Source organism: Saccharomonospora xinjiangensis XJ-54 (genome assembly GCF_000258175.1).
Taxonomy (GTDB): domain Bacteria; phylum Actinomycetota; class Actinomycetes; order Mycobacteriales; family Pseudonocardiaceae; genus Saccharomonospora; species Saccharomonospora xinjiangensis.
Genome location: NZ_JH636049.1, coordinates 1,119,419 through 1,175,185, shown reverse-complemented (window position 1 = coordinate 1,175,185; position 55,767 = coordinate 1,119,419). Strand labels below are relative to the sequence as shown.

The window sequence follows — 55,767 nt, the reverse complement described above, 5'->3', positions numbered from 1 at the left end:
CGCTCCAGAGTTGAGTTGCCCACGGCGGAGCGTGCGCCGCTTGTTCGTTCTGGCGCCGAGCTCCCCGGTGCCGAGCGTTCACAGGTGGGGCACGAACATGCTGAGCGGCCCGGCAGGCGGCGTCCTCTCGCGGATCGTTCCGGCAGTGAGCGGTCCACTGCTGAGCACGCGCCGCTGGCTTGTTCCGGCGGCGAGCTTCCCCATGCCCGGCAGTCGGTCCCCGAGGACACCCACACCGCGCTGCGCACCGGGGAGCCGAGCGACAGCGCCCGGCACGCGCTGGTGGGACAGACCGTCCAGGGCCCGCCTGCGGGGAACCGCGTGGACGATCTCCCCGGCCCCACAGCGGAAGCCGGTGCGGGCGGCGACCGCGAGGAAACCGTGGCCGAACCGGCCGAGTCGGCCATCCAGGCACTGTGGCGGGAGTTCGTCCGCTCGCCGAGTCAACGGGTCCGGGATCGCCTGGTCCTCCACTACGCGCCGCTGGTGAAGTACGTCGCGGGCAGGGTCGGTACGGGCCTTCCCACACACATCGACGTGGCCGACCTGATCCAGTCGGGCATATTCGGCCTTGTCGATGCCATCGAGAAATTCGACCCTGACCGGGGCCTGCGCTTCGAGACGTACGCGATGCAGCGCATTCGCGGCGCCATCCTCGACGACCTCCGTTCGCAGGACTGGGTTCCCAGGGTGGTACGGAGCAGGGCTCGCGAGATCGAACGCGCTCACGAGAGGCTCGGCGCGCGGCTGCGCCGCACACCCACTGACGCCGAAGTCGCGGCCGAACTCGGTATCTCGTTGCGGGACCTGCGGGATCTCTACGGACAACTCAGGCTGACGAGTGTGCTCGCCCTCGACGACCTCGTGGGACCGAACAGGGACAGCAGCGGCGTTGGCTCGCCCGCTGACACGTTGCCGGACGACGACGCCGTCGATCCCGCCGCCGTCCTCGTCGATCAGGACAACCGCAAACAACTCGCGGAAGCCATCGCACAGCTCAGTGAGCGCGACCGCATCGTGGTGAGCCTCTACTACTTCGAGAACCTCACGCTCGCCGAGATCGGCAAGGTGCTCGGAGTGACCGAATCCCGAGTGAGCCAGCTGCACACCCGTGCCGTCCTTCGGCTGCGCGCGAAACTGCTGGAGAACGCGGGTTCGTGATGCCTGGTTCGCGCTCTCATCGCTCGGCGCGTGGACCGGTCGTCCGGCCCGCGCGCCGACGCGCGTGGAGGGGCCTCGTGACGAAAGACCTGTGCCCTTGACGGTGACGGGAGGCAGCACCGCGCGGACTCTGATTCGCGCTGGAGGACGCTTAGCCAGGCCGACACGGAGGCGCAGGCCGGCCGCGTCTGGCTGGCCGGTGGGTGTCACGGTGGCATGGGCATCACCGTCCACGGTTTGAGCGCCAGCACACCATTCGGGATCACGAGCGGGAGCGGATCGAGGTAGTCGCTGCCACGTCGTACTCCCCAATGCAGACACGCCCGCGCAGGGCAACCGCGATGACCGGCGACCACCGTCCCGATGACCTCACCGCGGAACACCCGATCGCCCTTGGAGACCGACCACGCCACTGGCTCGTACGTCGTCCGCAGCCCACCGTCGTGGTCGATCGAGACGACCCCGCGCCCAGCGACTCTTCCCGCGAACACCACGAACCCTTCGGCGGCAGCCAGGACGTCGTCACCCTCGGTTGCGGCGAGATCGACGCCACGATGCCCGGCGCCGTAGGCACCATCCGGTGGGTCGAAGGTCTTCACGACGGCAGGCCTGCCCTCCAGAGGCCATGAGAACCGGGGCGGTTCCGTGAAGTCCTCGCCGCGATCCTGCTTCGACGTTCCAGCGTGTGAGGTGGGTACGACAAGGCTGGTCGTCGCGACGACGGCCACCGCGACGATGAGCAGCAGCGAAGTCAGCAGTGAGCCGACGACGATCGCGGGAGCCGAGGGGTTGGTGCGGGCCATGTGGACACCATCGGTTGTAGCCGTGGTCGGAGGAACCCTGGGTTGCGGGGCTGTGGACAACTGGGCTCGTGCTTGTCCTGCCTGTGGACAACTCGACGGGGCAGGCGCCGTTCCGGGCGGAGTTGGGGTAACCCGGGAGGGTGAGAGTCTCGGTGGGAATCCCGATGCGGCTCCGGCAGTCGGCGGCCCCGTGCCGGTGCGCGGTCGCACCTGTGGCGAAATGGCCGCCGAGTCGAGGTCCAGGCAGGTGGCCGCGTACACTGATTCGCGCAGTCTGTGCTCGCACAGCTGACTTCGCGTGCTCGTGCGCGCTTCGCTCGTCACCGGCTCGTCCGATGGCGAAACGGCACGGGGGCTCGGCGGTCTTTCCGGGACATCCCGGGAAGTCCGGGCACCCGCACGACACCAGGGTGGGGGATCACCTGATCGCCCACGTTAACCGGCTACGCGCACCCTCGGGTGCGCTCGACACAGAAGAGGTGCGAATCCGGCCATGGCCGTCGTCACCATGAAGCAGTTGCTCGATTCCGGCGTGCACTTCGGGCACCAGACCCGCCGCTGGAACCCGAAGATGAAGCGCTACATCCTCACCGAGCGCAACGGCATCTACATCATCGACCTGCAGCAGACGCTGTCCTACATCGACCGCGCCTTCGAGTTCGTGAAGGAGACGGTCGCCCACGGCGGCACCATCCTGTTCGTCGGTACGAAGAAGCAGGCGCAGGAAGCCATCGCCAACGAGGCGCTGCGGGTTGGCATGCCCTTCGTCAACCAGCGCTGGCTCGGTGGCATGCTGACCAACTTCCAGACCGTGCACAAGCGCCTTCAGCGGCTGAAGGAGCTGGAGTCGCAGGAGCAGACCGGCGGCTTCCAGGGCCTGACCAAGCGCGAGATCCTCACGCTCACCCGTGAGAAGGACAAGCTGGAGCGGACCCTCGGCGGTATCCGCGACATGTCCAAGGTGCCCAGCGCCGTCTGGATCGTGGACACCAAGAAGGAACACATCGCCGTCAACGAGGCGCGCAAGCTCAACATCCCGGTCGTCGCGATCCTGGACACCAACTGCGACCCCGACGAGGTTGACTACCCGATCCCCGGCAACGACGACGCCATCCGGTCGGCCGCTCTGCTCACCAAGGTCGTCGCCGAGGCCGCGGCCGCGGGTCTGATGGCGCGCTCGGGCCGCAACGGCGCTGCCGCCGAGGGCGAGGACAAGCCTGCCGTGGCGACGGACGAGCCGCTTCCCGAGTGGGAGCAGGAGCTGCTGGCGGGTTCCGAGGCAGCGGCCTCGGAGCAGCCGAGCGAGCAGACCCCCGCTTCCTGACCCTTTCCCCGCGTACCGCACGAAGGAACGGACAACGCACGATGGCGAACTACACCGCGGCAGACGTCAAGCGCCTCCGCGAGCTCACGGGCTCGGGCATGATGGACTGCAAGAAGGCACTGGAGGAGAGCGGCGGCGACTTCGACAAGGCCGTTGAGTACCTGCGCATCAAGGGTGCCAAGGACGTCGGCAAGCGCGCCGAGCGCGCCACAGCCGAAGGCCTTGTCGCCGGTGACGGCGGCGTGCTGATCGAGCTCAACTCCGAGACCGACTTCGTCGCCAAGAACGAGGAGTTCGGCGCGTTGGCGGAGGCGATCGTCGAGGCTGCGAAGACACTGCGCACCGACGACGTGGAGCAGCTCAAGGGCGCCGAGATCGAAGAGGGCAAGACCGTCGCCTCGGCGATCCAGGAGCTGTCCGCCAAGATCGGTGAGAAGCTGGAGCTGCGCAGGGTCGTCAGCTTCGAGGGTCAGGTCAACACCTACCTGCACCGTCGTGGTGCCGGCCTGCCGCCCGCGGTCGGCGTGCTGATCGAATACACGGGCGACAACGCGGAGGCCGCCCGCGCCGCCGCGCTGCAGGTCGCGGCGCTGAAGCCGAAGTACCTCACCCGTGACGAGGTACCCGCCGAGATCGTCGAGAACGAGCGTCGGATCGCCGAGCAGACCGCCCGCGAGGAAGGCAAGCCGGAGCAGGCCATGCCGAAGATCATCGAGGGTAAGGTCAACGCCTTCTTCAAGGATGTCGTGCTGCTGGAGCAGCCGTCGGTCACCGACAACAAGAAGACGGTGAAGGCCCTCCTGGACGAGGCAGGCGTGACCGTGACCCGGTTCGCGCGTTTCGAGGTCGGCCAGGCATAGCCTGCCGATCGGCAGTTGTGCCCCGTCTCCCGCCAGTCCAGGAGGCGGGGCACAGTTGCGAGAAGGCGGCACACCCCAGCACTACAGCGGGCGGAGGCGAGATGAACGAAGACGGTACCGCCAGGTCAAGACACGGTTATCGACGTGTTTTGCTCAAGTTGGGCGGCGAGATGTTCGGCGGTGGTTCCGTCGGCGTCGATCCTGACGTGGTGCATTCGGTGGCGGTGCAGATCGCCGACGTCGTTCGTGACGGCGTGCAGGTGGCGATCGTCATCGGGGGTGGCAACTTCTTCCGTGGCGCGGAGCTGTCACAGCGGGGGCTCGACCGGGACCGCGCGGACTACATGGCCATGCTGGGCACGGTCATGAACTCCCTGGCGTTGCAGGACTTCCTCGAGAAGGAAGGCGTGCCGACCAGGGTGCAGACAGCCATCACGATGGGACAGGTCGCCGAGCCGTACATTCCCCGGCGAGCCGAGCGGCACCTGGAGAAGGGCCGTGTCGTGATCTTCGGCGCGGGCACCGGGATGCCGTACTTCTCGACGGACACCGCCGCGGCGCAGCGTGCTCTCGAGATCGGTTGTGACGTGGTGTTGATGGCCAAGGCCGTCGATGGGGTCTACACGGCCGACCCGCGCACCGATCCCGGCGCGAAGCTGTTCGAGGAGATCAGCCATCGCGAGGTCCTGGAGCAGGGTCTCAAGGTCGCCGACGCCACGGCCTTCAGCCTGTGCATGGACAACAACATGCCGATCATCGTGTTCAACCTTCTCACCCAGGGCAACATCGCTCGCGCGGTGAGTGGTGAGAGGATCGGCACATTGGTCAGTACACCCACACACCTGGAGTAGCCGTGATCGACGAGACCCTCTTCGATGCCGAAGACAAGATGGAGAAAGCGGTCTCCTTCGCCAAGGAGGAACTGGCTGCGGTGCGCACCGGCAGGGCGACTCCTGCGATGTTCTCGCGCATCGTTGTCGAGTACTACGGTTCCCCGACACCGCTCAACCAGCTCGCGAGCGTGAACATCCCTGAGGCGCGGATGGCCGTCGTCAAGCCGTACGACGCCACGCAGCTCGCCGCGATCGAGAAGGCGATCAGGGATTCCGACCTCGGCGTGAACCCGACGAACGACGGCAACATCATCCGCGTGGTGATCCCGCAGCTCACGGAGGAACGCCGCAAGGAGATGGTGAAGGTCGCCAAGAGCAAGGGCGAGGACGCTCGCATCTCCATTCGCGGTGTGCGCCGCAAGGCCAAGGAGGAGCTCGACCGGATCGGCAAGGACGGCGAGGCCGGTGAGGACGAGGTCGCCAGGGCCGAGAAGGAGCTGCAGAACCTGACGGATCGTTACGTCCACCAGGTTGACGAGCTCGTGAAACACAAGGAAGCCGAGCTCCTCGAGGTCTGATGACAACAGTGAGCGACCATCAGGGGGAACGCGAGGGCGCGACCGAACCCGACGGGTCAGGGAGATCCGGCGCGAAGCCGTCGAAGGCCGGACGGGATCTGCCTGCCGCCATCGCCGTCGGGGTCGCGCTGGGCGCGGCGATCCTGGGGTCTTTGTTCACCGTCCGCTACCTGTTCATCGGCATCATCGCGGCGGCCATCGCGGTCGGCACGATCGAGCTGGCAGGCGCGTTCCGCAGGGCGGCCGGTGTGCGGATCTCGCTCGTTCCCGTCCTCGTCGGCGGGCAGGCGATGATCTGGCTGGCCTGGCCGTACGGTCAGCAGGGAGCGTTGACGGCGTTCGTCGTGACCGTGATCGCGAGCCTGCTGTGGCGGCTGCGTTCGGGCGCCGAGGGCTACCTTCGCGACGTCAGCGCTTCGGTGTTCGCCGCGGCGTACCTGCCGTTGTTCGCGTCTTTCGCGGCGATGCTCGTACCGCCGGAGGACGGCGTCGGGCGGGTCCTGTCGTTCATGATCGTGGTGGTCGCGTGCGACACAGGTGGGTATGTGGCGGGCGTGCTGGGTGGCAGGCACCCTATGGCACCGACCATCAGCCCGAAGAAGACCTGGGAAGGCTTCGCGGGTTCACTCACGGCCGGGATCACCGGTGGGGCACTGTCGGTGGCGTTGTTGCTCGACGGCCAGGCGTGGGAGGGCGTCGTGTTCGGCGCGGCCATCGTGTTCACCGCCACGCTCGGTGACCTGATGGAGTCACTCATCAAGCGCGACCTCGGCATCAAGGACATGGGCAACACGCTGCCCGGCCACGGCGGGCTGATGGACCGCCTCGACTCGCTGCTGCCTTCCGCTGTCGTGTCGTGGTTGCTGTTGTCCGCGTTCGTCCCGGTGTAGCTCGGTCAGTCGTCGCACGGGTCGGCATGCCGGTCCACCCTGAACAGGCACCACGAGGGATCGGCGAGCAGTGCGGTGTCGTCGAATGCGGCCAATACCCGGCCGCCACGGCCGGGAACCTGTGCCACGAGCACGTCGATATCGACCAGCGGATCGGTCCGGAAGTGGATCTCCCAATGGGCCGGTGAGGTGGCGGCGACGTGCTTGTCACCGAGGACGAGGCGGGACAGGACGCGCTGGTCGCCCAGGCGCCACACAGCGCGGTCGATCCCGTCGTCACGGAGCTGTTCGCACGTGTATCCGAACAGCGTGCGGTAGAACTCGTCGGCCGCGGTCCCGTCGTGGGTTGACAGGCAGGCGTGGTGGAACATCCCGGGCCCGCTCGTGCCGAAGACCCGGACTGGCGCCGTACGCCGGAAGCCGAAGGGTGCTCCGCAGGGATCGACGGCGTGCGCCACGGTCGCTCGGCCCAGCGTGTCGCGCGGTCCGGATCGCACTGTGCCGCCGAGGTATTCCACTGTCCGCGTTGTGGCCGCGAGGTCGGACACCGTGAGGTGAAGTGACCAACCGGTGGGCTGTCCCTCGGCTGTCTGGTAGAGGCCGGCCACAGGGGTGCCGTCACGTGTCGCGACGGTGTAGTGGCCGTCGAGCGCAACCTGGTCGCGCTCGACGTGGAATTCCCATCCGAACAGTGCGCCGTAGAAAGCGCATGCGGCAGGGACGTCAGGTGTGGCGAGTTCGACCCAGCACGGTGATCCTGGCCGCTCGCCGGTCGGATGACGGAACATGGGGCGTCCTCTCAGGGCCGGAGATCGTCCTCGGCACCGAGGCCGCAGTTTAGGCTAGGCGTGTGAGAATCTTCGGCCGCCGGACGGAGGTCGTGCCGAGTCCCAACATCTGGTATCACGCCGACGTCTACGAGCGAGAGAACCAGGTGCAGGACGTCGATGACGCGATCTGGGCATATCTCGCCTCGCAGGTGATGTGGCATGGGGCCGACGTGGTCGATGTCGGGTGTGGTGCGGGCTTCCACCTGCCGAGGTTGGCGACCACGGCGAACTCGGTTGTCGGTGTCGAGCCGCATCCTCCGCTGGTCCGCAGGGCCAGCCGGCGTACGGCCGGTCGGCCTTCGGTGACGGTGCTCAAGGGAACGGCTCAGCGGCTGCCGCTTCCGGACGCCTCGGCCGACGTGGTCCACGCGCGGACGGCCTACTTCTTCGGACCCGGTTGCGAACCCGGGCTCGCAGAGGCCGACCGCGTGCTACGGCCCGGGGGTGCGCTCGTGATCGTCGATCTCGACACCGGCGTCGCACCCTACGGGGACTGGATGCTCGCCGATCTGCCCCGCTACCGGCAGGCCGAGGTGGACACGTTCTTCGCCGACGAGGGCTTCACCTGCGAGCGGATCACGACCCGGTGGTCGTTTCCCGACCGTGAAACCATGGAGGCCGTCCTGCGGATCGAGTTCAGCCCGAGGGTGGCCGCGCGCGCCGTGGTGGAGACGTTGCGACTCAACCGGGACACCGAGGGGCGGTTCGATCTGCCTGTGGGCTATCGGGTGCTGGTGCGCCGCAAACCGGACGGTCTCGTACGGGCGTCGGTGCCCAGAGCAGGGCATGGGACACTGGCTGAGTCATGACTGCATTGCCCCTCGTCTTCGACGCACCTCGCCGCGGCCTTCCGCAGCGGCACCTCGCCGACCTCACCGTGGCCGAACGGGCGGAAGCCGTTGCCGCGCTCGGAGAGAAACCGTTCCGTGCGAAGCAGCTGTCGCACCACTATTTCTCGCGGCTCACGGTGGATCCCGCGACGATGACCGACATTCCCGAGGCGTCGAGGCAACGACTCGTCGATGAGTTGATGCCGTCGCTGCTGACGCAGGTCAAGGTCGTTGACTGCGACGGCGGCACCACAAGGAAGACGCTCTGGCGCGCCCACGACGGCACGCTGGTGGAGAGTGTCCTCATGCGCTACCCCGACCGCGCGACGCTGTGCATTTCCAGCCAGGCCGGGTGCGGGATGGCGTGCCCGTTCTGCGCCACGGGCCAGGGCGGTCTCACCCGCAACCTCTCGACGGCTGAGATCGTCGATCAGGTGCGGGCCGCGGCCGCGGTGATGCGCGACGGTCTCCTTCCGGGGCCTGACGGCACACCGGCTCCCGGCAGGCTGTCGAACATCGTCTTCATGGGTATGGGCGAGCCTCTGGCGAACTACAAGCGCGTGCTCGCCGCTGTGCGCAGGATCACCGACCCCGCACCTGCGGGGCTCGGTATCTCCCAGCGCTCGGTGACGGTGTCCACCGTGGGGCTCGCGCCCGCGATCCGGAAGCTCGCCGACGAGGGATTGCAGGTCCGTCTCGCCGTGTCACTGCACACCCCGGACGACGAGCTGCGCGACGAACTGGTGCCGGTGAACAACCGCTGGTCCGTCGATGAGGTGCTGAGAGCCGCCCGCTACTACGCCGATCGCACGGGGCGGCGGGTGTCCATCGAGTACGCGCTCATCCGCGACATCAACGACCAGCCGTGGCGGGCGGATCTGCTGGCGGAACGGCTGCGGGAGCACCTCGGCAGGCTGGTGCACGTGAACGTGATTCCGCTGAACCCGACTCCGGGAAGCAAGTGGGACGCGAGCCCGAAGCCCGTCGAGAGGGAGTTCGTGCGCAGGGTCAACGCGGGTGGGGTGGCCTGCACCGTGCGTGACACGCGAGGTCAGGAGATCGCCGCGGCCTGCGGTCAGCTCGCCGCGGAGGGATGAGTGGAACCGCTCGCGTGCCCGTCGGTGGCGGCGGCTCGTGAGCGTGCTCGTCCGACGCCGGGGTTCGCGTGCCCGGACGGGGAACGCGAGAGGCCGGGCGGCTACCGCCGACCCGGCCCCGTGCCGATACGGTTCACCGGCGCCAGGCGGTACGGCTGCGGCGCACGTCGAACAGCACGCCCAGCAGGAGGCCGACACCGATGCTGATGAGCACGACGTCCTCGGTGCGGTTCGGGTGGTTGCCGATCAGCATCAGGAACATGATCACGGCGGCCACCACCGCGCCGATGCGCGTGGCCTTGGGGAAGGAGCCGTGCCAGCCCCACTCGGCCGACGGCTCGTCCCTGGGATCGACCTCGGTACCGGTGCGCTTCTCGACAGCCTTGCCTGCCACGATCACTCCTCCACCTGAGCCCGCTTGGCCCGACTTCGTGTGGCTCGATAATCGCACACGCCTCTCTCCGGTACCGCAGGGACGTCCGCGACAATGGTCACCATGACGGTCACCACGACATCACCCAGGACGGTGCTGGTGCTGGGTTCCACCGGCTCCATCGGCACCCAGGCCCTCGACGTCACAGGGCGCAATCCCGAGCTGTTCAGGGTGATCGGTCTCGCGGCGGGCGGCTCAGACCCGGCCGCGCTGGCCGCGCAGGTGATCAAGCACGACGTCGAGGCCGTGGCGATCACCAGGCCGACGGCCGTCGAGGACCTCCAACTCGCGCTGTACGCCGAGGCGCAGAAGCGCGGATACGCGCGCGGGGACTTTCGCCTGCCTCGCATCTTCGCGGGACCGGAGGCGGTCGAGGAGCTGATCGAAGCGGTACCCGCCGACGTGGTGCTCAACGGAATGCCGGGGTCGCAGGGGCTCGGCCCGACCCTTCGTGCGCTGAAGACGGGGGCCTCGCTGGCGCTGGCCAACAAGGAGTCGCTCATCGCGGGCGGTCCGCTGGTGAGAGCGGCGGCGCGGCCGGGACAGATCGTGCCCGTGGACTCCGAGCATTCGGCGCTCGCGCAGGCGTTGCGTGGCGGGCGCGCCGACGAGGTGGACCGGCTGGTGCTCACGGCGTCGGGTGGGCCGTTCCGGGGCCGCACGCGCGAGGACATGGCGAACGTCACGGTGGCCGACGCGCTCGCTCACCCGACGTGGGCGATGGGCCGGCTCGTCACGATCAACTCGGCCACGCTGGTGAACAAGGGCCTTGAGCTGATCGAGGCGCACCTGCTGTTCGACATCCCGTGCGAGCGGATCGACGTCGTTGTCCATCCGCAGTCGATCGTGCACTCGATGGTGACGTTCACCGACGGCTCGACCCTGGCTCAGGCCAGCCCGCCCGACATGCGGCTGCCCATCGCGTTCGCGCTCGCCTGGCCTGACAGGGTGCCCGATGCGATCCCGCCCTGCCGCTGGGACAAGGCGGCAACGTGGACGTTCGAGCCGGTGGACGATGCCGCGTTCCCCGCCGTGGAGCTGGCCCGCCACGTCGGGTCGGCGGGCGGGTGCCTTCCGGCCGTGTTCAACGCGGCGAACGAGCGGCTCGTGGCCGAGTTCCTCGCGCACAACACCGGCTTCACGTCCATCGTGGACACTGTTTCCCAGGTCGTCGAGGCCGCCGACGAGTGGCGACGCCCGCCCCGTGACCTGGCCGACGTCCTCGCTGCGGAACAATGGGCGCGCGACCGTGCGGCCACGATCATGTCGGGAGGGAAGTAGCGCGTGCTCGTCTACATCCTGGGGGTCGCGCTCTTCGCGCTCGGTATCTGCGTGTCCGTCGCGCTCCACGAGGCCGGTCACATGGTGGCGGCCAAGTCGTTCGGCATGAAGGTGCGCCGCTACTTCGTGGGTTTCGGGCCGACGGTGTTCTCGTTCCGGCGGGGTGAGACGGAGTACGGCCTCAAGTGGATCCCGCTCGGCGGCTTCTGCGACATCGCGGGCATGACGGCGCTCGACGAGGTCACCCCGGACGAGGCTCCGAGGGCGATGTGGCGGTTCAAGACGTGGAAGCGCACGGTGGTGCTCGCCGCGGGGTCGTTCACCCATTTCGTGCTCGGCTTCGTGGTGCTCTACGTCATGGCCGTCTCGATGGGGTTGCCGAACATCTCCGACAAGCCGGTCGTCAACGAGGTGTCCGACTGCGTTCGCAGCGCCACCACGGCGCAGGCGTGGAACGACCCGACGTGCCGCCCGGCCGATCCGGCACCGGCCAAGGACGCGGGTCTGCGTTCCGGTGACGAGGTGGTCGCGGTCGGAGGTACCCCCACCGAGACCTGGCAGGACCTGCTGGGTGCCGTGCAGAAGGCGGAAGGCCCCACCGAGGTGCGGGTCCTGCGCGACGGCGAGGCACTCACCCTCACCGTGGACGTGGCGAAGGTGACCCGGCCGACACCGGAGGGCGGCACGCAGGAAGTCGGTGCCATCGGCGCGTCCCAGGCGTTCATGCTGCCGTACGGGGCGGGTGAGGCGTTCGGCGGTTCGGCCGCGTTCACGGGTGAACTGATGGTGATGACCTGGGAACGGCTGCTCGAATTCCCTGAGAAGATCCCTGCCGTCGTCGAGGCGATCTTCGGAGGGGAACGCGATCCCGAGACACCCGTCAGCGTGGTCGGCGCGAGCCGTATCGGTGGCGAGGCCGTCGAGCAGGGGCTGTGGGAGGTCTTCTTCCTGCTCCTCGCGAGCCTGAACTTCTTCGTCGGCATCTTCAACCTGCTGCCGCTGCTGCCGCTCGACGGTGGGCACATCGCCGTGACGTGGTACGAGCGTGTGCGGGACTGGATTCGCAAGCTGCGGGGCAAGGCGGCGGGCGGACCGGTCGATTACACCAAGCTCAGCGCGATCACGAGCGTGGTGATGGTGATCGGGGGCGCCATCGTGCTGCTCACCGTGACAGCCGACATCGTGAACCCCATCCGGCTCATCCAACAGTAGTAACGCCGGGACAGCTGGTTCGCGCGGTCACGTATCGTGGAGATCGGCAGCCGGATTTGTTCCGGTGATGCCTCCGGCGCAGCACGCAGTCACCGAAATTGCAGAGGAATCGATGACCGTCGATCTGGGTTTGCCAGCCACACCTCCTCCCGTTCTCTCCGAACGTCGCAAGACCCGACAACTCCAGGTGGGGTCCGTCGGCGTCGGTAGCGACCACCCCATTTCGGTGCAGTCGATGACGACCACCGTCACCGCCGACATCAACGCGACGTTGCAGCAGATCGCTGAGCTGACGGCCGCGGGCTGCGACATCGTCAGGGTGGCGTGTCCCAGCGCCGACGACGCCGAGGCACTGCCCGCGATCGCGGCGAAGTCGAAGATCCCGGTGATCGCCGACATCCACTTCCAGCCGAAGTACGTGTTCGCCGCCATCGAGGCAGGCTGCGCGGGCGTGCGGGTGAATCCCGGCAACATCAAGAAGTTCGACGACAGGGTCGCCGAGATCGCCAAGGCGGCGAAGGACCACGGAACCCCCATCCGGATCGGCGTCAACGCGGGTTCTCTCGACCCCCGTCTGCTGAAGAAGTACGGCAAGGCCACGCCGGAGGCGCTGGCGGAGTCGGCTCTGTGGGAGGCGTCGCTGTTCGCGGAGCACGACTTCCACGACCTGAAGATCTCCGTGAAGCACAACGATCCGGTCGTGATGGTGCGCGCCTACGAGATCCTCGCCGAGCAGTGTGACTACCCGCTGCATCTCGGCGTCACCGAGGCCGGACCGGCGTTCCAGGGCACGATCAAGTCGGCCGTGGCCTTCGGTGCGCTCCTGCGGCAGGGGATCGGTGACACGATCCGCGTCTCGCTGTCGGCTCCTCCTGTCGAGGAGGTGAAGGTCGGCGACCAGATCCTCCAGTCGCTCAACCTGCGCCCGCGCAAGCTGGAGATCGTCTCGTGCCCCTCGTGCGGTCGCGCGCAGGTGGACGTCTACAAGCTCGCCGACGAGGTCACCGCGGGCCTCGACGGTCTGGAGGTGCCACTGCGGGTCGCCGTAATGGGCTGTGTCGTCAACGGTCCCGGCGAGGCGAGGGAGGCCGACCTCGGCGTGGCTTCGGGCAACGGCAAGGGGCAGATCTTCGTCAAGGGCGAGGTCATCAAGACCGTGCCCGAGCATCAGATCGTGGAGACGCTGATCACCGAGGCGATGCGGATCGCCGAGGAGAACGGCGATGCCGAGGGAAGCGGGCAGCCGGTCGTCACGGTGAGCTGACCCTCGCCGACGGCATGTGATGTAGCGTGTTACATTGGAGGTGCATTCAATGAATGGGAGGCCGCCGATGAGCGCTGCGATCGTCGATACGCCGTTGGACTGGGACGCGCTGGTGCGTACCTGGCATGAGCTTGACGTTCCGGAGGGGTGGCGGCCCGAGGTGACGATCGAGGGGATTCGCATGTCGCCACCCCCTGGGGGACAACACAATCTGATTGCCGACCAGCTTCACGAAGCCTTGGTCCGCAGTCGTCCGAATGGTGCAGGGGTGTTCCAGACGCTGGGTGTCACCGTGCCTGTGGTCGGTGGCATCTACGTTCCGGACCTCTGCGTCGTTCCTCGGGCCTACGTTCCCGACGGGTCGGACCCGGTGCCGTCCGAGCACGTCCTTCTCGCCGTGGAGATCACGTCGGCCGGCAACGCCAACCACGACCGCTCACGCAAGAGGTGGGCCTACGCGCACGGCGGTATCGAGCAGTACCTGCTGGTGGATCCGCACGATCCCGACGGCGCGGCCGTGACGTTGTTCTCCGACCCCGGCGACGGCGCCTACCGGAAGGCGTGCCGGATCCCGTTCGGGGAGAAGATCACGCTGGGTTCCCCGTTCGGCCTCGTCGTGGACACCACCGAGTTCTGACCGGAATCGCGTGTGGACATCGCGCACGGCCCCCATCGACGCGCGTGATCTGGCAATCTTGTCGTTGTGTTGCGGCTGGCCGGTGCGAGGCTGCTCGACGAGAAGGACTACCCGGCGGTCCGTTCGCTGCTCGCGGCGGATCCGGTGGGCAGCTGCATGGTGGCCGCGCGAGTCGAACTCGCCGGTCTCGATCCGTGGCGGCTGGGGGGTGAACTCTGGGGAACCGACGGCCGCCGCCGCGTCGGGGGACTACAGGGCTTGTGCTTCGCGGGGCCGAATCTGATTCCGCTACGGGGTAACTCCGCCGCGTTGCGGTCGTTCGCCGATCGCGCGCTGCGCAGGCCACGAGCCTGTTCGTCCCTGGTCGGCCCCGCCGACGAGGTGCTCGGGTTGTGGGACGAGCTGGCTGACGAGTGGGGGCCTGCCAGGGAGGTGCGGCCCGACCAGCCACTCATGGCACTCGACGACGACCCGGTGATCCCGCCCGATCCTGCCGTGCGACAGGTGCGGCCCGAGGAGATCGACGTGTACTATCCGGCTGCCGTCGCGATGTTCCGCGAGGAGGTGGGCATCGATCCACGGCTCGGCGACGGGGGAGCGGGCTACCGCGCCAGGGTCACAGAACTCGTCGCGGCCGGTCGGGCCTTCGCGCGATTCGAGCGGGGCGAGGTCGTGTTCAAGGCCGAGATCGGTGCGATGTCCGAAACCGTGGGCCAGATCCAGGGCGTGTGGGTCAACCCCCGGCACCGGGGACGCGGTTTCGGAGCGGCAGGCACCGCGGCCGTGGCCGACCACCTGGTGCGAGGTCTCGGGCGCGTCGCGAGCCTGTACGTGAATTCCTTCAACGCTCCGGCCATCGCGGCGTACCGGAGGGCGGGGTTCCGGCAGGTCGGCAGGTACGCGACGGTGTTGTTCTAGGACGGTGTTGTTCGAGGACAGTGCTGTTCGAGGACGGTGTTGTCCAAGAAGGTGCCGCTCTGGACGACGTGGGCGCCGTTGTTCTCGACGTCGTCCCCCGACATCGCACGGCCCTCCGGGCCTGGCGCAACGTCAGGGCGGGCGGTGTCAGCGAGGCAGGCCATCGCCGTGAGGCGGCGGGCGAGCCGGCCTGCGGCGTCGCGCACCTCGGGAGGACCCAGCACCTCGGCCTCGAAGTCGAGGCGGGCCAGCTGCGCGGCGAGCCAGTCGGGGTCGTCCGCGCCGACGACGAGCACACACCAGCCGTCCCGCTCCTCCTCGACCCTCCCCACCTGGGGCGGCATCAGCTCCCGCACCCGCTGGGCCTGCGCGTGTAGTCGCACGCGGGCGAGATACCGGTACGGCGTCCCTGTCACGGAGCGCTGGACGTGGTCCACGGGGTTCGGATGCTCCCTCGGCCGGAATCGCCAGGTGGTCGCGGCCACCCGGTGCATGCGGTCCAGCCGGAAGGTGCGCCAGTCGTCGCGGTCGAGATCCCAGGCCATCAGGTACCAGCGACGTCCGGTGGCCACCATCCGGACCGGTTCGACCGTGCGTTCCTCGTCCCGGTTCTGATACCCGAAACGCACCCGCACGGCGTCGGTGCAGGCCCGCGCGAGGGTGAGCAGCACGTCCGGATCGACCGGTGTCGAGGGGCCGACCAGCGTGTCGGTGGCCCCGGCAACCGCCCGGACCTCGGAACGCAGCCGCGGCGGCATCACCTGGTCGAGTTTCGCGAGCGCGCGCAGAGCGGCCTCGCTCGCTCCGGCGACCGTTCCTCCCGCCGCCAGGCGCAGGGACACCGCCGTCGCGATCGCCTCGTCGTCGTCAAGGAGCAGCGGGGGCAGCCGGGTGCCTGTCCCGAGCCGGTAACCCCCGCCGACACCCGCGCTCGCGTGGACGGGATAGCCGAGTGCGCGCAGCCGTTCCACGTCGCGCCGCACCGAGCGATCGGTGACGCGCAGCTCGGCGGCGAGTTCGGTGGCGGTCCAGGACGTCCGCCGCTGGAGCAGAGCCAGCAGCCGCAGCACCCGCTCGGTGGTGCCTTCCGCGTTCACGACGCCATCGTCGCACGATCGCGGAACGATCCTGTCCGCGATAGGCGCGAAGCTGGGTTCAGGACCGATCGAGCGCGGAACACGCCTGTTCCGGCTCAGCCGACGACACGCCCGTTCGCGACAGCGGGCGAGAGGAGAACCGAGATGGCACGCGACGTTCAGCTCACTTTCGACTGCGCCGATCCTGCCGCGCTGGCGGCGTTCTGGGCGGGCGCCCTCGGCTACCGGGTGCAGGCTCCGCCTGCGGGATTCGACTCGTGGGATCAGGCGTTGGACGCGATGGGCGTTCCACCGGAGAAGCGCAACGACGCCTCGGCTGTGATCGACCCCGACGGCGCGGGGCTGCGCATCTTCTTCCAGCGGGTACCGGAGGGCAAGCAGGTGAAGAACCGCCTTCACCTCGACGTGCGAGCGGCTCCAGGACTTCAGGGCGACGCGCGGATGGCGGCGTTGGAGGCGGAGGCGGAACGGCTCACCACCCTCGGTGCCAGCCGCATCCGGCGCTACGAACCCGCCCCTCCACTCGGCGCGGGCCACATCGTGATGGCCGACCCCGAGGGCAACGAGTTCTGCCTCGACTGATCGGCCGCCGTCGCGCCCGAGTGCGCGGCGGCCCTCGGGCAGCTCCCGGCCTGCTCGGGTGAGGTTCGCCATGCTGTCACGCGGCACAGCAGCGGGCAGGGCAACGGTGGCAGAAGCGAGTCGTAGGCTGGGGAGCATGCCCGATCGTGCACCGTTGACGCCTGGCGTCCAGTCACCGCAGCGCCCCGTCCCCGCGTCCATCGTCCGCCCCGAATACGTCGGCAGGCCCGCGCCGAAGCGGGACACCGGCAACGGTGTGCGCACCCCCGAGGTCATCGAGGCGATGCGCAAGGCCAGCCGCATCGCGGCGCAGGCGCTGGAAGAGGGCGGCAAGGCGGTCAAGCCAGGCACCACGACCGACGACATCGACCGCGTCGTGCACGAGTTCCTCCTCGACCACGGGGCCTACCCCTCGACCCTCGGCTACCGGGGCTTCCCGAAGTCGTGCTGCACCTCGCTGAACGAGGTGATCTGCCACGGCATCCCCGACTCGACGGTGATCCAGGACGGCGACATCTGCAACATCGACGTCACCGCCTACATCGACGGCGTGCACGGTGACACCAACGCCACCTTCCTCGCAGGGGACGTCTCGGAGGAGGTGCGCCTGCTGGTCGAACGCACCAGGGAGGCCACGATGCGGGCCATCAAGGCCGTACGTCCCGGCAGGCAGCTCAACGTCATCGGCAGGGTCATCGAGTCGTACGCCAAGCGGTTCGGTTACGGCGTCGTGCGCGACTTCACCGGCCACGGTGTCGGCCCCGCGTTCCACACCAGTCCCACGGTGCTCCACTACGAGGAGCCGTCGGTCACCACGATCATCGAGCAGAACATGACGTTCACCATCGAGCCGATGATCACGCTCGGCACGATCGACTACGACGTGTGGGACGACGACTGGACGGTCACCACCAGGGACAAGAAGTGGACGGCCCAGTTCGAGCACACCGTGCTCGTCACGGAAGACGGTGCGGAGATCCTCACGCTGCCGTGAACCGGTGTGGCCGCACCATATCGACGGCCACGGACTTGTGGTTTCTTCACCCATGGTTGACGGGGCAGCCGACTCCTACTGTCGGCTGTCATGTCCACCAGCCCACTGACCGGGAAGACGGCCCTCGTCACCGGCGGCGCCAACGGGATAGGACGAGCCTGCGTCGCGGCTCTCGGCGAGGCCGGAGCCGCCGTCCATCTCGTTGACATCGACGGTGCCGCGGCCAAGGACGTGGCGGACGCCCACGGCGCCGTCGCGCACGTCGTCGATCTCACCGACCCGGATGCCGTCTCCTCCCTGCCCCGCACGATCGACATCCTCGTCAACAACGCGGGTGTGCAGCACATCGCGCCGATCCAGGACTTCCCGCCCGAGCGGTTCGCCCTCCTCCAGCGGCTGATGGTCACGGCGCCGTTCCTGCTGATGCGGCACTGCCTGCCCGCGATGTACGAGCGCGGCTGGGGCCGCATCGTCAACATCTCCAGCGTCCACGGGTGGCGCGCCAGCGCGGGCAAGTCGGCCTACGTCGCGGCGAAACACGCGCTGGAGGGGTTGTCCAAGGTCGTCGCGGCCGAGGGCGCCGATCGCGGGGTCACCAGCAACTGCGTCGCGCCAGGTTACGTCCGCACGAACCTCGTCACCAACCAGATCGCCGCGCAGGCGGAGTCGAAAGGCATCCCGGCCGACGCGGTCATGGACGAGGTGTTCCTGAGCCGGACCGCCGTCAAGCGGCTCATCGAACCGGAGGAGGTGGCAGCACTGGTGCTGTGGTTGTGCGGCGACGACGCCGGCTACCTCACCGGCGCCTCGATCCCGCTCGACGGCGGCTGGACCGCCACGTGAACCTCCAGTTTCCCGTCCCCGTCAGCACAACGAAGTGGTGATCAACATGTCATCGTCGAAATCGTCGATCAGGAAGGTCGTCGGTGCCAGCATGATCGGCACCACGGTCGAGTGGTACGACTTCTTCCTCTACGGCTCCGCCGCGGCGCTGGTCTTCAACACCCAGTTCTTCCCAGGGCACGATCCGCTGGTCGGCACGATGCTGTCGTTCGCGACGCTGGCCGTCGGCTTCATCGCGAGGCCACTCGGCGGCCTGGTGTTCGGCCACTACGGCGACAAGATCGGCCGGAAGAAGCTGCTCGTACTGAGCCTGTTGCTGATGGGTGGTGCGACCTTCGCAATGGGGTTGCTGCCCACCTACGCCACCATCGGTGTCGGCGCGCCGATCCTGCTGGTGATCCTGCGACTCGTCCAGGGCTTCGCCGTCGGCGGCGAGTGGGGCGGCGCGGTGCTCATCGTGTCGGAACACGGCGACGATCGCAGGCGTGGTTTCTGGGCGTCGTGGCCGCAGGCTGGTGTGCCAGCAGGCAACCTGCTGGCCACGGCGGTGCTGGCGGTCCTCGCGGTGGTGCAGAGCGACGAGGCGTTCAACTCCTGGGGCTGGCGAATCCCGTTCCTGCTGTCGGGGCTGCTGGTGCTGATCGGCATGTGGATCAGGCTCGCGGTCGAGGAGTCCCCGCTGTTCGTGGAGGCCGTGCGCAAGGCGGGTGACCAGCCTGCTCCGGAGAAGGCGCCCATCGTCACGGTGTTCAAGCACAGTTGGCGTCAGGTGCTCATCGCGATGGGCGCGCGGTTCGCCGAGAACGTCTCCTACTACGTCATCACGGCGTTCGTGCTCGTGTATCTGACGACGCACCTGGAACTGCCCAAGTCGCTCGGCCTGAACGCGGTGCTGGTCGGTTCCGCCATCCACTTCGTCACGATCCCGATGTGGGGCTGGCTGTCCGATGTGATCGGACGCCGGATCGTCTACCTCTTCGGAACCGTGGGCATGCTGGTGTGGAGTTTCGTGTTCTTCCCGATGCTCGACGGTGCGACACCTGCGGCCACGATCGGGGCGGTGTCGATCGGCCTGTTCCTGCACGGCGCGATGTACGGGCCGCAGGCGGCGTTCTTCTCCGAGCTGTTCGGCACCAAGGTGCGCTACTCCGGTGCCTCGATCGGCTATCAGCTCGCGTCAATCGCGGCTGGCGGTGTCGCGCCGCTGATCGCCACGGCGCTGCTCGACTCGTACGGAAGCAGCCTGCCCATCTCGATCTACGTTGCCGTCACGTGCGTGGTGACGTTCGTGGCCGTCTACTTCGCGAAGGAGACCCGTGGTACCTCGCTCGCCGACACGGATCGATCCGCTTCGGTGGCAGCATGACCGGGTGACCGGGACACGTCCTGAGGACGGCGCGGCCGCCAGGAGGCTTCTTGAGCTGCTGTCCGCGGGCGCGAGCAGCGACGAACTCGCTCGCGTCCCCGCGGACAGCGCCACCATGCAGCTCGCCATGCACATCCGGCGGACACTCGATGCGCACAGCCGTCGCGAGACGGAGCTGACAGCGTTGTTCGCCACCGCCAGCGACCTGGCGCGGCTCCGTGACCTCGACGCTGTGCTGAGGTCGATCGTGCGCCGAGCCCGCATGCTGCTGAGGGCGGACGTCTCGTACCTCACGCTGAACGATCACTCCGACGACGGAAGCACGTACATGCGGGTCACGGACGGGTCGGCGTCGGCGGTGTTCCAGCAGGTCCGGCTGGGTGTGGGGGAGGGGCTCGGCGGTCTGGTGGCGCAGACCTCCCGGCCTTACGCCACCCGCGACTACCCCAACGACGAGCGGTTCGAGCACACCGGATCGATCGACAATGCCGTGAACGACGAGGGCCTCATCGCGATCCTCGGGGTACCGCTGTCGCTCGGGGATCAGGTGATCGGCGTTCTGTTCGCCGCGGAGCGGCGACCTCGGTCCTTCTCACCGGACGAGGTCGCGCTGCTGTCGTCGTTCGCCGACCACGCGGCCATCGCCATCGACAACGCGCGGCTGATCGAGGAGAGCGCGGCCGCGCTCGCCGAACTCGGTGCGGCCAACGAGACGATCAAGGCGCATCACGAGAGCCTGGCACGGGCGCAGGACGCGCACGACCGGCTCACCGAACTGGTTCTCGGAGGGGCGGACGTCTCCGAGGTGGCCGCGGCGGTGGCGTCGATGCTCGACGGCGGCATCGTGGTCTGCGACGCCGATGGCACCGAACTCGGCCGCGCCGGGGCAGGCAGGACGCGCACGGCGCGGGTGCGGGTGCCAGCCAGGGCACTGTCGCGGGCGCTCGCGGCCTCTCGTTCGGCGGGTAAGGCCGTCGCCGAGGGGGACGCGTGGGTGTGCGCTGTGATGGCGGGGCCGCAACTGCTGGGCAGCATCGTCCTCACCGGAAGATCCGATCTCGTCGATGCCGACCGCAGGCTGTTCGAGCGGGCGGGTGTGGTGACGGCACTGCTGTTGTTGCTGCGGCGGTCGGCAGCCGAGGCGGAGGACCGCGTGCGGGGTGAACTCGTGGCGGACCTGCTCACCGCACCGGAACGAGACCCGGCCGCCCTGCTCGACAGGGGACGGCGACTCGGCGTGGATCTCGACGCTCCCCACGCCGTGCTCACCCTCCATGCCGAAGGCGTGTCGCGGGGGAGGCTGACGTCACTGGCCGCTCGACGTGCCGTGCTCGCGGGAGTGTTCGCGGAACGGGTGGTGATGCTCGCTGAGACGGACCGCCCTTCAGCGCTCGCGCGCAGGACGGCCACGGAGCTCAGCGAGGCTCTTGGCTGCCCGGTGACCGTGGGAGCGGCAGGACCTGCCTCGGGTCCTGCCGCGTTGGCGCGCGCTCACGCCGAGTCGGTGCGCTGTCTGCGCGCGCTGCTGGCGCTCGGCAGGCGCGGACACGGCGCCGACCCCACCGATCTCGGTTTCGTGGGACTCGTCCTGGGCGATCGCACCGACGTCGAGGCGTTCGTGCGCTCCACGCTCGGACCGGTGCTCGACTACGACGCGGCAAGGGGCACCGAACTGTTGCGGACGCTGCGCGCCTACTTCGCGGCAGGCGGCAACCTCACGCGCGCCAAGGACGAGTTGCACGTCCATGTCAACACGGTGGCGCAGCGCCTGGAACGGATCGCCTCGCTGCTCGGCGCCGACTGGCAGCAACCGGACCGCTCGCTCGAACTTCAGCTCGCACTGCGGCTGCACACGTTGTCCACCTGAGGCAAAGCCCCGGTTCACCCGGTACGTGCTTCTTCCGTGCGTCGTCGGCGGGCAGGAGCCGGACCAGACCGACCCAGTTGTCCTCGTCCGCCGCGGTGTGGACGGCTTGGACCCGCCAGCGGCCTGCGGGCAGCGGGACCGGCGCCTGTTCCGGTAACTCGCCCCAGAGATACTCGACGTCCAGGTCAGCGTCGGCCTCGGCGGAGTCCATGAGTACGGCCGGGCCGTCCGTGGCCCACGTGCCGCATTCCTCCCACTCGGGATGGGGTCCGCGAGCACGGCTTCCGCCGCGGCTTTCAGCTCGGCTTCGGATTCGGCGGCGAGCCAGCGCAGGAAGGCTCGGTGTTCGGGCAGATAGCAGGTGGGAGCGGGTTCGTCGGCCAACACCAGCCCCTGTGCGCCGCCCTTACCCACCACGATGGCACCGGCCAGGCTGTCCACCGCGCAGGCGCGGTCGTAGTCGTCCGGGGCGGTGGCGTCCCCCGCGAGCATCCCGGTCTCCGTGCACCCGCCCCAGGCGGCCAGTGCGGAGACCGGAACGACGACCAACGGACCGCCCATCGACTCCACCCACACCAGGGAGTCCGCCGCCGAGGCCGAAGAAGCGTCCATGCCGTCAGTGTGTCGCCACCCACCGACAGTGTTCGGGCTCGGAGAGTGGTGTTCCGGTGCGCGAGCACGGTAGCGCCCCGGTGGGTGATCGGGCTCAGCCGTGCTCGCCCGGATACCGGGCGAGCAGTTCGTCCAGGAAGGCGAGCGTGTGGTCGGCCGCGCCCTGCGGGTCGCGTTCGGCGATCGCGGTGACGATACCGCTGTGATCGACGGGGTGCGGCTCGTGTTCGTCGGCCTGCGAGGTGGTCGCGATGCTGGCCGTCACCAGTTCGGTCAGGCCGCGGTACAGCTCGCCGAGGACGCTGTTGTGCGACGCCTCGACCATCGCGATGTGGAACTCCACGTCGGCGCGGGCGAAGGCGTCGAGGTCGCCGTGCGACCACAGCCGGTCGCGTTCGTGAAGCAGTGCCCGCAACCGTTCGAGGTCGTCGTCCGTGCGTTCTGCCGCCGCGAGTCTGGCCGCCTCGACCTCGAGGATGCGCCGCACCTGCAACGCCTCCCGCAGCCGGGAGCCGCACAGCCTGCGTAGCGCTCCTGATACCTCACTGGTGGCCCTGACGTAGGTGCCGTCGCCCTGCCGCACCTCGAGCAGGCCGCTGTGGGCGAGCGCGCGGACCGCCTCGCGGACGGTGTTGCGGCCCACCCCGAGCGTGGCCGCGAGTTCGACCTCGGTGGGTATCCGTTCCCCGATCGCCCATTCCCCCTGCCGCACCGCGGCACGCAACTGCTCGATGACCTGGTCCACGAGGCCCGTTCGCCGGGTGGAGGACAACGGCACGTGAACATCCTTTCAGCCGATCATCCTACGAATTTGCTACGGTACCGGACGTGGCGACAGAGCGCGAGGCGTCCGTGCGGGACGTGACCGGCCCGGGAGAGTTCCCGGCGGAAGACACTCCCAGCGGCAGAGTGGGCATCGCGCTCGGTGGTGGTCTGTTGCTCGCTGCAGCCGTGGTGCTGGCCGCGCTCAACCTGCGGCCTGCCATCACGTCGGTGGGCTCGGTGCTCGACGAGCTGCGCGACGGTCTTGCGGCCTCCGCGACCTGGGCAGGGGCGCTGACCACGCTGCCCGGCCTGTGCTTCGCTGTGGCGGGGCTCGCCGCGCCGCGCCTTGCGCGCAGGGTCGGGCTGCGCACGGCTGTCGCGCTCGCGCTGTCGGTGCTGGCCGCAGGTCTCGCTCTGCGGGTGCTCGACGGCCCCTTCGTGGTGCTCGGCGGAACACTCGTGGCCTGCACCGGAATCGCGCTGGCCAACGTGCTCATCCCCGTGGTGGTCAAGACGTCGTTCGCCACACGGGTCGGCCTGATGACCGGCGTCTACACCGGTGCGCTGCAACTCGGAGGGGCACTGGGTTCGTCGGTGACGCCGCCCTTGGAACCGGTCTTGGGCGGGTGGCGTGGCGCGCTGAGCAGCTGGGCCGTGCTCGCGGTCGTGGCTCTCGCCGTCTGGCTGGTCGCGACGGCGGGTTCGAAGGTCCTGCGTGGCAGGCCCGCCGCGCCCTCGGGAGCGGCGGGGCACCGGTCACTGCTGCGGGTGCCGCTGGCCTGGATCGTGACGCTGTTCTTCGGCTGCCAATCGTGCCTTGCCTACATCGTCATGGGCTGGCTGCCTCAGGTCCTCATGGACGCGGGGGTGAGCCGGGGCGACGCGGGTCTGCTGCTCGGGCTGGTGTCGCTGCTCGGCCTGCCTGTCAGCCTCACCATTCCCGCTCTGGCCGCCCGCAAGGGGAGCCAGAGCGGGTGGATCGTGTCGCTGAGCCTGTTCGGCATCGCGGGCATCCTCGGCCTCATGCTCGCACCGGCCGCCTCGCCCCTGCTCTGGTCGGTGCTGCTCGGCATCGGGATGAGCGTGTTCTCCCTCGCTCTGACCACCATCGCACTGCGAGCGAAGGACGGTGCCGACACCGCAACCCTCTCCGGGATGGCGCAGGGCTACGGCTACCTGCTGGCCGCCGCGGGACCGTTCGTGTTCGGTCTGCTTCGCGACGTCACAGCGGGCTGGACCGTGCCGTTCGTCTTCCTGCTCGCCGTCGTGGTGGCGCAGAGCGTTTTCGGGTTCCTCGCGGGGCGGCCCCGGTACGTGTGAGGCGCGAGCCCGCGTCAGTCGTTCAACGGCAGAGCCAGCAGCGCGTTCTCGACCAGCTCCGGCATCGCGGGGTGGATCCAGTACTGCCCTCGTGCCATCGACCTCGCGTCGAGCCCGAAGCTCATGGCCTGGATGAGCGGCTGGAGCAGGGTCGGGGCCTGCGCGCCGATGATGTGTGCCCCGAGAAGCTGCCCGGTGTCCGGGTCGGCGAGCAGCTTCGCGAAGCCGGTGGTGTCCTCCATCGCCCAGCCGTACGCGATACCCGCGTACTCCTGGGTGGCGGTCACGTAGCGCACACCGCGTGCGGCGGCATCACGTTCGGTCAGACCCACCGACGCGATCTGGGGCGAGGTGAACACGGCGTGCGGCACGAACCGGTGGTCGGAGGCGATGAGGTCGTCGGGGTGCAGAAGGTTGTGCTGCACGACGCGGGTCTCGTGGTTCGCGACGTGCTTCAGCTCGTACGGCGACGACAGGTCACCCAGCGCGTAGATGCCCTCGACCTCCGTGCGCTGGTACTCGTCCACCGCGACGTGACCGCTGGGGAGGGTGGAGATCCCAGTGGCCGCCACGTCGAGGATGTCCGAGTTCGGCCTCCGGCCCGTGGCCACGAGCAGGAGATCGCCCTCGACGGTTTCCGTGCCGCCGGGGCCTTCGAGGTCGAGCGCCACACCGCCCGCAGTGCGCCGAGCCCGCACCGTCCTACGGTTGAGCCGCACGTCGAAACGTTGCGACGCGAGTTCGGTGAACCGCCTGCTGATGTCGTCGTCCTCGCCCCGCAAGAGCGCCCCCGAGCGGGCGATGACGGTGACGTCCACCCCGAACGACGCGAACACGTGCGCGAACTCGGCGCCGACGAACCCGCTACCGAGGATCACCGCCCTGCGGGGCAGCTCGTCGATGCGCATCACGGTGTCGGAGGTGTGGTAGTCCACGTCCGCGAGCCCCGGGATGTCGGGCACGGTCGCCCTGCCACCGGCCGCCAGCACGAACTCGTCGGCGGTGAGCGTCTCCTCGCCGCCTGCCAGGCGGACGGTGAGTTCCTTGTGCCCCGTGAACCTGGCCTCGCCCTCGTAGACGGTGACGCCCGCGTTGTCCTCGTGCTCGATCCGGTAACGCCGCCCGCCCTCGGCGATGGGGTCGATGCGCCCGAAGACCCGGTCGCGGATCTCGCGCCAGCGCACGTCCCGTAGTTCGAGATCGACTCCGAGCCCTGCCGAGGACTCCGGGGTCGCGGCCAGATCGGCTGGGTAGACGAACATCTTCGTGGGGATGCATCCCACGTTCAGACAGGTACCACCGAACACGCCTTTTTCGACGAGGGCGACCTTCCGGTCGGCGAAACGGTGGTCGAGGATCGAGTTGCCCGATCCCGTCCCGACGATCACAAGGTCGTAATGAGGCACAGCGGCACCTTTCCTGGTCGGCACACCCGGCGAGGCCGAAGCTCCGAAAACCGGCCACGCCACTGAAGTCGAACAGAGCCTTCGCCCGCATTCTTCCCTTCTCGGGTCCTGCCGGGCCGCCCGGCCCGCTCCGGCGCCGTTTCCACCCGAATGACCACGACACGTGACGGAATTTCGACTTAGGGTGAACGCGACCGGTAGGAGGGGAGAGCAGCATGTCTCGCAACATTCGGCGCCGACTCGCAGTGGCCCTCGCGGTGCTGACAGGGGCGGTGTGCGCTTCGGCAGGTCACGCGGCCGGTGTGCAGCCCATCGTCGGCGGCGACGCGGTGTCCATAAGGGACTATCCGTACGCCGCTTACCTCGTTGACGGCAGGGGGAAACAGTTCTGCGGCGGCACGGTGGTGTCGTCCACGCGGGTCCTCACCGCCGCCCACTGCGCGGTCGCGGTTGACGAATCCGATCTCGGCGTCGTCGTGGGTCGGGAGCGGATCGCCTCCAGCGCAGGCGACGAGGTCGGCGTCACCGGTGTCTGGGTGGCGCCCGGCTACCGCGACCCGCTCTCCGGCGACGACATCGCCGTGCTGACGTTGTCCGAACCGGTCTCCGTGTCCCCGGCACGACTTCCGCGCGGCTCCGACGAGCACCTCTACACGCCGGGCACCATGGCCACCGTCGTGGGCTGGGGACGGCTGTTCGAGAACGGGCCGAAGCCAGGCACCTTGCACGCCGCCGACGTCCCGCTGGTGTCCGACAGCGAGTGCGCGGCCACGTTCCGCTCCTTCGACGCCGACACGATGGTGTGCGCCGGATACGACTCGGGCGGCGTTGACGCCTGCCAGGGCGATTCGGGCGGCCCGCTGCTGGTGAACGGCACGGTGATCGGCATCGTTTCGTGGGGCGACGGTTGCGCAGAGCGGGGGAAGCCGGGGGTCTACACGCGCGTCTCCGCCTACGCCGAGCACCTCAGGAACGATCTGGTACGCAGTACGGGTGACTGAACCGGCTGTTCCCACTCGCGCGGATTCCCTGACCGTCGTCTCACGCTCCGGCGACGAACTGACACCGGCGGAACTCTATGCACTGCTGCGGTTGAGGGTGGACGTCTTCGTGGTCGAGCAGGAGTGCCCTTATCCGGAACTCGACGGCAGGGACCTCTCGCCCGGCACCCGCCACGTGTGGGCGGCGACGTCCGACGGCCGGCTCGCCGGGTGTCTTCGCGTGCTCTCCGAGGACGGTGGCATCGAGCGGATCGGAAGGGTGTGCACGGCGGGGTTCGCACGGGGTATCGGCGTCGGCGACCTGGTGATGAGGGCCGCCATGGAGCTGACAGGGAACGCCGAGTGTGTCCTCGATGCTCAGACCTACGCCACCGGCTTCTACGCGCGATTCGGGTTCCGTCCCGAGGGCGAGGAGTTCGTGGAGGACGGTATCCCGCACATCACGATGCGCCGCGAAGGCTGACCTCCCGCGCCGCCCGCGTCATCGGCCGGCGTCCGGCGGCGCGGTGCCGGTGATGACGGTGACCGCGCGATCGACGTCGGTGTCGGTGAGGTCGGCCCTGGCGGTGAGGCGAAGCCGGGACACCCCGTCCGGCACCGAAGGGGGGCGGAAACATCCGACCCGCACGCCGTTCTCGGCGCAACGGGCCGCCCAGGCCACGGCCTCGTCGGGCCCGGGAGCGCGCACCGACACGACAGCTCCCTCCGGCTCGCTCACGGCGAAACCGGCCTCGCTCAGCCGGAAGGCCAGCTCGGCGGCCCTGCCGCGCACCCGCTCCGCCAGCTCCGGTTCGTCACGCAGCACTCGCAACGCGGCGAGCGCGGCCGCCGCGCTCGCCGGGGCGAGTGCGGTGTCGAAGATGAAGCTCCGGGCCGTGTCCACCAGGTGCTTGATCACGCGCCGGGGGCCGAGGACCGCGCCGCCCTGCGCGCCGAGGGACTTCGACAGGGTCAGGGTGATGACCACGTCGGGTTCGCCCGCGAGCCCCGCCGCGTGCACGGCGCCCCTGCCTCCCTCGCCGAGCACTCCGAGGCCGTGGGCGTCGTCAACGAGCAGCGCCGCGGAATGCTGCCTGCACACGGCGGACAGCTCCCGCAGCGGGGCGAGGTCGCCGTCAACGGAGAAAACCGAGTCGGTGACCACGAGAGCGCGGTCCTTGCGGCGGGTCGCGAGCGCGTGCCCGACCGCGGCGGTGTCCTTGTGGGCGACGGCGGCGACATCCGCGCGGGAGAGGCGGCAGCCTTCGATCAGCGAGGCGTGAATGTACTTGTCGGTGACGATGGCGGCCTCTCGGCCCGTCAGCGCCGTCACCGCACCGAGGTTGGCCGCGAAGCCGGAGGAGAACACCAGCGCCGCCTGCGTGCCACAAAACCGGGCGAGCTCGTACTCCAGCTCGGCATGCAGCTCGGTGGTGCCGGTGACCAGCCGGGAGCCGGTGGCGCCCGCACCCCACTTCAACGCCGCCGCCGCGGCGGCGCCCGCGACCCGCTTGTCATGGGCGAGTCCGAGGTAATCGTTGCCCGCGAGATCGAGCCGATGCGCCTCGGCGGTACGCGGTGTCAGCGTCCGCACGAGGCCCGCTTCGGCGCGTTGCGCGGCGGCGTCGTCGAGCCAGTCGAAAACGTGTTCCGGGGGCGTTACCGTGCGGGTGGACCCAGGTGCGTTCACGCTGGCAGTCTCGCACCGGGACCCAGGAGAAGGAGGAACAGGGTGAGCGACGATCCCGCGCGGTTGTTACCGATGCCCGAGGACTGGCGGCGTGCGCTGGCGGTGGTGGCCCATCCCGACGACATGGAGTACGGCGGCTCCGGCGCGATCGCGAGGTGGACCGGCGAGGGCCGCGAGGTGGCGTACCTGCTCGCCACGCGGGGAGAAGCCGGTATCGACGGCATGTCGCCCGAGGAGGCGGCGACGGTGCGGGAGCGGGAGCAGATCGAGAGCGCCGCCGTGGTGGGCGTGGAGACCGTGGAATTCCTCGACCACCCTGACGGTGTCGTCGAGTACGGCCTCGCACTGCGCAGGGACATCGCCGCCGCGATCCGCAGGCATCGGCCCGAACTCGTGGTGATCATCAACCATCGCGAGACGTGGCCCGGCGGCGGGCTCAACATGGCCGACCATCGCCACGTGGGACAGGCCACGCTCGACGCGGTGAGGGACGCCGGTAACCGCTGGGTGTTCCGGGACCTGCTCGACGAGGGGCTCGACCCGTGGCAGGGAGTCCGCTGGGTGGCGGTGGCGGCGTCGCCGCTGTCCACGCACGCGGTGGACATCGGCGACACGTTCGAGCGCGCGGTGGAGTCGCTTCACCGCCACCGCGCCTATCTGCGAGGGCTCGGGCAGACGGAGGACGACGCTCGCCGATTCCTCAGGGAGTTCGCCGAGACGAGCGGACGCCGTTTCGGCGTCGCGCTCGCCACGGAGTTCGAACTCATCGCCCTGTGAGCCGTCAGGCCGGTCAGGCTGACCAGGCTGACCGGCCGGTCAGGCTACCGCGCTCCGGCGTCCTCCCGACGCGCGCCGCGGACCGCGATCCCTGCCGAAACCGGGACGGCGGCTGGGGCCTGAGGGACGCGCGGAACGGTGCGGGCGCACGCGTTCCACCACGGGGACACCGCTCGGGACACGCGCACCGGTGATCCGCGCCAGTTCCGGGTCGCCAGGGCGCACCGTCGCGGACTGCGGGCGCACGCCCGCCTGGTCGGTCATGCGGCGCACGGTGCGCCGCTGCTCGCGCGTCACCAGGGTGACCACGGTGCCGGAGGCTCCCGCCCGCGCGGTGCGGCCGGCGCGGTGCAGGTAGTCCTTGTGGTCGGCGGCGGGATCGACGTGGAGCACGAGGCTCACGTCATCGACGTGGATGCCCCGCGCCGCGACGTCGGTGGCGACGAGCACGGGAACCCTGCCGGTCCGGAAGTCGTCCAGCACCCGGTTGCGCTGGCCCTGGGTCTTGCCGCCGTGCAGTGCGCCTGCGTGGACGCCGCTGGCCCTCAGACGGGTGGCCAGCCGATCGACGTGGTGCTTGGTGCGCACGAACAGGATCGTGCGACCCTCCCTCGCGGCGATCTCGGTGATGACGGCCTGCTTGTCCCGGTGTTCCACCTGGAGCAGGTAGTGATCCATCGTGTCAACGCTCGCGGTGGCAGGCGCGACGGAGTGGGTGACCGGATCGGTGAGGTAGGCGCGGACGAGGTGTTCCACGGCGCCGTCGAGAGTCGCCGAGAACAGCAGCCGCTGCCCGTCACGGGGAGTCAGGTCGAGGATCTCCCGCACCTGCGGCAGGAATCCCATGTCGGCCATCTGGTCGGCCTCGTCGAGCGCGACCATCTCGACGCCGTCGAGCACGCAGGTGCCCTGCCGCACGTGGTCGGAAAGGCGGCCGGGGGTGGCGATGAGCAGGTCAACGCCACGGGAAAGCGCGTCCACCTGACGCTGCATCGACATGCCGCCCACGGCGGTCCTGCACCACAGGCCGGCCGCCTTGGCGAGCGGGATGAGCACGTCGGCCACCTGCATGGCCAGTTCCCTGGTGGGAACCAGGACGAGCGCCCTCGGGCGCCGCGCCACGGCCTTGCCGTCGTGCAGCCTGGACAGCAGCGCGAGGCCGAACGCGAGGGTCTTGCCGGACCCGGTCTGGGCGCGGCCGAGCACGTCCCGCCCCGCGAGGGCGTCGGGCAGGGTGGCCGCCTGAATGGGGAAAGGAGCCTCCATCCCGGCCTTCTGCAAAGCGCGGTGCAGCGGCTCGGGGAGGTTGAGATCGGCGAACGTGATCGCCTGGGACGTCGGACGTGATGTCACGGGAGCTTGTGTCACTGATGCCTCTCGGACGTGGCGCGTCACAAGGAGGCCCGACTGCCCGTGACAGGGCAGGCCGCGACGGATGGCGGTGGGCGTGACCAAGGACGAACCCGGCGCGCAGACGCGCCGTTGATGGGATGAACCGCACCGCGATGTGGGCCTCGTGGCCGGACGGTGCACGATGAGTCTACCTGAGATCATCGTGGACAGGTGCGCCGGAACCGTCTTGCGGGCCGACCACACCGTCCACCCGCGTCAGGGACGTGCTTCAGCCGCCGACGATCACGTCCAGGGTCGTGTCTCCGGTCTGCTCACACGTGATGCCCTCGGCCCTGGCCACCGCCACCAGATCCTCCGGCCCCGAGGGTTCGCAGGCGGTGGTGGCCAGTGCGGCGGCGAACCTGCCCTTGTGTGCCTTGTTGTGGTGGCTGACCGTCGTGCGGCGGCCGTGCGCGTCCTGCGTGACGACCCGCACCGTGATCGCACCCGGAACCCGGGCGAGCGCGGCGTAGGTGCCCGAGCGCAGGTCAACGACGAGGTCGTCGATTGCGCCGAGAACGGGTTCCAGTACCGGCCGCCACACCGAGCGCAGCGATCCGAAGCCGGGCAGCGCCGAGGTTCCCGACAGCCGGTAGGCCGGAATCGGGTCGTCCGCGCGCACCACGCCGAAAAGGGCCGAGGCCACCGCGAGCCGGTGGCGTGCCCGCTCCCACACGGCGCCGGTGAACGAGCCCGCCCCGAGCGCGTCGTACAGCACGCCGGTGTAGCGCAGGACGGCCGGGGTTGTCGGCGACGACCACAGCGTCGCGTTGCGTTTCACCTCGCCGTGTTGCCGTTCGGAAAGGCCGAGCGCCGAGAGACTGGCAGGCACGTCCTTCGCCAGTTCGGCGAGTGCGTCGGCCAGCTTCCGCCTTACCGGGTTCAGCTCGGGGAACGAGAGCGAGTCCAGGGCGAGGCAGCGGCCGTCACCACCGTCGGTCTTGGTCTCGGAAGGGGGCAGCAACACGAGCACGGCGGGGAGCCTAACGGCGGGTGGACACCACGACCGGCAGGCACGGGGCTGAGGGTGGCCCCCGGCACTCAGTCGTCCGGTATTCAGTCGTGCTGTGCGACGCAGAACTCGTTGCCCTCCGGATCGGCCAGCACGGTCCAGGTCAGGCCGGGACCCTTGTGTCCGGCGAGCTCGGTGGCTCCAAGCCCGACCAATCGCCTGACCTCGGCGACGCGGTCGTCGGCGGCGAAGTCCATGTGCACCCGGTTCTTGCCGCTGCGTGGTTCGGTCACGCGTTGCAGCGACAACGACGTGCCGTTCCCTGAGCCGGTTCCGGGTGACGACAGCATCACGAACTCTCCATCGAAGTCGAACGCCACTGTCCAGCCGAGCGCCTGTGTCCAGAAACCGGCCAGTTCGCGTGGGTCGGTGCAGTCGATCGTTACGTTCGCGAGTGAGAGTGTCATGGCGCGACGGTAGTGACGAGCGCCGACAAATCCCGGTTGCGGCAGCTCGGACGGCGCCCACTAGTCTTCGATGCACGCCTTCTCGGGCCGTCCGTGCCGGAAATGCCAAGGAGAACACCGTGATCACCAGGATGTCGTCGCTGTTCCTGCGCACCCTGCGTGAGGACCCGGCCGACGCCGAGGTTCCCAGTCACAAACTGCTGGTCAGGGCCGGATACGTCCGGCGGGTCGCTCCGGGCGGGTTCTCCTGGTTGCCACTCGGCCTGAAGGTCCTGCGCAACATCGAGACGATCGTGCGCGAGGAGATGGACGCCATCGGCGCGCAGGAGATCCAGTTCCCCGCTCTGCTGCCGAAGGAGCCGTACGAGAAGTCGGGTCGCTGGACCGAGTACGGCGACAGCCTGTTCCGCCTCGTCGATCGCAAGGGCGCCGACTACCTGCTCGGCCCCACGCACGAGGAACTGTTCACGCTCACCGTGAAGGGCGAGTACTCCTCGTACAAGGACTTCCCGGTCATGCTGTACCAGATCCAGACCAAGTACCGCGACGAGGCGCGCCCCAGGGCCGGCATCCTGCGCGGGCGCGAGTTCGTGATGAAGGACTCGTACTCGTTCGACCTCGACGACGAGGGACTGGAGCGGTCCTACCAGCTGCACCGCGAGGCCTACATCCGGATCTTCGACCGTCTCGGCCTCGACTACGTCGTCGTCGCCGCCACCTCCGGAGCGATGGGCGGCTCGGCGTCCGAGGAGTTCCTCGCCGTCTCGTCGACGGGTGAGGACACCTATGTGCGCAGTGACACCTCCGGCTACGCGGCCAACGTGGAGGCCGTGGTCACGCCCGTCCCACCGGAGCAGTCCGTTGAGGACAAGCCCGCCGCACAGGTGCACCACACGCCGGGAACACCCACCATCGAGACGCTGGTGGACTTCCTGAACAACGCGGACATGGGCCGGACCTTCACGGCGGCGGACACGCTGAAGAACGTGCTCGTCAAGACGCGGATGCCCGGTGAGAAGGAGTGGTCGCTCCTCGGTGTCGGTGTGCCGGGCGACCGCGAGGTTGACCTGAAGCGGCTGGAGGCGTCGCTCGCGCCTGCCGAGATCGCGTTGCTGGAGGACACCGACTTCGCGGCCAACCCGTTCCTCGTGAAGGGCTACATCGGGCCTGCGGCGTTGCAGGCCAACGGCGTTCGGTACCTGGTGGACCCGAGGGTCGTGCGCGGCACCGCGTGGGTGACGGGCGCGGACAAACCCGACCACCACGTCGTTGACCTCGTGTGCGGGCGCGACTTCACCCCCGACGGCATCGTGGAGGCGGCCGAGGTTCGCGAGGGAGACCCTTCGCCGGACGGCAAGGGCTCGCTGGTGGCGGCACGGGGCATCGAGATCGGCCACATCTTCCAGCTCGGCCGCAAGTACGCGGACGCCTTCGCCCTCGACGCGCTCGGCCCCGACTCGAAACCCGTCCGTATCACGATGGGGTCGTACGGCATCGGGGTCTCGCGGCTCGTGGCGGCCATCGCCGAGCAGTACCACGACGACCTCGGGCTCGTCTGGCCCCGCGCGGTGGCGCCCGCCGACGTGCACGTGGTCGTGGCAGGCAAGGACGAGACAATCGCCGAGGGCGGGGAACGGATCGCGGCCGAGCTCTCCGAACGCGGCGTCCGCGTCCTGCTCGACGATCGCAAGGCCACCCCCGGCGTGAAGTTCGCCGACGCCGAGTTGATCGGTGTCCCCACGATCGTGGTGGTCGGTCGCGGCCTCGCCAAGGGCGTTGTCGAGGTGAAGGACCGCGCGACGGGTGAGCGCACCGAGGTCGCCGTCGATTCGGTCGTGGAGCACCTGCTGGAGGTCGTGCGCCGGTAAGCTCCCGCCTTTGTGGGATGGTTCCGAGGACGCGGTAGCCGGTCGCCCGGCTACGAGGACAGGGCGGCGCTCAAAGGTTTCGGCGGCTACGAGCCGAACGAACCGCACCCACCCACGGTGGGTCCGACACCCCGGCTGTCGGTGCCTCCAACGCAGCCGACACAGCATCCAGGTTCGGCGCTCCCCACGGAACCCGGTGCGCCGCCCCGGCGGGCACGCCGCGAAACCGGCATCCCCCTCCCCACGCCCAGGCTGCTCGGATTCGTCCTCTTTCTTGGCTTCGCCATCCTTTCGTTCGCCGTCGGCTCGAACACGGAGAGAGCGCACAAGACCGGGTCGGCCGATGCGCCCGCGACCGCGCCGGTGGTTTCCGAGCCGGTTCCGGAGACACGCGTGGTCGTGCCAGCGGCGGTGGACGGGTGGGAGCCGGTCGTTCAGCGCGAGGGAGCCTACGCCTACGACGTGCCGCCGGACTGGACTCCGCGACCGGGAACGATCCACGGTTGGGAAACGGAAGGGACCCAGTTCACGCTGGTGACGAGCGCCTTCGTGGGAGAGCGGGCCTGCGGCCCCGACGAGCACGCCCGGCGCGGGGGCAGCGGGCTGACGGCGGCGACCGGAAAGGACGCGGCCACTGCCGTCACGGAGACGGCGGAGACCCTCGCCCGGCACGCCTACACGCCGGACGGCGGTGTGGAGCCGGACCTCGAGGTGGTGGAGCGGCGTTCGGTCGAGGTATCGATCGGAGGCCGCGACGGGGAGGCGGAACTCGTGCTCGCCGAGGTGACCGTGGCCGACGCCGGTGAGTGCCTTCCCCGGACAGCACTGGTGGGCGCACTCGCCGTCGCGGTGCCGGACGGCGATTCGGTGCCGGTGCTGCTGGCCTACGACGGTCAGGACGGCCCGGACGCCACCTCGAAGGACGACATGGTGCGCTTGCTGACAAGCCTGCGGTCGGTGCCCGAGAACGAGCGCGAGACCACGGTGGTGACGCCGACGCCCTGACCTCGGTACGGCGGCGGATTGTTCAACCAGGCAGGTAGGACAGCCGGACCCGGCGGGTGGGGTTGTCGATGTTGGTGTCCACGAGGCAGAGCGACTGCCAGGTACCGAGCGCCGCCGAGCCGTCGAGCACGGGCACCGTGGCGTACGGCGGGAGGAACGCGGGCAGTACGTGGTCGCGGCCGTGCCCGTGGCTGCCGTGCCGGTGACGCCACCGCTCGTCCCTCGGCAGGAGGTCGTCGAGTGCGGCGAGCAGGTCGTCGTCACTGCCTGACCCGGTCTCGATCACCGCGAGACCCGCCGTGGCGTGCGGTACCCAGACGTGCAGCAGCCCGTCGCGTGCCCCCGCCTCGGAGAGGAAGCGCCGGACCTCGCCGGTGAGGTCGCGCACGACCGCCTGAGAACCGGTCTGAACCTCGATCTCCGTGGAATACATGCCTCGACGGTAGTCGGTCGGGCCGCAGCGCAGCCGATCCCTCTGTGGCGTGTGTCACCCGAGGTGAATACCGTTGGCAAGGAAGCGGGTCAGCGTCGAACTCGCCGCCGAGGAGGTCGCCAGTGGCCGACACACCGACACCGGTTCGCATCGGGGTGGTCGCCGAGCGCGCGCCGGGAGAACGCAGGGTCGCGCTCGTGCCCACACATGTCAAGCGGCTCACCGGGCGGGGCCTGCGGGTGATCTGCGAACCCGGCGCGGGCTCCGGCGCGTGGCACAGCGACGAGGACTACCGCGACGCCGGTGCGGAGCTGGGGGATCCCTGGTCCGCCGACGTCGTGCTCACGGTGACGCCGCCGGACGCCTCCGAGCTGCGACGGCTCTCTCCCGGTTCGGTGCTCGTCGGTTTCCTCTCACCGGCGACCCGCTCGGAGGAGATCGCCGCTCTGCGCAGGGCGGGGGTCCACGCCCTCGCGGTGGAGGCGGTGCCCCGCATCTCGCGGGCACAGAGCATGGACGCCCTGTCATCGCAGGCGAGCGTCGCGGGGTACCGGGCCGCGCTGCTCGCGGCGGCACGGCTGCCCCGCTTCTTCCCCATGCTCACCACAGCGGCAGGCACCATCGCGCCCGCCTCGGTTCTCGTCCTCGGTGCGGGCGTGGCCGGTCTCCAGGCGCTCGCCACTGCCAAGCGCCTCGGCGCGAGGACCACGGGCTACGACGTGCGCCCCGAGGTCGCCGACCAGGTGCGGTCCGTCGGAGCGGCCTGGCTCGACCTGGGAGTCACGGCCGAGGGTGAGGGCGGTTACGCCCGCGAGCTGACGACCGATGAGCGCGCACGGCAACAACACCGCCTCACCGAGGCGATCTCCGGATTCGACGCCGTCATCACCACGGCGCAGGTACCGGGCCGCAGGGCCCCGATCCTGGTCACCGCGGAAGCGGTCCGGGGTATGCGGCCCGGCAGCGTGGTGGTGGATCTCGCGGGCGAGTCGGGAGGTAACTGCGAACTCACCGTTCCCGGCGAGGAAACCGTGGTGCACGACGTGACGATCTGCTCACCGCTCAACCTGCCCTCGGAGGGCGCCGTGCACGCCAGTGAGCTGTATTCCCGCAACCTCGTCGAGCTGCTCGGACTGTTGCTCGACGAGGAGGGACGCCTTTCGCTCGACACCGGCGACGAGATCCTCGCCGGTGCGTGCGTCACCGCGACCGACGAGGAGGCCCACTGATGCTGGTCCAGAACCTTGCGGTGCTCGTGCTCGCGGGCTTCGTCGGCTACCTGGTGATCTCGAAGGTGCCGACCACCCTGCACACACCGTTGATGTCCGGAACCAACGCCATCCACGGCATCGTGCTCCTCGGTGGTCTCGTCGTGCTCGGCCTCGGCACGGAGGGTGTGCTCAACAAGATCCTGCTCGTGCTCGCCATCGCGTTCGGCACGATCAACGTCGTCGGCGGTTTCCTCGTGACCGACCGGATGCTCGCCATGTTCAAGCGGAGACCGGAGTCGCAGGGTGACGGCGGCTCGTCCCGGGGAGACCGCTCATGAGCACGGTCGCCGCCGTCGGCTACATCATCGCGTTCGCCCTGTTCGTCCTCGGCCTCATGGGGCTCACGGGACCGAGGACGGCGGTCAGGGGCAACTGGATCGCGGCGGCAGGCATGGCCGTCGCGATCGTCTCGACGCTGCTGCTGCCCGGGATGGGCGAGTGGTGGCTGATCGTGCTCGGCCTTGTGCTGGGGGCCGCGGTGGGCATCCCCGCTGCCCGGCGCGTGAAGATGACCGCGATGCCGCAGATGGTGGCGTTGTTCAACGGGGTCGGCGGCGGTGCCGTCGCGCTCATCGCGTGGGCCGAGTTCCGGGACACCGCCGGGTACCTCGGGCTTCCGCTGTACGTCGCCGTGGCCTCGCTCTTCGCCGCGATCATCGGCTCGGTGTCGTTCTGGGGGTCGCTGATCGCCTTCGGGAAGCTCCAGGGCTGGCTGCCGTCGCGTCCGGTGACGATCGGGGTGTTGCACCGGCCGATCACCATCGTGGCTCTCGCGGCCTCGGCGGGGTACGCGATCGCGGTGATGGCCGGTGCGACGTCGGGGTGGCTCGTCATCGGGGTCCTCGTGTCGGCGGCCTTCTTCGGTGTGCTCATGGTGCTGCCGATCGGTGGCGCGGACATGCCGGTCGTGATCTCGATGCTGAACGCCGCCACCGGGCTGTCCGCCGCCGCGATGGGGCTCGCGCTCGACAACACGGCCCTCATCGTGGCAGGCATGCTCGTCGGAGCGTCCGGTTCGATCCTCACCAACCTCATGGCCAAGGCGATGAACCGCTCGCTCGTGTCGATACTCGCGGGCGGGTTCGGCGCGACGGCGGTCTCGGCGCAGGCCCACGGTGACGATCGTCCCGTGCGATCCACCAGCGCCTCGGACGCCGCCATCCAGCTCGCCTACGCCAACCGGGTCGTCGTCGTGCCCGGCTACGGCATGGCCGTGGCACAGGCCCAGCACGCGGTCAGGGAGATGGCCGACCTCCTGCGGGGCAAAGGTGTCGAGATCAGCTACGCCGTCCACCCCGTCGCAGGCAGGATGCCCGGCCACATGAATGTGCTCCTCGCGGAGGCGGACGTGCCGTACGAGGCGTTGAAGGACCTCGACGAGAGCAACGCCCTGCTGCCGCAGGCCGATGTGGCACTGGTGATCGGTGCCAACGACGTCGTCAACCCCTCGGCCCGCACCGACCCGGGGTCGCCGATCTACGGGATGCCCGTCCTCGATGTGGTGTCGAGCAAGTCGGTCATCGTACTCAAGCGATCGATGGGCGCGGGATTCGCCGGTATCGACAACGCACTGTTCACCGATCCCAGGACCAGCATGCTGTTCGGCGATGCGAAGTCGTCGGTGTCCGATGTGGTCGGTGAGCTGAAGAATCTCTGACGGCTCAGCTCACGGGAGCGGAAAAGCGCACCTCGGGTATCGGGTCCGGCTTGACAGGCACCGTGACGGACGAGGCGGAGCGGCGCAGGATCTGCGCCGTCGGCTGGGTGTTCCGCTCACGCGGGGCGTGCTGTACCACCGTGGAGGATCTGCCGTGAGTGGGCTCGGGGCTTCTCCGGCGGCTCGCCGGCCTCGGTGCGCGCGGGGTGGTCGCGCGCCGGAGCGGTGTCGGACCGTCCACCAGCGCGCGCTTGCGCCTGCGGCCTCCCGTACGCCGCGCGTGCGCGGCATAGCGGAGAAGCACGTCGCGGAGGTGGTCCGCGTGCTCGGCAGTCAGGTCGATCTCGTAGGCGACGCCGTCGAGCGCGAAGAACACGGTCTCCCTCGCCGGTTCGCCCGTGATGTCGTCCACCGTGTGGATCGCTGCACTCCTGGCCAAGCGGGACCTCCACCCGTCACGTCGAGACTCTTGTGCGCCGTACAGGATAGCGACGCCGCCACGGGGCGAAGCGGCGGTGTGCGCTGGCGGAGATGTCGTGGTGCGCATGGCGCACATCCTGGCGAACATCCGTCGCGATCACGGGACCTCCGCGCACTGCGGGCACCGGGGCCTCGGACGACACTCGGACTGTGAACACCGAGAGCACCGAGAGCACCGAGGACATCGAGGACACCGACGTCGTCGTCATCGGCGGAGGTGCCGTCGGCGAGAACGTCGCCGCGAGGGCGGTCCGGGGTGGCCTGCGCACCGTGCTGGTCGAGCGCGAGCGGCTGGGTGGTGAGTGCTCGTACTGGGCATGCATCCCGAGCAAGGCCTTGCTCCGGCCTGGCAACGCCCTGGCCGCGGCGCGGCGGGTGCGGGGCGTCCGGAGCGAAGGCGGGCTCGACGAGCAGGCGGTGTTCCGGCGAAGGGATGCCTTCGTGTCCCACTGGGACGACGGTGGTCAGGTGCGATGGGCAGAGGACGCCGGTATCACCGTCGTGCGCGGGACGGCCCGGCTTTCCGGGGAACGCGAGGTCACGGTGGAGGGTCGTGGCGTCGTCCGCGCCGCCCACGCGGTGGTGGTGTGTACCGGCAGCACGCCGGTCGTCCCGCAAATACCCGGCATCGCCGACGTGCCGGTGTGGACCTCCCGCGAGGCGACCTCGGCATCGACGGTGCCGCAATCCCTCGCCGTGCTCGGTGGCGGTGTGGTCGGTGTGGAGATGGCCCAGGCGTGGGCCCGTCTCGGTGCGCGGGTCGAACTGCTCGAACTCGGTGACCGCCTGCTGTCACACCTGCCTGGGTTTGCCGGTGAGGCGGTGGCCGAGGGGCTTCGCGCCGACGGTGTGAGGGTCCGGCTCGGCACCGCCGTCAGTCGCGTGGCGGTGGCAGGCGGCGGTGTGCGGATCGAGTCGGACGACGGTTCGCGCATCGCGGTGGAACGCCTGCTCGTCGCCACGGGTCGTAAACCCGCCACCACCGGCCTCGGGCTCGAAACGGTCGGGCTGACACCGGGAGGCAGGCTCAGCGTGGACGACACCGGACTTGTGTCCGGTGTGGACGGACGATGGCTGTACGCGGCTGGCGATGTCACGGGGCGCGCACCGGTGACGCACCAGGGCAAGTACGCGGCACGGGTCGTCGGCGACGTCGTCGCGGCCCGCGCCAGGGGAGAGGACGTGCGCCCCGAACCGTGGAGCGGGTACGCCGCCACGGCCGACCATCGAGCCGCGACCCAGGTGGTGTTCACCGACCCCGAGGTCGCCTCCGTCGGCTTGCCCGAACCGGGGCAGGAGTCCCACCGTGCCGTGGACCTCGACGTCGCCGTGGCAGGGGCGGCACTGCACGCCGACGGCTACGAGGGGCGGGCGCGGCTGGTGGTGGACACCGAGCGGGAGATCGTTCTCGGGGCGACGTTCGTCGGCCAGGACGTCGCCGAGCTGCTGCACGCGGCCACTGTCGCGATCGTCGGTGAGGTGCCGCTGCGGCGGCTGTGGCACGCGGTACCCGCCTTTCCCACCATCAGCGAGGTCTGGTTGCGGCTGCTGGAGGAGTACGGCTTGTGAGCGGTGACGGGTGGCGGAGCAAAGGGTGTTGACCCGGCACATCAGGGGCGGTGAGGTCGCCGGTCAGCGCAGCGGAAGATCGAGCGCGGCGGCGGCGACCCTGGTGGCTGTCCCTTCGCTGCCGCTCGGAGCTTCCTGTGAGGTGTGGTGTGCCAGCACCATCCGGACCGTCGCCCCGTCTCTGCGGCTGGCAAAGGAGGCGCCCTCGAATGTCGGATGCATGCCTGCCCAGCGCTGCGTTTCCGTGGCGACGTCGGTGAGCACGCCGGTGCCCGGTGTGGCGGTCACCTGCTCGAACTCACCGGCCAGCGCGGCGTCGGGGAACGTGACGGCGCCGACCGAGACCGCGAAGGTACGGCCCTCCACCGTGGCGGTGAAACTTCCCCTGAGCACCTCCAAACAGCCGTGTTCCAGCAGGAACGACTGCATATCGCCCACGGCGTGATGCGGTGCGCACCGGCTCGCGCTGTCCCGCGCCACGGGGTCGAAGCGCACACCGCCCGCGTGCACGGCCGGATGGCCGTTCGAGGGCGGTTCGACGGAGGCGGGAGTCGGGGAGTCTTGAGAGGTCAGCGCCAAGAACGCCATCGTGACCGCCACGACGAGCAGTGCGGCGGCCGCCAGTGCGGCAGCCGGGCGGATCCGGCGGCCCCGTTCGCGCGGCGCCCTCACGGGCACGGTCGCGGAGCCACCCGTCCAGGGAGCGGGAATAACCGCCTGGGGTGGGTCAGGAGCGGCAGGGGTGGTGAAACCCTCGGCCAGCAGCACGGCGTCGTCGAGGTCCGTCGCGGAGGGGGCGACATCGCGCAGCACCGCGCGGGCCTGCTCGGTGGAGAGAAGCCGTTCGGGCACCGGAAGTGCCTCGGCCGCCGTCAGGAAGGACCCCGCGGTGGGGAAAACCACGCGCACAGGACCGGCGAGATCCTCAGGCGGCTGTTCGACGGTCTCCACGTAGGGGCCGACCGCGATGACCACACCGACGGCGATGGAGGGGTCCAGAGCATGGACCCGGTCGGCGAGACGTCCCGCGAGCGCGAGGGCTTTGAGGCCCGGATTGACGTCGGCCTTCTCCGCAGCCCCTTCGACGCCTCGGACAAGGGGCCAGCCGTCGGCCTTCCACGCCCCGTTGAGGGGCGCGGTGAGAGTCATGGCCGGATCTGGAAGATCGACACCGACGACCACGAGGACGCCACGCGGGAGCACCAGCACGGCATCGATCTCGATACCGGATTCGGGTGGCGTCACGCCGAGTACCGCCACGCCGCCGACGACGGTGTCGCCCCTTCCCAGGGACGCGACGGCCGCCCGAATGTCGTCGGAGACCCGGGCGGGTCTCGTGGGAAACCGGACGACTCGCACGTGGCCCCTCCCTCACCGGCTGTCTCGATATGCGTTTATAGCCGACCCCGCCTCGACGCACCGCGCAGTATGAGCGCACCGTAACCGGCGCGGTGATTACGGTCACCGAAATGGCGGCTACCGTTCGGTATTGGGTGTGAGTAGCGAGTGTGGTGGCCACTCGCCGCGATCTGCCCGGCGTAGAGTTGGCGCGCTCGAATTGAGCATTTCGCCTAGCAGGACGGCACCGTGGTGTGATTTCTGGTGCTCATGTGGCCAAACGGGTGAGGCGCGTGCAGAATAACGAGGGAGTCGCCGCGGGTTGATTAATCCGCTTCACGGACGAGGTCGTAGGGGAAGACGCCCCTCGTCGAGTAGCGGAGGTCAGCAGTGAGCACTCGTGGCGTTGTGTACGTCCACTCGTCGCCGTCTGCGGTTTGCCCGCACGTCGAGTGGGCGATTTCCGGTGCGCTCGGTGGCCGGGTCGATCTCCAATGGACGGCCCAGCCCGCGGCGCCCGGTCAATTGCGCGCCGAATGTGACTGGCGCGCGCCCGTGGGTACCGGTGGCAAGCTCGCCGCTGCTCTGAAGGCGTGGCCGATGGTGCGTTTCGAGATCACCGAGGAGCCGAGCCCCGGAGTGGACGGACAGCGATTCTGCTACGCGCCCGGCCTGGGGTTGTGGCATGCCCGCACGAGCGCCAACGGCGACATCGTGGTGGGTGAGGATCGCCTGCGCAGCCTGGTGTCAAAAAGCCGTGCCGGTGAGCAACTCGCCCACGAACTCGACAAAGTGCTCGGGTCGAGCTGGGACGAGGCACTCGAACCGTTCCGGCACGCGGGTGACGGCGCGCCCGTCACCTGGCTTCACCAGGTGGGCTGACCTTTCGCGGCAGGCCCGCACGCCCCGAAGTACAGCGGACAGCGCCGAAAGGCCACCTCGGGGAGCGTCGTCGGACGCTGCCGAGGTGGCCTTCCTGCGTGGTCTCAGGGCTGCGGGCCGCCCTTACGCCTTCTGGTACAGCAGTGCCGTGTTGTGGCCGCCGAAGCCGAACGAGTTGCTGATGGCCGCGGTGAGGTCGATCTTGCGGGGCTCGCCGGACACGACGTCCAGCTGCACCTTCGGATCGAGGTTCTCCAGGTTCAGCGTGGCAGGCACGATGCCGTGGTAGATCGACAAGATCGTTACGATGCTCTCGACGGCGCCCGCGCCGCCCACCAGGTGTCCGAGTGCGCCCTTCGGAGCCGTCACCACAGGGTGGTCGCCGACAGCCTTGCGGATCGCCGCGGCTTCGCCGACGTCACCGACGACCGTGGAGGTGGCATGGGCGTTGACGTGGCCCACGTCGGAGCCCGAGAGGTCGGCCATCCGCATGGCCTGCGTCATCGCGGCGATCTGGCCGATGCCCTCGGGATGGTTTCCCGTGATGTGGTAGGCGTCGGACGTGATGCCGTAACCCCCCAGCCGTGCGTACACCCGTGCACCACGCGCGGCTGCCCTGTCAGCACGCTCCAGCACCACCGCACCGGCGCCCTCGCCGAGGACGAAACCGTCACGGTGGGCGTCGAACGGCCGCGACGCCCGCTCGGGCTCGTCGTTTCGGGTCGAGACGGTGCGTGCCTGCGCGAACCCCGCGATGGTGATCGGGGCGATGCAGGCCTCCGCGCCACCCGCGACCACGACGTCGGCACGCCCCGACTGGATCATCTGAACGCCGACGGCGATTCCCTCGGCACCCGACGCGCACGCCGAGGCCGGGGAATGCACCCCGGCTCGGGCCAGCAGGTCGATGCCCACGTGCGCGGCTGGCCCGTTGGGCATCAACATCGGCACCGTCAGCGGTGACACCTTCCGGATGCCGTGCTGCTCCAGCAGGTCGTCCTGGTTCAGCAGCGTGACAGGACCCCCGATCCCCGAGCCGATCGAGACGCCGAGCCGCTCGGGATCGACGTCCTGCGACTCGTGCGTCGGCGGCTCGAAACCGGCGTCGGCCCACGCCTCGCGCGCGGCGAGCAGGGCGACCTGCTCACAACGGTCGAGCCTGCGGGCCTGCACGCGCGGGATCTTCACCGTCGGCTCCTCGGCGAGCACGGCGCCGATCTTCACCGGCAGGTCGATCCTCTCGACCCACTCGGCGTCGAGGGTGCGGACCCCGCTCCGGCCCTCAAGCAGACCGTCCCAGGTCGAGGGGACGTCCGCACCGAGCGGTGTGGTTGCGCCGAGGCCGGTGATCACGACGTCGATGTTGCTCATTGGTGTCTCCCCGAGGTGTCTAGCGAGAAGCTCTACTTCGCGTTGGCCGCGACGTAGTCCACGGCGTCGCCCACCGTCTTCAGGTTGGCCAGCTCGTCGTCCGGGATCTTCACACCGAACTTGTCCTCGGCCTGCACGGCGATCTCGACCATGGACAGCGAGTCGATGTCGAGGTCGTCCACGAAGGACTTCTCCGAGGTGACGTCGTCGGCTGCCACACCGGCGACCTCCTCGACGATCTCGCCGAGGCCTGCCAGGATCTCGTTCTTGTCTGCCACTGGGTTTCCTTTCTGCGGTTTTCGCTTTTCGAGTCGCGACGGGTCTTGCGCCGTCGGCGTCAGTGGTACCACGTGGTGGTCAGGGGCAGACGAGCACTTGCCCCGCGTAGGAAAGTCCCGCCCCGAAGCCGACGGTCAGCACGACGTCGCCGCGCTTCACAGTGCCGGCGGCGCGCATGTGATCGAGCGCCATCGGGATGGACGCCGACGAGGTGTTGCCCGAGTACCGGATGTCGTCGGCCACGACCATGTCGTCGCGCGCGCCCTTCGCGCGCAGCCGCTTGGCGATGGCCTCGACGATGCGCAGGTTGGCCTGGTGAGGGATGAGTACGTCGATGTCGGACAATTCCAGTCCAGCCAGCTCGACGGCCCGCATCGCCACCGGGGCGATCTGCGTCGTCGCCCAGCGGAACACTGGCTGGCCTTCTTGGAAGATGTAGCGGTTGTCCCGCATGTAGATCATGTCAACGAGATCGCCCGCGCTGCCCCATGCCACGGGGCCGATACCGGGTTCCTCGGAAGGCCCGACGAGCGCCGCGCCTGCTCCGTCGGCGAAGATGATCGCCGTCGAACGATCGGCCGGGTCAACGACATCGGTGAGTTTCTCGGCGCCGATCACGAGCACCTTCCTCGCCGATCCGGCCCGGATGAGGTCGGAGGCGACGCCGAGGCCGTAGCAGAACCCGGCGCACGCGGCGTTGAGGTCGAACGCGCCAGCTGCCTTGATGCCGATGCGGTCGGCCACCTGTGCCGCCGCGTTCGGGATGGGCGCGGGCATGGTGCAGTTCGGCACGATGACCGTGTCCACTTCGGACGGGGCGACTCCCGCGTCGGCGAGTGCCTTCGCTCCCGCCGTGACGGCCATATCGACCAGCCGCTCGTCCTCCGCGGCGAACCGGCGCTCGACGATGCCGACGCGGTCCCTGATCCACTGGTCGTTGGTGTCCATGTGCTCGGACAGCTCGTCGTTCGTGACGATCCGGTCGGGCTGCGTGCTGCCGACCCCGAGCACTCTCGTGGCCTTCGCGCCCTGCGCGAGCGTGAGCGTCGGACGGCTCATGCCAGCTCCTCGAGGTTCGCGGGCGCCTTCACGGCGAACGGAATGGTGACGGTGCCCTTCAGCTCCCTCTTCACGAGCCCTGTCAGGGTTCCCGCAGGGGGCAGCTCGATCGTCCGCTCGACTCCCAGCTGGGCGAGCGTGTGCATTGTCAGGTCCCACCGCACGGGACGGGTCACCTGGGAGACGAGCCTGTCGAGGTACTTCGCCCCGCTGGAGATCAGGCCGCCGTCGGCGTTGGAGAGCAGGGGCCGCGTGGGGTCGGACGGCGTGAGCTTGCTCGCGTGGACGCGCAGGGCCTCCTCGGCCGAGGCCATGTACTTCGTGTGGAACGCGCCTGCCACCTTCAGTGCCCTGACCTTGGTGCCGGGCAGCGGTTCGGCCACGATACGTTCGATGGCGTCGGCCGCTCCGGAGGCGACGATCTGGCCAGCGCCGTTCTGGTTGGCGGCCTCCAGCCCGTTGTCACGCAGCCAGGCCACGACTTCGTCGGGAGCACCGAGCATCACGGCGGCCATGCCCGTCGGCTCGGCCGCACACGCGGCTGCCATCTCGGCGCCACGCACGGCGGCCAGCGCCACGGCGTCGTTCGCGGTGAGCACACCGGCGATGGCCGCGGCGGCCAGCTCACCCACCGAGTGGCCGGCGACCGGAGCGTCGGCGGGCAGCCTCGCGGGCAGGTACTCGAACGCGAGAAGCGACGCGGCGACGATGAGCGGCTGGGCGACCGCGGTGTCCTGGATCTCCTCGGCGGTGGCCTCGGTGCCGAGGTGTACGAGATCGAGACCGCAGTTCTCCGACCACTGCGCGACGCGGTCGCGCGCTCCGTCGAGTTCGAGCCAGGGCGAAAGCATGCCGGGGTTCTGGGAACCCTGTCCGGGGCAGAGGAGAGCGGTGGTCACTCCTGTAGGGAACACGGATCGTGGTGTCCGGTGGCATGCCTCCCAGTCACCAAGTCCTTCGAATCGGGTTGTGGACTCCCTACAAAGAGCGACCCTATGGTGTGTGATGCGCGCGACGTTGTGTCGCGCCTCACCGATTCGGAGAGACGGCGATCACCACAAGCCCCGGGAGCGGGCCAACCGTCCCACGGTCAGGGCAGTCCGCAGCACGAGCGCGTCGCGAGGGTCGGCGGCGTTGCGCCCGGTGAGTTCGGCGGCCTTCTTCAAGCGGTATCGCACGGTGTTGGGGTGAACGAACAACTGGCGGGCACACGTTTCGAGCACCCCACCGGTCTCCAGATAGGTCTCGATCGTCTCCAGCAGCGCCGGACCCGCCTGTTCGAGCGGTCGGGCGATCTCCTCGACGAGCACCCGCTCCGCTTCCGCGTCGCCCGCGAGCGCACGCTCCGGCAGCAGATCGATCGACCGCGCTGGGCGCGGCGCCGAGGGCCAGCCGACGACGGCCCTCAGGCCGGAGAGCGCCTCCGCTGCGCTGCGGTGTGCCTCGGCGAGGCTGCCGACCGTGGGGCCCGCGACGACAGGGCCCTCGGCGAACGCGGTGGCGAGTGCTGGCAGGATCTCCGCGTCCTTCGCCGTGCCCTCCGTCGGACCGGCCACCACGACGACCAGCCGTGAACCCTGCACCCCGAGCAGCACCGGCCTGCCGACGCGGGCCGCCTTGCTGCGCACCTCGAACACCACGGAGGGAGGATCGTCCGACGGCGGGTTACCCACCAGGACGGTGGCGTCGGCGGCGGGGTCCCAGCCCAGTGCCGCGGCCCGCGAGAGCACGGATTCCTCGGCGTCTCCCCGGACGACGCCGTCCACGACGAGCGCCTCGAGGCGGGCGTCCCACGCGCCCCTTGCCTCCGCAGCCGCGGCGTAGGAGTTGGCCGCCGCGAACGCGATCTCCCTGCCGTAGCGGAGGATGCCCTCGGTGAGCGCGGCGCGCTCGGACTCGTCGGCGGCGAACCGGGGCAGCTGCTCCTCGAACACGTCAACGGCGAGGCGGACGATCTCGACGGTCTGGCGGAGGCTGATCCAGCGGGAGAGCTCCCTCGGCGCGGAGCGGAACGCCTCGGTGGTCAGCTTGAGGGCCTCCTGCGAGTCGCGCATCCATCTGACGAACCCGGCCGCGCCTGCCTGGGTGATCAGCAGAATGCTCGCGCGCTGGTCGGCGGGCATCCTCGTGAACCAGGGCAGTCGTTCCTCGATGGCGGCGACGCTCGCCTTGGCGAGCCGCCCCGAGGCACGTTCCAGCGCGCGAAGCGTCGCCTCGGACAGTTCGTGCCGAGACGGCGAGCGCTGCGGCGGCGGGTTCGCCGGGACCTGAGAACGTTCGGTGGACATGCTGGTGCCGAATCCTACGCGGGGACGTCCGGAAAGCCTGGACCGCACGGCCGAGGTACTCCGGAAGCCGCCGAGGGCTTCAGAAGGGGCAGAGACGAGACCGCCCGGCGCGCCGTGTTCGAGCGCGCCGGGCGGTCTCACTTCCCCGGTCCCCACCGGTGTATCCACTATGGACTTCCAGATCATCGCCCGCCACCGGACTCACCCGTTCGTGAGTTCCGGTGACGGAGATTCTGAGCATCCACATCGGACACCCGGAGGGGTCACGCCACGCCGGAGTCCGAGGTCTGTGGGCCCGCGGCCATGACGTCGTGGATCTGGTACTTCCGCGCGGCCTCGACGACCTTGTCCTGCGGTACCTCGCCTCGGCGGGCGAGCATGGTGAGCACCCCGACCGTGATCGACTCGGCATCGACGAGGAAGTGACGGCGCGCGGCGGGACGGGTGTCCGAGAACCCGAAACCGTCGGTGCCGAGCGTGAGCATGTCGCCGGGCACCCAGGGGCGGATCAGGTCGGGCACGGCGCGCATCCAGTCGGAGACGGCCACCACGGGGCCCTCCGTGCCGGACAGCGTCCGCGTCACGTACGGCACCCTTGGCGAGTCGGCGGGGTGGAGGAAGTTGTCGCGATCGACCTCGACGGCCTCCCTGCGCAGCTCCGTCCACGAGGTGGCCGACCACACGTCGGCGCCCACGTTCCACTCCTCGGCCAGCATCCGCTGCGCCCTTAGCGCCTCGGGCATGGTCACGCCCGACACGAGAAGCTGCGCCTTCGGCCCCGTTCCCTCGGGAGCCTGCCTGTAGAGGTAGAGGCCCTTGAGCAGGCCGTCCACATCGAGGTTCTCCGGCTCGGCAGGCTGCTGGTACGGCTCGTTGTACACGGTGAGGTAGTAGAAGACGTTCTCACCGTTGCCGTCCGGTCCCGTCTCGCCGTACATGCGGCGCAGGCCGTCACGGACGATGTGGGCGATCTCGAACGACCACGCGGGGTCGTAGGCCACCACGGCCGGGTTGGTCGCCGCCAGCAACTGGGAGTGCCCGTCCGCGTGCTGGAGGCCCTCGCCGGTGAGCGTGGTCCTGCCTGCAGTGGCTCCGAGGACGAAGCCACGCGCCATCTGGTCGGCGGCGGCGTACAGCCCGTCGCCCGTGCGCTGGAAGCCGAACATCGAGTAGAAGATGTAGATCGGGATCATCGGCTCGCCGTGCGTGGCGTACGACGTGCCCGCCGCGGTGAACGACGCCGTCGAGCCCGCCTCGTTGATGCCCTCGTGCAGGAGTTGCCCGTGTTCCGACTCCTTGTAGGCGAGCATCAACTGCGCATCGACCGACGTGTAGTTCTGCCCCTGCGGGTTGTAGATCTTCGCCGTCGGGAACATCGAGTCGAGGCCGAACGTCCGCGCCTCGTCGGGGATGATCGGCACGAGCCGGTGCCCGACCTCCGGGTCCTTCGCCAGCTCACGGACCAGCCGCACGAACGCCATCGTGGTGGCCACGTCCTGCTTGCCCGAGCCCTTCCTGATGGCCTCGTACACCTTGTCGCCGGGCAGCACGAGCGGCTTGGCGTTCGACCTGCGCTCCGGCAGGTAGCCACCGAGTGCCTGCCTGCGACCCTTCAGGTACTGGATCTCGGGCGAGTCCTCACCCGGGTGGTAGTACGGCGGAAGCTTCGGGTCCCGCTCCAGCTCCTCGTCGCTGATCGGGATGCGCTGGGCGTCCCGGAACAGCTTGAGGTCGTCGAGCGTCAGCTTCTTCATCTGGTGGGTGGCGTTGCGGCCCTCGAAGGCCGGGCCGAGCCCGTAACCCTTGATCGTGTGGGCGAGGATCACCGTGGGCTGGCCGTGGTGTTCCATCGCCGCCTTGTACGCGGCGTAGACCTTGCGGTAGTCGTGGCCGCCGCGCTTGAGGTTCCAGATCTGGGTGTCGGTGAGGTTCTTCACCAGCTCCTTCGTGCGGGGGTCGCGACCGAAGAAGTGCTCTCTCACGTACGCGCCGTCGTTGGCCTTGTAGGTCTGGTAGTCGCCGTCCGGTGTCTGGTTCATGAGGTTGACCAGCGCGCCGTCGCGGTCGGCGTGCAGCAGCGCGTCCCACTCACGGCCCCAGATGACCTTGATGACGTTCCAGCCCGCGCCTCGGAAGTACGCCTCCAGCTCCTGGATGATCTTGCCGTTGCCGCGGACGGGCCCGTCGAGCCGCTGAAGGTTGCAGTTGATGACGAACGTGAGGTTGTCGAGCCCCTCGCCCGCCGCGACGTGGATGAGGCCGCGCGACTCGGGCTCGTCCATCTCGCCGTCGCCGAGGAAGGCCCAGACGTGCTGGTCGCTGGTGTCCTTGATGCCGCGCGCGTGCAGGTAACGGTTGAACCGCGCCTGGTAGATCGCGTTCATGGGGCCGAGCCCCATCGACACCGTGGGGTACTCCCAGAAGTCCGGCATCAGTCTCGGGTGCGGGTACGACGGGAGGCCGCCGCCTTCGCCCGCGTGGGAGAGTTCCTGCCGGAACCCGTCGAGTTGCTCGGCGGTGAGCCGTCCTTCGAGGAACGCCCTCGCGTAGATGCCGGGGGAGGCGTGACCCTGGATGAAGATCTGATCGCCGCCGCCTGAATGGTCCTTGCCGCGGAAGAAGTGGTTGAAGCCCACCTCGTAGAGCGCCGCGGAGGAGGCGTAGGTCGAGATGTGTCCGCCGACGCCGACACCTGGCCGCTGTGCCCTGTGCACCATGATCGCGGCGTTCCAGCGGATGAACGCGCGGTAGCGGCGCTCCAGTTCCTCGTCGCCGGGGAACCACGGCTCGTTCTCCGTGGGAATGGTGTTGACGTAGTCGGTTGTCGTGAGCGGGGGCACGCCCACATTGCGCTCACGGGCGCGCTCCAGCATCCTCAGCAGCAGGTACCTCGCGCGCTGTTGACCGCCCCTCGCCAGTGCGGCGTCGAAGGAGTCGAGCCATTCCGACGTCTCCTCCGGGTCGATGTCGGGCAAGTGCGCCGCCAGTCCGTCGCGGATGACGCGGACACGCGCCGGTGCTCCCTGGCCGGAGGCGCCTGCGGTGGCGCCGCGCCCGGCCTCGTCGTTCTGGGGGGCCAAGGGATCTCCTCGCCAGTTTTCGGGTTGCTTCGAGTTTGTTGTTGCCATCGTGGCCGTGGACACGGTCTCCGTCAGCCGCTACTCTGCGGTAACATTGAGCTGTTCGTAACACCGTGCGACACGCGGTCGATCCTGTGTGATGCTCCGCGTTGGCCGCCTCTTCCAGCCTAGTTCAGGTGGTGGGGCTCGGGGCTGTCCGGATTCGGGAGAATCGTGCCCCGCCTGCGGGCCGGTGTCCCCGGCCCCCTTAACCTCAGGCCTTGGGGCTGAGGGCTCCGGTGTGGACGGTTGCGCTCCGCGCCGTTGCGGTGTTCGCTATGCCCATCCGTGTACGTCGTGCGGTCGGTCGCGAAGAGTGAGCGGCCGGAAGCGGACCGCACCTATCCAGTTGGAGGAGTGAGAAGCCGTGGTCGCCGCGGGAGACGCTGACCAGAACAGCGTCGCCGAAAAGCTCGGGATCAAGCCGGACATGGTGGTCCAGGAGCTGGGCTGGGACGAAGACGTCGATGAGGAGGTCCGCGCCGCCGTCGAGGCTCGCATCGGTGGTGAGCTGCTCGACGAGGACGCCGACGAAGTCATCGATGTCGTGCTGCTCTGGTGGCGCGACGGCGACGGAGACCTCGGGGACGCGCTCGTGGACGCCCGCGTGCCGCTCGACGAGAACGGGGTGGTCTGGGTGCTGACCCCGAAGACGGGTCAGCCCGGTCACGTCGAGCCGAGCGAGATCGCCGAGGCGGTGCCCACGGTCGGGATGTCGCAGACCTCCAACCTGAGTATCGGCCACGGCTGGACCGCGACGAGACTCGTGCCGAGGTCCACGTCACGTCGCTAGAGGTCCGGCCCCCGTTCGCTCGTCCCGGCAGCGCGATAGGGTTTGCCCGGCACTCGCGTCGGTGGATGAGACCATCGCGCCGCGCGCAGTGGCCGGATGTCGAGCCGTACTGTCGGACAAGCGAAAGGTTGTCGTGCCCATGGCCGTCGAGGTCGGTACCCAGGCCCCGGACTTCACGCTCAACGACTACAACAAGCAACAGGTCACGCTGTCGTCGTTCCGCGGCGACAAGCCGGTGCTGCTCGTCTTCTACCCGTTCGCCTTCAGCGGTATCTGCCAGGGCGAACTGTGCCAGCTGCGCGACGAGTTCGACCAGTACCCCGGCGTGCAGGTGCTCGGCGTCTCCGTGGACACGCCGTTCGCGCTGAAGGCGTGGGCCGAGCAGCAGGGCTACCAGTTCCCCCTGCTGTCGGACTTCTGGCCGCACGGCGAGGTGGCGAAGGCGTACGGTGTGTTCAACGAGCAGGCCGGCCTCGCGCTGCGGGGTACCTTCCTGATCGACACCGAGGGTGTCGTGCGGTTCGCCGAGGTGAACCAGCCGGGTGAGGCGCGTGACCAGGCGGCCTGGAAGAAGGCGATCGCCGACCTGGGCTGATGGTCGGGCACGCCGGATCGATGGCGGTCCCCGCGCACCATGCGCGGGGGACTCAGGGCGCATAGCTCAGCGGGAGAGCACCTGCCTTACAAGCAGGGGGTCGCAGGTTCGAACCCTGCTGCGCCCACCGGACAGGGGCCGACCAGGGAAAACCTTGTCGGCCCCTTCGTCGATGTCGTAACGGCCTTCCGCCGCGCAGGTCGCGTGCCGTTCCTCCCCGTGTCCTTTTCGTGACACCGCGGTATGGGCGGACGAAACCCGAGGCCTTATTCTCGTCGCCGAGACGTGACGTCAACCGTGAAGGCTGCTGTGCACACTGTCGGCGACGCGGCAGGAGACCCGGCTCGCGAGCCAGGGCCGGTCCGGCCGTACCTTGAAGATCTTCCGCTGGAGCTTTGGGATTCGGACGACACGGCCGAGTCCAGACCGGCTTCCACGCGGAGATCGCGGTGGCGCGCCGCGCTTCCCGTCGCCGTGGCTCTCGCGCTTGCCTGCGTGTTCGTCGCCGTCCTGCCGTCTCTCGGTGAACCAGACCAGGCGCAGCCCGCCGCTCCGGTGTCTGGCGACAGCGTCCCTTCCCTCGCGTCGATCGGCGACAACCGCCTGCTGAGAAGCGGCACGGAGCTGGCCGACGTGCGGTGCGAACTGCCGCCACTGCGCGGGGAACAGGAGCGGCTGCACGCGTTCTACACCGCCGAATTGCGGTGCCTGGAACGCGCCTGGAAACCGGCGTTGGCACGCTCCGGCGTCCCGTTCGCTCCGGTGGTCGTCAACATCACCGACGACCCGGTGACCGCGTGCGGCGAGCTGCCTCCCGCAGACCAGGCCACCGGGCTGTATTGCGCGGAGGACGCCACCATCTACCTGCCGCGTGCCCGCACTCTGGAGGCGTTCGGACTCACCGAGGAAGCACACATCGCCACCCTCGCCCACGAGTACGGCCACCACGTGCAGCACCTCAGCGGCATACTGGCCGACGCGAACAGGCAGCTGAGCCGCTATCCCTCCGGCAGCCCGCCCGATCGGGAACTGGGCAGGCGCGTCGAGTTGCAGGCGAACTGTTTCGCAGGAGCTTTCCTCGCCAGCGCCTCGGGAAGAGGGTCGATCACGGACGACCTCGGTGACGCCGCGGTAAACGACTTCCGCAACTGGGTGGACAGCGAGACGCACGGCACCAGCGAGACTCAGCGGAAGTGGGCCGCTCGTGGGTTCCGCGATGGCGACATGGGGCAGTGCAACACGTGGTACGCGCCGAGCGAGGACGTCGCGTAACAGCCGATCACGGCAGGATCGGCAGCGGTGCCGCCTGCCCGGTGGCGCTGTCGATCAAGGCGGCGCTGGTCACGCGCACGGTCAGCGGGAGGATCTCGTAGACCGCTGCCGCGACGAGGGGAAGTTGCCGCGTCGTCGATCTCGTGGCCACCGAGGAGTGCGGCAGCCAGCGGTCCAGCGCGTAGTGACGGTGAACGCGGGCTCCCGTGCCGATCACGGCGCGGAGTACGGCCTGCTGCCGCGCGAGCAGGCCCGCGGGAGGAGCGGGCACGAGCGCGACTCTGCCCCGGCGAAACGTCGCCATCGCGTCGAAGGTGAGATCTGAAGGACCGTGGTCGCGCAGCGCACCGACAGCCGCGTGGACGGCGGCGAAGTCCCAGTCGAGGAGGACGACGTACGACAGGTGCGGGTGATGCCTGCCGTGCGTGTGGGTTTGCAGCGTCGCGACACCGGCGGCCTCCAGCCGCGACCACAGCCCACGGAGCGCGCGCTCGGAACGCCGGTCGAACAGCAGGCAAACGCCCAATGCCACGCCGAAAACCCTACGGTGCCGCGGGCGCACTCGCCGTTTCGCGCCGGAACACCCGGGTACACGAAAGGTTTGAGCGGCACCTTTCACACCGCAGGAGGAGGCTGCCATGACTCGTCCAGCTCCCGCAGGCAGCCTGCGGAGACGAGGACTACAGCCCGTCCAGATGCTGGCGGGTCTCATTGGCGTTGTCTACCTGGCGATCGGCATCATCGGGCTCGTGATCACCGGGTTCGGTGGATTTGGGGACGCCAGTCACAGCACCCTGTGGCTTTTCTCGATCAACCCGCTCCACAACGTCTTTCACATCGTGATCGGTTTGATCGGTGTGCTGATGGCGTTGACGTCCACGATGGCGAGGGTCTACGGCTGGCTGCTGCTCGCCGTCTTCGGAGTGCTGTTGCTGTGGGGCCTCGCCATCACGGGCGTGTTCGCGGAGAACCCCGTGGAGGGGCTCGGTAACCCGTTCGCGCTCAACACGGCGGACAACTGGCTGCATCTGGGGACGGCGTTGCTGGGGCTCGTCCTCGCTGTGATGCCGGCCCGCAAGAAGGTCGTCGAGACGAGGGGCGAGCAGCCGGGTCCCGTCTCTGAGACCGGCGGGACCGGTGCGGACGACAGTGCGCGAGGGACTCGCAGGCACGCACCAGGGCGGCGGATGTGGCGCCGCGGCGCAGCACACTGATCTCTCCGGGGACAGCGCGGGCACCGGAACACGCGGACGCACGGGCTGCGGCCTTCCAGCTCACCACGTGCGGACATGCGCGCGGACCGCGGACACGGGGTGTCTCGCGGACGTCAGTCCTCTTCGATGACGTGGGCGAGTACGCAGGTGATGTTGTCGGGGCCGCCGCCATCGTTGGCGAGGCCGATGAGCGAGCGAACGGCGTCGTCAGGGGACGCGGCACCGGTGACCACGTCCGCGAGCACCCGCTGAATCTCGGGCGGCTTGACGACGTCGGTGAGCCCGTCGGAGCAGAGCAGGTAGACGTCATCGGCCTCGGCGGTGTGCTCGGAGATGTCGGGCTCGGCAGGCACACCGGCCAGCAGCGCTCGCACCAGCACGGAGCGGCTCGGGTGGCGTTCGGCCAGTTCCGGAGTGAGCCGCCCCTGATCGACAAGGGCCTGGACCATCGTGTGGTCGTGGGTGAGCTGGGTCAGCGTGCCACCGCGGAGCTGGTAGCAGCGTGAGTCGCCGATGTGCCCGAGCGCGAATCGCGGGCAGTCCCACAACATCGCCGTGACCGTGGTGCCCATGCCGGTGAGAGCGGGGTCGTCGGCGACCCGCTCGTCCAGCCGGGACGCGGCGACGCCGATCGCCTCCGCCAGTTCCTCCCCGAGGTGAACATCGCCGAGGTCCTCATCAGCGAGGCGAGTGTCGAGCTCTTCGAGCGCGGTGACAGCCTCGGCGCTGGCGACCTCGCCTGCGGCGTGACCGCCCATCCCGTCGGCGACGGCGAGCAGCCGGACGGTCGCGTAGGCGGAGTCCTCGTTCCCGCCACGGTGTCGCCCCACATCGGAGGCCGCGGCGTAGCGGAGGGTGAGGGCCTGGTGGTGTGTCATGAGTGCAGTGAACCATTGCTCGGCGAGCGGCGACGCACAACAGTACGTCAGCTGGCCCCGTTTTGCCGAAGCGGCACACCGGATGGGGCACCCTCGCCGGTGGCGAAGGAGGGCCGGACTGCGCTCGCCACGCCGGGCATGCGGTCCCTGGATAGATCTTCCTCGGGGCTAAGCTGGTCGGCACGTCTCTGGCCGTCCCCTTGGTGTCTTCGGAGGTATTCCGGCGGTGTCGAACGATTCCTTCGTCCACCTGCACGTCCACACCGAGTACTCGATGCTCGACGGCGCGGCGAAGATCGCTCCGCTCTTCGCCGAGGCCTCTCGGTTGGGGATGC

At 69.2% G+C, this 55,767-nt stretch carries 56 protein-coding genes, 1 tRNA gene and 1 pseudogene (1 of these 58 running past the window's edge); 35 read left to right on the top strand and 23 right to left on the bottom strand.

Annotated elements, in window-relative coordinates:
* Positions 1–84: 84 nt before the first annotated feature.
* Positions 85–1,161, top strand: coding sequence for a FliA/WhiG family RNA polymerase sigma factor (locus SACXIDRAFT_RS04810; RefSeq protein ID WP_006237364.1), 1,077 nt, complete (start codon positions 85–87; stop codon positions 1,159–1,161).
* A gap of 206 nt (positions 1,162–1,367) precedes the next feature.
* Here SACXIDRAFT_RS04810 and SACXIDRAFT_RS04805 read toward each other — a convergent pair whose 3' ends face one another.
* The gene (locus tag SACXIDRAFT_RS04805) at positions 1,368–1,964 is read right to left on the bottom strand and encodes a M23 family metallopeptidase (protein ID WP_006237363.1); all 597 of its coding nucleotides are present in this window, start codon (positions 1,962–1,964) and stop codon (positions 1,368–1,370) included.
* A gap of 493 nt (positions 1,965–2,457) precedes the next feature.
* Here SACXIDRAFT_RS04805 and rpsB point away from each other — a divergent pair, with 493 nt between their 5' ends.
* The 5 genes from rpsB (at position 2,458) to SACXIDRAFT_RS04780 (ending at position 6,449) form a co-directional block, all read left to right on the top strand.
* Positions 2,458–3,288 (top strand): 30S ribosomal protein S2, encoded by an 831-nt coding sequence (gene rpsB, locus SACXIDRAFT_RS04800; protein ID WP_006237362.1) that lies wholly within the window; start codon positions 2,458–2,460, stop codon positions 3,286–3,288.
* 41 nt (positions 3,289–3,329) lie between these two features.
* Complete coding sequence (tsf, locus tag SACXIDRAFT_RS04795; RefSeq protein WP_006237361.1) at positions 3,330–4,148, top strand: translation elongation factor Ts; 819 nt, start codon at positions 3,330–3,332, stop codon at positions 4,146–4,148.
* Between the two features lie 101 nt (positions 4,149–4,249).
* Positions 4,250–4,999, top strand: coding sequence for a UMP kinase (gene pyrH / locus SACXIDRAFT_RS04790; RefSeq protein WP_006237360.1), 750 nt, complete (start codon positions 4,250–4,252; stop codon positions 4,997–4,999).
* 2 nt (positions 5,000–5,001) lie between these two features.
* Entirely contained in the window at positions 5,002–5,559 is a 558-nt protein-coding gene (gene frr / locus SACXIDRAFT_RS04785) for a ribosome recycling factor (protein WP_006237359.1), read from the top strand.
* The gene (locus SACXIDRAFT_RS04780) at positions 5,559–6,449 is read left to right on the top strand and encodes a phosphatidate cytidylyltransferase (protein ID WP_006237357.1); all 891 of its coding nucleotides are present in this window, start codon (positions 5,559–5,561) and stop codon (positions 6,447–6,449) included. Before frr ends, SACXIDRAFT_RS04780 begins: the two co-directional genes overlap by 1 nt.
* Positions 6,450–6,454: 5 nt before the next feature.
* Here the strand turns inward: SACXIDRAFT_RS04780 and SACXIDRAFT_RS04775 are convergent, their stop codons facing one another.
* Positions 6,455–7,237 (bottom strand): VOC family protein, encoded by a 783-nt coding sequence (locus SACXIDRAFT_RS04775; RefSeq protein ID WP_006237356.1) that lies wholly within the window; start codon positions 7,235–7,237, stop codon positions 6,455–6,457.
* A gap of 62 nt (positions 7,238–7,299) precedes the next feature.
* Between SACXIDRAFT_RS04775 and SACXIDRAFT_RS04770 the strand changes: the two genes are divergently transcribed.
* Positions 7,300–8,088 carry a class I SAM-dependent methyltransferase gene (locus SACXIDRAFT_RS04770; RefSeq protein WP_006237355.1) on the top strand — a complete coding sequence of 263 codons (789 nt, stop codon included), beginning with the start codon at positions 7,300–7,302 and terminating at the stop codon, positions 8,086–8,088.
* Entirely contained in the window at positions 8,085–9,206 is a 1,122-nt protein-coding gene (gene rlmN, locus SACXIDRAFT_RS04765; RefSeq protein ID WP_006237354.1) for a dual-specificity RNA methyltransferase RlmN, read from the top strand. Before SACXIDRAFT_RS04770 ends, rlmN begins: the two co-directional genes overlap by 4 nt.
* 133 nt (positions 9,207–9,339) lie before the next feature.
* On the opposite strand, the gene SACXIDRAFT_RS04760 is transcribed toward rlmN, so the two are convergent.
* A complete protein-coding gene (locus SACXIDRAFT_RS04760; RefSeq protein WP_006237352.1) occupies positions 9,340–9,600 on the bottom strand; it encodes a DUF2631 domain-containing protein in 261 nt (86 codons plus the stop codon).
* Between the two features lie 93 nt (positions 9,601–9,693).
* Between SACXIDRAFT_RS04760 and dxr the strand changes: the two genes are divergently transcribed.
* The 5 genes from dxr to SACXIDRAFT_RS04735 all read left to right on the top strand — a co-directional run bounded on the left by dxr (position 9,694) and on the right by SACXIDRAFT_RS04735 (position 14,951).
* Positions 9,694–10,920 carry a 1-deoxy-D-xylulose-5-phosphate reductoisomerase gene (dxr, locus tag SACXIDRAFT_RS04755; RefSeq protein ID WP_006237351.1) on the top strand — a complete coding sequence of 409 codons (1,227 nt, stop codon included), beginning with the start codon at positions 9,694–9,696 and terminating at the stop codon, positions 10,918–10,920.
* 3 nt (positions 10,921–10,923) lie between these two features.
* Positions 10,924–12,132, top strand: a complete 1,209-nt coding sequence (locus tag SACXIDRAFT_RS04750; protein ID WP_006237350.1) for a M50 family metallopeptidase — start codon at positions 10,924–10,926, stop codon at positions 12,130–12,132.
* Between the two features lie 112 nt (positions 12,133–12,244).
* Positions 12,245–13,396 (top strand): flavodoxin-dependent (E)-4-hydroxy-3-methylbut-2-enyl-diphosphate synthase, encoded by a 1,152-nt coding sequence (gene ispG / locus SACXIDRAFT_RS04745; protein WP_006237349.1) that lies wholly within the window; start codon positions 12,245–12,247, stop codon positions 13,394–13,396.
* A gap of 67 nt (positions 13,397–13,463) precedes the next feature.
* Positions 13,464–14,033 (top strand): Uma2 family endonuclease, encoded by a 570-nt coding sequence (locus SACXIDRAFT_RS04740; RefSeq protein ID WP_006237348.1) that lies wholly within the window; start codon positions 13,464–13,466, stop codon positions 14,031–14,033.
* A 66-nt stretch (positions 14,034–14,099) separates the two neighbouring features.
* Positions 14,100–14,951 (top strand): GNAT family N-acetyltransferase, encoded by an 852-nt coding sequence (locus SACXIDRAFT_RS04735; RefSeq protein ID WP_006237347.1) that lies wholly within the window; start codon positions 14,100–14,102, stop codon positions 14,949–14,951.
* On the opposite strand, the gene SACXIDRAFT_RS04730 is transcribed toward SACXIDRAFT_RS04735, so the two are convergent.
* Complete coding sequence (locus SACXIDRAFT_RS04730) at positions 14,948–16,048, bottom strand: helix-turn-helix transcriptional regulator (RefSeq protein WP_006237346.1); 1,101 nt, start codon at positions 16,046–16,048, stop codon at positions 14,948–14,950. The genes SACXIDRAFT_RS04735 and SACXIDRAFT_RS04730 overlap by 4 nt on opposite strands.
* A 144-nt stretch (positions 16,049–16,192) precedes the next feature.
* Between SACXIDRAFT_RS04730 and SACXIDRAFT_RS04725 the strand changes: the two genes are divergently transcribed.
* The 5 genes from SACXIDRAFT_RS04725 to SACXIDRAFT_RS04705 all read left to right on the top strand — a co-directional run bounded on the left by SACXIDRAFT_RS04725 (position 16,193) and on the right by SACXIDRAFT_RS04705 (position 21,700).
* Positions 16,193–16,630: a VOC family protein gene (locus SACXIDRAFT_RS04725; protein WP_006237345.1), complete on the top strand. Its 438-nt coding sequence runs from the start codon at positions 16,193–16,195 to the stop codon at positions 16,628–16,630.
* Positions 16,631–16,766: 136 nt separating this feature from the next.
* A complete protein-coding gene (gene map / locus SACXIDRAFT_RS04720; protein WP_006237344.1) occupies positions 16,767–17,624 on the top strand; it encodes a type I methionyl aminopeptidase in 858 nt (285 codons plus the stop codon).
* Between the two features lie 90 nt (positions 17,625–17,714).
* Positions 17,715–18,467 (top strand): 3-hydroxybutyrate dehydrogenase, encoded by a 753-nt coding sequence (locus SACXIDRAFT_RS04715; RefSeq protein ID WP_006237343.1) that lies wholly within the window; start codon positions 17,715–17,717, stop codon positions 18,465–18,467.
* A gap of 46 nt (positions 18,468–18,513) precedes the next feature.
* Positions 18,514–19,833: an MFS transporter gene (locus SACXIDRAFT_RS04710; protein WP_006237342.1), complete on the top strand. Its 1,320-nt coding sequence runs from the start codon at positions 18,514–18,516 to the stop codon at positions 19,831–19,833.
* Positions 19,834–19,837: 4 nt separating this feature from the next.
* Positions 19,838–21,700: a helix-turn-helix domain-containing protein gene (locus SACXIDRAFT_RS04705; protein ID WP_198284299.1), complete on the top strand. Its 1,863-nt coding sequence runs from the start codon at positions 19,838–19,840 to the stop codon at positions 21,698–21,700.
* Here SACXIDRAFT_RS04705 and SACXIDRAFT_RS23810 read toward each other — a convergent pair.
* From SACXIDRAFT_RS23810 to SACXIDRAFT_RS04700, 3 genes and pseudogenes are all read right to left on the bottom strand, one after another.
* Entirely contained in the window at positions 21,582–21,911 is a 330-nt protein-coding gene (locus SACXIDRAFT_RS23810) for a hypothetical protein (protein WP_408640372.1), read from the bottom strand. The two genes, SACXIDRAFT_RS04705 and SACXIDRAFT_RS23810, sit on opposite strands and share 119 nt — an antisense overlap.
* A gap of 116 nt (positions 21,912–22,027) precedes the next feature.
* Positions 22,028–22,261, bottom strand: a pseudogene (locus SACXIDRAFT_RS23805) (Imm21 family immunity protein); the annotation flags it as partial.
* Positions 22,262–22,406: 145 nt separating this feature from the next.
* Positions 22,407–23,090 (bottom strand): FadR/GntR family transcriptional regulator, encoded by a 684-nt coding sequence (locus SACXIDRAFT_RS04700; RefSeq protein ID WP_006237340.1) that lies wholly within the window; start codon positions 23,088–23,090, stop codon positions 22,407–22,409.
* A gap of 50 nt (positions 23,091–23,140) precedes the next feature.
* Here SACXIDRAFT_RS04700 and SACXIDRAFT_RS04695 point away from each other — a divergent pair, with 50 nt between their 5' ends.
* The gene (locus tag SACXIDRAFT_RS04695; RefSeq protein ID WP_040922045.1) at positions 23,141–24,397 is read left to right on the top strand and encodes a CynX/NimT family MFS transporter; all 1,257 of its coding nucleotides are present in this window, start codon (positions 23,141–23,143) and stop codon (positions 24,395–24,397) included.
* Positions 24,398–24,411: 14 nt separating this feature from the next.
* Here the strand turns inward: SACXIDRAFT_RS04695 and SACXIDRAFT_RS04690 are convergent, their stop codons facing one another.
* Entirely contained in the window at positions 24,412–25,803 is a 1,392-nt protein-coding gene (locus SACXIDRAFT_RS04690) for a mycothione reductase (protein ID WP_006237338.1), read from the bottom strand.
* A gap of 215 nt (positions 25,804–26,018) precedes the next feature.
* On the opposite strand from SACXIDRAFT_RS04690, the gene SACXIDRAFT_RS04685 reads away from it, so the two are divergent.
* Complete coding sequence (locus SACXIDRAFT_RS04685) at positions 26,019–26,804, top strand: S1 family peptidase (RefSeq protein WP_006237337.1); 786 nt, start codon at positions 26,019–26,021, stop codon at positions 26,802–26,804.
* Positions 26,797–27,267, top strand: a complete 471-nt coding sequence (locus SACXIDRAFT_RS04680) for a GNAT family N-acetyltransferase (RefSeq protein WP_006237336.1) — start codon at positions 26,797–26,799, stop codon at positions 27,265–27,267. The genes SACXIDRAFT_RS04685 and SACXIDRAFT_RS04680 overlap by 8 nt, the downstream gene beginning before the upstream one ends.
* Positions 27,268–27,285: 18 nt before the next feature.
* On the opposite strand, the gene SACXIDRAFT_RS04675 is transcribed toward SACXIDRAFT_RS04680, so the two are convergent.
* Positions 27,286–28,473, bottom strand: coding sequence for an 8-amino-7-oxononanoate synthase (locus SACXIDRAFT_RS04675; protein WP_006237335.1), 1,188 nt, complete (start codon positions 28,471–28,473; stop codon positions 27,286–27,288).
* Positions 28,474–28,515: 42 nt separating this feature from the next.
* On the opposite strand from SACXIDRAFT_RS04675, the gene SACXIDRAFT_RS04670 reads away from it, so the two are divergent.
* On the top strand, positions 28,516–29,250 hold the full coding sequence (locus tag SACXIDRAFT_RS04670) for a PIG-L deacetylase family protein (protein WP_006237334.1): 735 nt from the start codon (positions 28,516–28,518) through the stop codon (positions 29,248–29,250).
* Between the two features lie 39 nt (positions 29,251–29,289).
* On the opposite strand, the gene SACXIDRAFT_RS04665 is transcribed toward SACXIDRAFT_RS04670, so the two are convergent.
* The 3 genes from SACXIDRAFT_RS04665 to SACXIDRAFT_RS04655 form a co-directional block, all read right to left on the bottom strand.
* The gene (locus tag SACXIDRAFT_RS04665) at positions 29,290–30,618 is read right to left on the bottom strand and encodes a DEAD/DEAH box helicase (RefSeq protein ID WP_006237333.1); all 1,329 of its coding nucleotides are present in this window, start codon (positions 30,616–30,618) and stop codon (positions 29,290–29,292) included.
* A 253-nt stretch (positions 30,619–30,871) separates the two neighbouring features.
* Positions 30,872–31,615, bottom strand: a complete 744-nt coding sequence (gene yaaA / locus SACXIDRAFT_RS04660; RefSeq protein ID WP_006237332.1) for a peroxide stress protein YaaA — start codon at positions 31,613–31,615, stop codon at positions 30,872–30,874.
* Between the two features lie 83 nt (positions 31,616–31,698).
* Positions 31,699–32,061, bottom strand: coding sequence for a VOC family protein (locus SACXIDRAFT_RS04655; protein ID WP_006237331.1), 363 nt, complete (start codon positions 32,059–32,061; stop codon positions 31,699–31,701).
* A 119-nt stretch (positions 32,062–32,180) separates the two neighbouring features.
* On the opposite strand from SACXIDRAFT_RS04655, the gene SACXIDRAFT_RS04650 reads away from it, so the two are divergent.
* The gene (locus SACXIDRAFT_RS04650; RefSeq protein WP_006237330.1) at positions 32,181–33,929 is read left to right on the top strand and encodes a proline--tRNA ligase; all 1,749 of its coding nucleotides are present in this window, start codon (positions 32,181–32,183) and stop codon (positions 33,927–33,929) included.
* A 393-nt stretch (positions 33,930–34,322) separates the two neighbouring features.
* Positions 34,323–34,934 carry a DUF8017 domain-containing protein gene (locus SACXIDRAFT_RS23500; protein ID WP_232285249.1) on the top strand — a complete coding sequence of 204 codons (612 nt, stop codon included), beginning with the start codon at positions 34,323–34,325 and terminating at the stop codon, positions 34,932–34,934.
* A 22-nt stretch (positions 34,935–34,956) separates the two neighbouring features.
* Here the strand turns inward: SACXIDRAFT_RS23500 and SACXIDRAFT_RS04640 are convergent, their stop codons facing one another.
* Complete coding sequence (locus SACXIDRAFT_RS04640; protein ID WP_006237328.1) at positions 34,957–35,367, bottom strand: secondary thiamine-phosphate synthase enzyme YjbQ; 411 nt, start codon at positions 35,365–35,367, stop codon at positions 34,957–34,959.
* Positions 35,368–35,489: 122 nt separating this feature from the next.
* Between SACXIDRAFT_RS04640 and SACXIDRAFT_RS04635 the strand changes: the two genes are divergently transcribed.
* Genes SACXIDRAFT_RS04635 through SACXIDRAFT_RS04625 form a run of 3 tightly spaced genes read left to right on the top strand, consistent with a single transcriptional unit; the run spans position 35,490 to position 38,295 of the window.
* On the top strand, positions 35,490–36,596 hold the full coding sequence (locus tag SACXIDRAFT_RS04635; protein ID WP_006237327.1) for an NAD(P) transhydrogenase subunit alpha: 1,107 nt from the start codon (positions 35,490–35,492) through the stop codon (positions 36,594–36,596).
* Positions 36,596–36,916, top strand: coding sequence for an NAD(P) transhydrogenase subunit alpha part 2 (locus tag SACXIDRAFT_RS04630; RefSeq protein WP_006237326.1), 321 nt, complete (start codon positions 36,596–36,598; stop codon positions 36,914–36,916). Before SACXIDRAFT_RS04635 ends, SACXIDRAFT_RS04630 begins: the two co-directional genes overlap by 1 nt.
* Positions 36,913–38,295: an NAD(P)(+) transhydrogenase (Re/Si-specific) subunit beta gene (locus tag SACXIDRAFT_RS04625; RefSeq protein ID WP_006237325.1), complete on the top strand. Its 1,383-nt coding sequence runs from the start codon at positions 36,913–36,915 to the stop codon at positions 38,293–38,295. Before SACXIDRAFT_RS04630 ends, SACXIDRAFT_RS04625 begins: the two co-directional genes overlap by 4 nt.
* A gap of 4 nt (positions 38,296–38,299) precedes the next feature.
* On the opposite strand, the gene SACXIDRAFT_RS04620 is transcribed toward SACXIDRAFT_RS04625, so the two are convergent.
* Positions 38,300–38,734: an Lsr2 dimerization domain-containing protein gene (locus SACXIDRAFT_RS04620; protein ID WP_006237324.1), complete on the bottom strand. Its 435-nt coding sequence runs from the start codon at positions 38,732–38,734 to the stop codon at positions 38,300–38,302.
* A gap of 191 nt (positions 38,735–38,925) precedes the next feature.
* Between SACXIDRAFT_RS04620 and SACXIDRAFT_RS04615 the strand changes: the two genes are divergently transcribed.
* Positions 38,926–40,344 (top strand): dihydrolipoyl dehydrogenase family protein, encoded by a 1,419-nt coding sequence (locus tag SACXIDRAFT_RS04615; RefSeq protein ID WP_006237323.1) that lies wholly within the window; start codon positions 38,926–38,928, stop codon positions 40,342–40,344.
* Between the two features lie 63 nt (positions 40,345–40,407).
* On the opposite strand, the gene SACXIDRAFT_RS04610 is transcribed toward SACXIDRAFT_RS04615, so the two are convergent.
* A complete protein-coding gene (locus tag SACXIDRAFT_RS04610; protein WP_006237322.1) occupies positions 40,408–41,703 on the bottom strand; it encodes a hypothetical protein in 1,296 nt (431 codons plus the stop codon).
* 369 nt (positions 41,704–42,072) lie between these two features.
* Here SACXIDRAFT_RS04610 and SACXIDRAFT_RS04605 point away from each other — a divergent pair, with 369 nt between their 5' ends.
* Entirely contained in the window at positions 42,073–42,564 is a 492-nt protein-coding gene (locus SACXIDRAFT_RS04605; protein ID WP_006237321.1) for a DUF3145 domain-containing protein, read from the top strand.
* A 123-nt stretch (positions 42,565–42,687) separates the two neighbouring features.
* Here the strand turns inward: SACXIDRAFT_RS04605 and SACXIDRAFT_RS04600 are convergent, their stop codons facing one another.
* From SACXIDRAFT_RS04600 to aceE, 6 genes are all read right to left on the bottom strand, one after another.
* Positions 42,688–43,935, bottom strand: coding sequence for a beta-ketoacyl-[acyl-carrier-protein] synthase family protein (locus tag SACXIDRAFT_RS04600; protein ID WP_006237320.1), 1,248 nt, complete (start codon positions 43,933–43,935; stop codon positions 42,688–42,690).
* Positions 43,936–43,967: 32 nt separating this feature from the next.
* On the bottom strand, positions 43,968–44,213 hold the full coding sequence (locus SACXIDRAFT_RS04595) for an acyl carrier protein (protein WP_006237319.1): 246 nt from the start codon (positions 44,211–44,213) through the stop codon (positions 43,968–43,970).
* 79 nt (positions 44,214–44,292) lie between these two features.
* The gene (locus tag SACXIDRAFT_RS04590) at positions 44,293–45,273 is read right to left on the bottom strand and encodes a beta-ketoacyl-ACP synthase III (protein WP_006237318.1); all 981 of its coding nucleotides are present in this window, start codon (positions 45,271–45,273) and stop codon (positions 44,293–44,295) included.
* Positions 45,270–46,172, bottom strand: coding sequence for an ACP S-malonyltransferase (locus tag SACXIDRAFT_RS04585; RefSeq protein ID WP_269730131.1), 903 nt, complete (start codon positions 46,170–46,172; stop codon positions 45,270–45,272). The genes SACXIDRAFT_RS04590 and SACXIDRAFT_RS04585 overlap by 4 nt, the downstream gene beginning before the upstream one ends.
* Before the next feature lie 153 nt (positions 46,173–46,325).
* Entirely contained in the window at positions 46,326–47,561 is a 1,236-nt protein-coding gene (locus SACXIDRAFT_RS04580) for a PucR family transcriptional regulator (protein ID WP_040922043.1), read from the bottom strand.
* A gap of 263 nt (positions 47,562–47,824) precedes the next feature.
* Complete coding sequence (gene aceE, locus SACXIDRAFT_RS04575; protein ID WP_006237315.1) at positions 47,825–50,641, bottom strand: pyruvate dehydrogenase (acetyl-transferring), homodimeric type; 2,817 nt, start codon at positions 50,639–50,641, stop codon at positions 47,825–47,827.
* Positions 50,642–51,047: 406 nt separating this feature from the next.
* On the opposite strand from aceE, the gene SACXIDRAFT_RS04570 reads away from it, so the two are divergent.
* From SACXIDRAFT_RS04570 to SACXIDRAFT_RS04555, 4 genes are all read left to right on the top strand, one after another.
* Positions 51,048–51,473 (top strand): DUF3052 domain-containing protein, encoded by a 426-nt coding sequence (locus SACXIDRAFT_RS04570; RefSeq protein ID WP_006237314.1) that lies wholly within the window; start codon positions 51,048–51,050, stop codon positions 51,471–51,473.
* Between the two features lie 139 nt (positions 51,474–51,612).
* On the top strand, positions 51,613–52,068 hold the full coding sequence (locus SACXIDRAFT_RS04565) for a peroxiredoxin (RefSeq protein WP_006237313.1): 456 nt from the start codon (positions 51,613–51,615) through the stop codon (positions 52,066–52,068).
* 55 nt (positions 52,069–52,123) lie between these two features.
* Positions 52,124–52,195, top strand: a tRNA-Val gene (locus SACXIDRAFT_RS04560).
* A 182-nt stretch (positions 52,196–52,377) separates the two neighbouring features.
* On the top strand, positions 52,378–53,340 hold the full coding sequence (locus SACXIDRAFT_RS04555) for a neutral zinc metallopeptidase (RefSeq protein WP_006237312.1): 963 nt from the start codon (positions 52,378–52,380) through the stop codon (positions 53,338–53,340).
* A gap of 7 nt (positions 53,341–53,347) precedes the next feature.
* Here the strand turns inward: SACXIDRAFT_RS04555 and SACXIDRAFT_RS04550 are convergent, their stop codons facing one another.
* The gene (locus SACXIDRAFT_RS04550; protein ID WP_006237311.1) at positions 53,348–53,872 is read right to left on the bottom strand and encodes a 2'-5' RNA ligase family protein; all 525 of its coding nucleotides are present in this window, start codon (positions 53,870–53,872) and stop codon (positions 53,348–53,350) included.
* 106 nt (positions 53,873–53,978) lie between these two features.
* On the opposite strand from SACXIDRAFT_RS04550, the gene SACXIDRAFT_RS04545 reads away from it, so the two are divergent.
* Complete coding sequence (locus tag SACXIDRAFT_RS04545) at positions 53,979–54,554, top strand: DUF4383 domain-containing protein (RefSeq protein WP_006237310.1); 576 nt, start codon at positions 53,979–53,981, stop codon at positions 54,552–54,554.
* Between the two features lie 113 nt (positions 54,555–54,667).
* On the opposite strand, the gene SACXIDRAFT_RS04540 is transcribed toward SACXIDRAFT_RS04545, so the two are convergent.
* Positions 54,668–55,432 (bottom strand): PP2C family protein-serine/threonine phosphatase, encoded by a 765-nt coding sequence (locus tag SACXIDRAFT_RS04540; RefSeq protein ID WP_006237309.1) that lies wholly within the window; start codon positions 55,430–55,432, stop codon positions 54,668–54,670.
* Between the two features lie 226 nt (positions 55,433–55,658).
* Here SACXIDRAFT_RS04540 and dnaE point away from each other — a divergent pair, with 226 nt between their 5' ends.
* On the top strand, positions 55,659–55,767 hold the 5' portion of the coding sequence (gene dnaE / locus SACXIDRAFT_RS04535; RefSeq protein WP_006237308.1) for a DNA polymerase III subunit alpha. The gene runs 3,461 nt beyond the window's last position; only the first 109 of its 3,570 coding nucleotides appear in the window; it begins with the start codon at positions 55,659–55,661; its stop codon lies beyond the right edge, outside the window.

Coding starts and splice junctions, on each gene's coding strand:
- SACXIDRAFT_RS04805 (WP_006237363.1), bottom strand. CDS start 1,964: ATGGCCCGCACCAACCCCTCGGCTCCCGCGATCGTCGTCGGCTCACTG.
- rpsB (WP_006237362.1), top strand. CDS start 2,458: ATGGCCGTCGTCACCATGAAGCAGTTGCTCGATTCCGGCGTGCACTTC.
- tsf (WP_006237361.1), top strand. CDS start 3,330: ATGGCGAACTACACCGCGGCAGACGTCAAGCGCCTCCGCGAGCTCACG.
- pyrH (WP_006237360.1), top strand. CDS start 4,250: ATGAACGAAGACGGTACCGCCAGGTCAAGACACGGTTATCGACGTGTT.
- SACXIDRAFT_RS04780 (WP_006237357.1), top strand. CDS start 5,559: ATGACAACAGTGAGCGACCATCAGGGGGAACGCGAGGGCGCGACCGAA.
- SACXIDRAFT_RS04775 (WP_006237356.1), bottom strand. CDS start 7,237: ATGTTCCGTCATCCGACCGGCGAGCGGCCAGGATCACCGTGCTGGGTC.
- rlmN (WP_006237354.1), top strand. CDS start 8,085: ATGACTGCATTGCCCCTCGTCTTCGACGCACCTCGCCGCGGCCTTCCG.
- dxr (WP_006237351.1), top strand. CDS start 9,694: ATGGTCACCATGACGGTCACCACGACATCACCCAGGACGGTGCTGGTG.
- ispG (WP_006237349.1), top strand. CDS start 12,245: ATGACCGTCGATCTGGGTTTGCCAGCCACACCTCCTCCCGTTCTCTCC.
- SACXIDRAFT_RS04740 (WP_006237348.1), top strand. CDS start 13,464: ATGAGCGCTGCGATCGTCGATACGCCGTTGGACTGGGACGCGCTGGTG.
- SACXIDRAFT_RS04725 (WP_006237345.1), top strand. CDS start 16,193: ATGGCACGCGACGTTCAGCTCACTTTCGACTGCGCCGATCCTGCCGCG.
- map (WP_006237344.1), top strand. CDS start 16,767: ATGCCCGATCGTGCACCGTTGACGCCTGGCGTCCAGTCACCGCAGCGC.
- SACXIDRAFT_RS04715 (WP_006237343.1), top strand. CDS start 17,715: ATGTCCACCAGCCCACTGACCGGGAAGACGGCCCTCGTCACCGGCGGC.
- SACXIDRAFT_RS04710 (WP_006237342.1), top strand. CDS start 18,514: ATGTCATCGTCGAAATCGTCGATCAGGAAGGTCGTCGGTGCCAGCATG.
- SACXIDRAFT_RS23810 (WP_408640372.1), bottom strand. CDS start 21,911: ATGGACTCCGCCGAGGCCGACGCTGACCTGGACGTCGAGTATCTCTGG.
- SACXIDRAFT_RS04685 (WP_006237337.1), top strand. CDS start 26,019: ATGTCTCGCAACATTCGGCGCCGACTCGCAGTGGCCCTCGCGGTGCTG.
- SACXIDRAFT_RS04655 (WP_006237331.1), bottom strand. CDS start 32,061: ATGACACTCTCACTCGCGAACGTAACGATCGACTGCACCGACCCACGC.
- SACXIDRAFT_RS04640 (WP_006237328.1), bottom strand. CDS start 35,367: ATGTATTCCACGGAGATCGAGGTTCAGACCGGTTCTCAGGCGGTCGTG.
- SACXIDRAFT_RS04630 (WP_006237326.1), top strand. CDS start 36,596: ATGCTGGTCCAGAACCTTGCGGTGCTCGTGCTCGCGGGCTTCGTCGGC.
- SACXIDRAFT_RS04625 (WP_006237325.1), top strand. CDS start 36,913: ATGAGCACGGTCGCCGCCGTCGGCTACATCATCGCGTTCGCCCTGTTC.
- SACXIDRAFT_RS04600 (WP_006237320.1), bottom strand. CDS start 43,935: ATGAGCAACATCGACGTCGTGATCACCGGCCTCGGCGCAACCACACCG.
- SACXIDRAFT_RS04590 (WP_006237318.1), bottom strand. CDS start 45,273: ATGAGCCGTCCGACGCTCACGCTCGCGCAGGGCGCGAAGGCCACGAGA.
- SACXIDRAFT_RS04580 (WP_040922043.1), bottom strand. CDS start 47,561: ATGTCCACCGAACGTTCTCAGGTCCCGGCGAACCCGCCGCCGCAGCGC.
- SACXIDRAFT_RS04565 (WP_006237313.1), top strand. CDS start 51,613: ATGGCCGTCGAGGTCGGTACCCAGGCCCCGGACTTCACGCTCAACGAC.
- SACXIDRAFT_RS04545 (WP_006237310.1), top strand. CDS start 53,979: ATGACTCGTCCAGCTCCCGCAGGCAGCCTGCGGAGACGAGGACTACAG.
- SACXIDRAFT_RS04540 (WP_006237309.1), bottom strand. CDS start 55,432: ATGACACACCACCAGGCCCTCACCCTCCGCTACGCCGCGGCCTCCGAT.